47 protein-coding genes (1 of these 47 only partly in view) are annotated in these 56,969 nt (G+C 64.3%); 28 read left to right on the plus strand and 19 right to left on the minus strand.

Going from position 1 to position 56,969, the window contains the following annotated elements; translation table 11 throughout:
• A protein-coding gene (locus tag FQ668_RS09345) for a DUF1853 family protein (protein ID WP_041167046.1) crosses the window boundary here: on the minus strand, window positions 1–831 show its 5' portion. 192 nt of this gene lie to the left of the window's left edge; 831 of the gene's 1,023 nt are visible here — the first part of the coding sequence; its start codon is at window positions 829–831; the stop codon falls past the left edge of the window.
• On the opposite strand from FQ668_RS09345, the gene FQ668_RS09350 reads away from it, so the two are divergent.
• The 11 genes from FQ668_RS09350 to FQ668_RS28510 all read left to right on the plus strand — a co-directional run bounded on the left by FQ668_RS09350 (window position 830) and on the right by FQ668_RS28510 (window position 12,806).
• Window positions 830–1,720 carry an NAD(+) kinase gene (locus FQ668_RS09350; protein WP_003247220.1) on the plus strand — a complete coding sequence of 297 codons (891 nt, stop codon included), beginning with the start codon at window positions 830–832 and terminating at the stop codon, window positions 1,718–1,720. The genes FQ668_RS09345 and FQ668_RS09350 overlap by 2 nt on opposite strands.
• A complete protein-coding gene (locus FQ668_RS09355) occupies window positions 1,720–2,691 on the plus strand; it encodes a metallophosphoesterase (RefSeq protein WP_014591876.1) in 972 nt (323 codons plus the stop codon). Before FQ668_RS09350 ends, FQ668_RS09355 begins: the two co-directional genes overlap by 1 nt.
• Window positions 2,688–3,575 carry a rhomboid family intramembrane serine protease gene (locus FQ668_RS09360; RefSeq protein WP_014591875.1) on the plus strand — a complete coding sequence of 296 codons (888 nt, stop codon included), beginning with the start codon at window positions 2,688–2,690 and terminating at the stop codon, window positions 3,573–3,575. The genes FQ668_RS09355 and FQ668_RS09360 overlap by 4 nt, the downstream gene beginning before the upstream one ends.
• Before the next feature lie 13 nt (window positions 3,576–3,588).
• On the plus strand, window positions 3,589–3,849 hold the full coding sequence (locus FQ668_RS09365) for a YeaC family protein (protein WP_003247224.1): 261 nt from the start codon (window positions 3,589–3,591) through the stop codon (window positions 3,847–3,849).
• The gene (locus FQ668_RS09370; RefSeq protein WP_003247225.1) at window positions 3,846–4,676 is read left to right on the plus strand and encodes a DUF2797 domain-containing protein; all 831 of its coding nucleotides are present in this window, start codon (window positions 3,846–3,848) and stop codon (window positions 4,674–4,676) included. Before FQ668_RS09365 ends, FQ668_RS09370 begins: the two co-directional genes overlap by 4 nt.
• A gap of 13 nt (window positions 4,677–4,689) precedes the next feature.
• Window positions 4,690–7,347 (plus strand): aminopeptidase N, encoded by a 2,658-nt coding sequence (gene pepN / locus FQ668_RS09375; protein ID WP_019437975.1) that lies wholly within the window; start codon window positions 4,690–4,692, stop codon window positions 7,345–7,347.
• A gap of 271 nt (window positions 7,348–7,618) precedes the next feature.
• Window positions 7,619–8,659 carry a YCF48-related protein gene (locus FQ668_RS09380; RefSeq protein WP_041167045.1) on the plus strand — a complete coding sequence of 347 codons (1,041 nt, stop codon included), beginning with the start codon at window positions 7,619–7,621 and terminating at the stop codon, window positions 8,657–8,659.
• Window positions 8,660–8,679: 20 nt separating this feature from the next.
• Window positions 8,680–11,055, plus strand: coding sequence for an RND family transporter (locus tag FQ668_RS09385; RefSeq protein WP_014591871.1), 2,376 nt, complete (start codon window positions 8,680–8,682; stop codon window positions 11,053–11,055).
• Window positions 11,056–11,120: 65 nt separating this feature from the next.
• Entirely contained in the window at window positions 11,121–11,411 is a 291-nt protein-coding gene (locus FQ668_RS09390) for a DUF5629 family protein (protein WP_014591870.1), read from the plus strand.
• A complete protein-coding gene (locus FQ668_RS09395) occupies window positions 11,377–12,507 on the plus strand; it encodes a lactonase family protein (protein WP_256677182.1) in 1,131 nt (376 codons plus the stop codon). The genes FQ668_RS09390 and FQ668_RS09395 overlap by 35 nt, the downstream gene beginning before the upstream one ends.
• A gap of 122 nt (window positions 12,508–12,629) precedes the next feature.
• A complete protein-coding gene (locus FQ668_RS28510) occupies window positions 12,630–12,806 on the plus strand; it encodes a hypothetical protein (RefSeq protein WP_003247232.1) in 177 nt (58 codons plus the stop codon).
• Between the two features lie 148 nt (window positions 12,807–12,954).
• Here FQ668_RS28510 and FQ668_RS09400 read toward each other — a convergent pair whose 3' ends face one another.
• Genes FQ668_RS09400 through FQ668_RS09410 form a run of 3 tightly spaced genes read right to left on the minus strand, consistent with a single transcriptional unit; the run spans window position 12,955 to window position 18,424 of the window.
• Window positions 12,955–13,548 carry a glutathione S-transferase gene (locus FQ668_RS09400; RefSeq protein WP_144180044.1) on the minus strand — a complete coding sequence of 198 codons (594 nt, stop codon included), beginning with the start codon at window positions 13,546–13,548 and terminating at the stop codon, window positions 12,955–12,957.
• Window positions 13,545–17,189: an AAA family ATPase gene (locus FQ668_RS09405; RefSeq protein WP_019437979.1), complete on the minus strand. Its 3,645-nt coding sequence runs from the start codon at window positions 17,187–17,189 to the stop codon at window positions 13,545–13,547. The genes FQ668_RS09400 and FQ668_RS09405 overlap by 4 nt, the downstream gene beginning before the upstream one ends.
• Complete coding sequence (locus FQ668_RS09410) at window positions 17,186–18,424, minus strand: exonuclease SbcCD subunit D C-terminal domain-containing protein (RefSeq protein ID WP_012053234.1); 1,239 nt, start codon at window positions 18,422–18,424, stop codon at window positions 17,186–17,188. Before FQ668_RS09410 ends, FQ668_RS09405 begins: the two co-directional genes overlap by 4 nt.
• 462 nt (window positions 18,425–18,886) lie before the next feature.
• Here FQ668_RS09410 and FQ668_RS09415 point away from each other — a divergent pair, with 462 nt between their 5' ends.
• On the plus strand, window positions 18,887–19,330 hold the full coding sequence (locus FQ668_RS09415; RefSeq protein ID WP_144180048.1) for a DUF2628 domain-containing protein: 444 nt from the start codon (window positions 18,887–18,889) through the stop codon (window positions 19,328–19,330).
• Between the two features lie 24 nt (window positions 19,331–19,354).
• On the opposite strand, the gene FQ668_RS09420 is transcribed toward FQ668_RS09415, so the two are convergent.
• Genes FQ668_RS09420 through FQ668_RS09445 form a run of 6 tightly spaced genes read right to left on the minus strand, consistent with a single transcriptional unit; the run spans window position 19,355 to window position 26,166 of the window.
• Window positions 19,355–20,986, minus strand: a complete 1,632-nt coding sequence (locus FQ668_RS09420; RefSeq protein WP_144180051.1) for a BatD family protein — start codon at window positions 20,984–20,986, stop codon at window positions 19,355–19,357.
• The gene (locus tag FQ668_RS09425) at window positions 20,983–22,701 is read right to left on the minus strand and encodes a tetratricopeptide repeat protein (RefSeq protein WP_014591864.1); all 1,719 of its coding nucleotides are present in this window, start codon (window positions 22,699–22,701) and stop codon (window positions 20,983–20,985) included. The genes FQ668_RS09420 and FQ668_RS09425 overlap by 4 nt, the downstream gene beginning before the upstream one ends.
• Entirely contained in the window at window positions 22,698–23,774 is a 1,077-nt protein-coding gene (locus FQ668_RS09430) for a VWA domain-containing protein (protein WP_010953038.1), read from the minus strand. Before FQ668_RS09430 ends, FQ668_RS09425 begins: the two co-directional genes overlap by 4 nt.
• Window positions 23,767–24,261 (minus strand): DUF4381 domain-containing protein, encoded by a 495-nt coding sequence (locus FQ668_RS09435; protein WP_019437983.1) that lies wholly within the window; start codon window positions 24,259–24,261, stop codon window positions 23,767–23,769. The genes FQ668_RS09430 and FQ668_RS09435 overlap by 8 nt, the downstream gene beginning before the upstream one ends.
• Window positions 24,258–25,202 carry a DUF58 domain-containing protein gene (locus FQ668_RS09440; protein WP_014591862.1) on the minus strand — a complete coding sequence of 315 codons (945 nt, stop codon included), beginning with the start codon at window positions 25,200–25,202 and terminating at the stop codon, window positions 24,258–24,260. Before FQ668_RS09440 ends, FQ668_RS09435 begins: the two co-directional genes overlap by 4 nt.
• A gap of 4 nt (window positions 25,203–25,206) precedes the next feature.
• The gene (locus FQ668_RS09445) at window positions 25,207–26,166 is read right to left on the minus strand and encodes a MoxR family ATPase (RefSeq protein WP_003247242.1); all 960 of its coding nucleotides are present in this window, start codon (window positions 26,164–26,166) and stop codon (window positions 25,207–25,209) included.
• A gap of 228 nt (window positions 26,167–26,394) precedes the next feature.
• On the opposite strand from FQ668_RS09445, the gene FQ668_RS09450 reads away from it, so the two are divergent.
• Entirely contained in the window at window positions 26,395–27,705 is a 1,311-nt protein-coding gene (locus FQ668_RS09450; protein ID WP_019437985.1) for a DUF2235 domain-containing protein, read from the plus strand.
• Window positions 27,706–27,740: 35 nt separating this feature from the next.
• Here FQ668_RS09450 and FQ668_RS09455 read toward each other — a convergent pair whose 3' ends face one another.
• The 4 genes from FQ668_RS09455 to FQ668_RS09470 form a co-directional block, all read right to left on the minus strand.
• On the minus strand, window positions 27,741–28,958 hold the full coding sequence (locus FQ668_RS09455; RefSeq protein ID WP_019437986.1) for an MFS transporter: 1,218 nt from the start codon (window positions 28,956–28,958) through the stop codon (window positions 27,741–27,743).
• 59 nt (window positions 28,959–29,017) lie between these two features.
• Window positions 29,018–30,232, minus strand: coding sequence for a benzoate/H(+) symporter BenE family transporter (locus FQ668_RS09460; RefSeq protein WP_014591859.1), 1,215 nt, complete (start codon window positions 30,230–30,232; stop codon window positions 29,018–29,020).
• A gap of 149 nt (window positions 30,233–30,381) precedes the next feature.
• Window positions 30,382–31,269, minus strand: a complete 888-nt coding sequence (locus tag FQ668_RS09465; protein ID WP_019437987.1) for a dihydrodipicolinate synthase family protein — start codon at window positions 31,267–31,269, stop codon at window positions 30,382–30,384.
• Window positions 31,270–31,313: 44 nt separating this feature from the next.
• Window positions 31,314–32,096 carry an aldolase gene (locus FQ668_RS09470; protein ID WP_014591857.1) on the minus strand — a complete coding sequence of 261 codons (783 nt, stop codon included), beginning with the start codon at window positions 32,094–32,096 and terminating at the stop codon, window positions 31,314–31,316.
• A 245-nt stretch (window positions 32,097–32,341) separates the two neighbouring features.
• Between FQ668_RS09470 and FQ668_RS09475 the strand changes: the two genes are divergently transcribed.
• The 3 genes from FQ668_RS09475 to FQ668_RS09485 all read left to right on the plus strand — a co-directional run bounded on the left by FQ668_RS09475 (window position 32,342) and on the right by FQ668_RS09485 (window position 36,428).
• A complete protein-coding gene (locus FQ668_RS09475) occupies window positions 32,342–33,889 on the plus strand; it encodes an AMP-binding protein (protein ID WP_014591856.1) in 1,548 nt (515 codons plus the stop codon).
• 14 nt (window positions 33,890–33,903) lie between these two features.
• On the plus strand, window positions 33,904–35,070 hold the full coding sequence (locus tag FQ668_RS09480; RefSeq protein ID WP_019437988.1) for an acyl-CoA dehydrogenase family protein: 1,167 nt from the start codon (window positions 33,904–33,906) through the stop codon (window positions 35,068–35,070).
• A gap of 104 nt (window positions 35,071–35,174) precedes the next feature.
• Window positions 35,175–36,428, plus strand: coding sequence for an MFS transporter (locus tag FQ668_RS09485; RefSeq protein WP_014591854.1), 1,254 nt, complete (start codon window positions 35,175–35,177; stop codon window positions 36,426–36,428).
• Window positions 36,429–36,440: 12 nt separating this feature from the next.
• Here the strand turns inward: FQ668_RS09485 and FQ668_RS09490 are convergent, their stop codons facing one another.
• Complete coding sequence (locus FQ668_RS09490; protein ID WP_014591853.1) at window positions 36,441–37,385, minus strand: LysR family transcriptional regulator; 945 nt, start codon at window positions 37,383–37,385, stop codon at window positions 36,441–36,443.
• A 214-nt stretch (window positions 37,386–37,599) separates the two neighbouring features.
• On the opposite strand from FQ668_RS09490, the gene FQ668_RS09495 reads away from it, so the two are divergent.
• The 4 genes from FQ668_RS09495 to FQ668_RS09510 are packed head-to-tail and all read left to right on the plus strand — an operon-like array spanning window position 37,600 to window position 41,458.
• Window positions 37,600–39,453, plus strand: a complete 1,854-nt coding sequence (locus tag FQ668_RS09495) for a DUF1302 domain-containing protein (RefSeq protein WP_019437989.1) — start codon at window positions 37,600–37,602, stop codon at window positions 39,451–39,453.
• A 22-nt stretch (window positions 39,454–39,475) separates the two neighbouring features.
• Window positions 39,476–40,786: a DUF1329 domain-containing protein gene (locus FQ668_RS09500; protein ID WP_019437990.1), complete on the plus strand. Its 1,311-nt coding sequence runs from the start codon at window positions 39,476–39,478 to the stop codon at window positions 40,784–40,786.
• Window positions 40,786–41,172 (plus strand): YidH family protein, encoded by a 387-nt coding sequence (locus FQ668_RS09505; RefSeq protein WP_014591850.1) that lies wholly within the window; start codon window positions 40,786–40,788, stop codon window positions 41,170–41,172. The genes FQ668_RS09500 and FQ668_RS09505 overlap by 1 nt, the downstream gene beginning before the upstream one ends.
• The gene (locus FQ668_RS09510) at window positions 41,165–41,458 is read left to right on the plus strand and encodes a DUF202 domain-containing protein (RefSeq protein WP_014591849.1); all 294 of its coding nucleotides are present in this window, start codon (window positions 41,165–41,167) and stop codon (window positions 41,456–41,458) included. The genes FQ668_RS09505 and FQ668_RS09510 overlap by 8 nt, the downstream gene beginning before the upstream one ends.
• A gap of 28 nt (window positions 41,459–41,486) precedes the next feature.
• Here FQ668_RS09510 and FQ668_RS09515 read toward each other — a convergent pair whose 3' ends face one another.
• On the minus strand, window positions 41,487–43,448 hold the full coding sequence (locus FQ668_RS09515; RefSeq protein WP_019437991.1) for an alkyl/aryl-sulfatase: 1,962 nt from the start codon (window positions 43,446–43,448) through the stop codon (window positions 41,487–41,489).
• 101 nt (window positions 43,449–43,549) lie between these two features.
• A complete protein-coding gene (locus FQ668_RS09520) occupies window positions 43,550–44,473 on the minus strand; it encodes a LysR family transcriptional regulator (RefSeq protein WP_019437992.1) in 924 nt (307 codons plus the stop codon).
• 84 nt (window positions 44,474–44,557) lie between these two features.
• On the opposite strand from FQ668_RS09520, the gene FQ668_RS09525 reads away from it, so the two are divergent.
• Genes FQ668_RS09525 through FQ668_RS09545 form a run of 5 tightly spaced genes read left to right on the plus strand, consistent with a single transcriptional unit; the run spans window position 44,558 to window position 50,398 of the window.
• Window positions 44,558–45,796: a 3-hydroxyacyl-CoA dehydrogenase gene (locus FQ668_RS09525; RefSeq protein ID WP_014591846.1), complete on the plus strand. Its 1,239-nt coding sequence runs from the start codon at window positions 44,558–44,560 to the stop codon at window positions 45,794–45,796.
• Window positions 45,793–47,568 carry an acyl-CoA dehydrogenase C-terminal domain-containing protein gene (locus FQ668_RS09530; protein WP_019437993.1) on the plus strand — a complete coding sequence of 592 codons (1,776 nt, stop codon included), beginning with the start codon at window positions 45,793–45,795 and terminating at the stop codon, window positions 47,566–47,568. The genes FQ668_RS09525 and FQ668_RS09530 overlap by 4 nt, the downstream gene beginning before the upstream one ends.
• 33 nt (window positions 47,569–47,601) lie before the next feature.
• The gene (locus tag FQ668_RS09535) at window positions 47,602–48,765 is read left to right on the plus strand and encodes an iron-containing alcohol dehydrogenase (protein WP_014591844.1); all 1,164 of its coding nucleotides are present in this window, start codon (window positions 47,602–47,604) and stop codon (window positions 48,763–48,765) included.
• Window positions 48,765–49,217, plus strand: a complete 453-nt coding sequence (locus FQ668_RS09540; RefSeq protein ID WP_014591843.1) for a thioesterase family protein — start codon at window positions 48,765–48,767, stop codon at window positions 49,215–49,217. The genes FQ668_RS09535 and FQ668_RS09540 overlap by 1 nt, the downstream gene beginning before the upstream one ends.
• Window positions 49,214–50,398 carry an acetyl-CoA C-acyltransferase gene (locus FQ668_RS09545; protein ID WP_019437994.1) on the plus strand — a complete coding sequence of 395 codons (1,185 nt, stop codon included), beginning with the start codon at window positions 49,214–49,216 and terminating at the stop codon, window positions 50,396–50,398. The genes FQ668_RS09540 and FQ668_RS09545 overlap by 4 nt, the downstream gene beginning before the upstream one ends.
• A 79-nt stretch (window positions 50,399–50,477) precedes the next feature.
• Here the strand turns inward: FQ668_RS09545 and mtlD are convergent, their stop codons facing one another.
• Window positions 50,478–52,601 carry a bifunctional mannitol-1-phosphate dehydrogenase/phosphatase gene (mtlD, locus tag FQ668_RS09550; protein ID WP_014591841.1) on the minus strand — a complete coding sequence of 708 codons (2,124 nt, stop codon included), beginning with the start codon at window positions 52,599–52,601 and terminating at the stop codon, window positions 50,478–50,480.
• A gap of 396 nt (window positions 52,602–52,997) precedes the next feature.
• Here mtlD and FQ668_RS09555 point away from each other — a divergent pair, with 396 nt between their 5' ends.
• Entirely contained in the window at window positions 52,998–53,294 is a 297-nt protein-coding gene (locus tag FQ668_RS09555; RefSeq protein WP_003247266.1) for a DUF3144 domain-containing protein, read from the plus strand.
• 19 nt (window positions 53,295–53,313) lie between these two features.
• Here the strand turns inward: FQ668_RS09555 and FQ668_RS09560 are convergent, their stop codons facing one another.
• Window positions 53,314–54,207 carry a LysR family transcriptional regulator gene (locus tag FQ668_RS09560; RefSeq protein ID WP_003247268.1) on the minus strand — a complete coding sequence of 298 codons (894 nt, stop codon included), beginning with the start codon at window positions 54,205–54,207 and terminating at the stop codon, window positions 53,314–53,316.
• Window positions 54,208–54,353: 146 nt separating this feature from the next.
• On the opposite strand from FQ668_RS09560, the gene FQ668_RS09565 reads away from it, so the two are divergent.
• Window positions 54,354–55,433 carry a 4-oxalomesaconate tautomerase gene (locus FQ668_RS09565; RefSeq protein WP_019437995.1) on the plus strand — a complete coding sequence of 360 codons (1,080 nt, stop codon included), beginning with the start codon at window positions 54,354–54,356 and terminating at the stop codon, window positions 55,431–55,433.
• Between the two features lie 71 nt (window positions 55,434–55,504).
• On the plus strand, window positions 55,505–56,812 hold the full coding sequence (locus FQ668_RS09570) for a dicarboxylate/amino acid:cation symporter (protein ID WP_026031899.1): 1,308 nt from the start codon (window positions 55,505–55,507) through the stop codon (window positions 56,810–56,812).
• Window positions 56,813–56,969 lie beyond the last annotated feature (157 nt).

Below are 56,969 nucleotides of genomic sequence, written 5' to 3' on the forward strand. Positions count from 1 at the left end.
CCAGGCATGCCGCTGCAGCGGCTGCCAACGCTCGCCCTCGGCCATCACCCAGTCCCGCCGACGAAGCCAGCGCCCGCGCAAATGTTGCGGGTTGGCGCCCTCCGGCGCCTCGGCATGCCCAGGCCATGGATAGAACAGGTACCCACCCAGCCACATTTGCGCCTGCACCTGCTCCACCCCTAGCGGCGCCAGCGCCTGACGGCTGTGCGCCCCCTTGGACATGGGCAACTGGTGCCCCGCCAGGTGCGCAAGCTTGGTCCCCAGCCGGTCATGACAACCTGGCCCCAGCCAGGCATGGGGATCGTGCCCGGCGCCTTCCGGGCCCAGGTACAGCTTGATCGCCAGTTCCAGGTGGTGCACGCCGTCGCAGTCGCGCAACACCACGTCGAGCTCGCCCAAGGTGCGCCCACCGTCGCGAATCGCCAGGTTGGCGGCCAGCAGCTCGATGCCTGGCGCCTGGCCCAGGGCAAATTGCCACAGGCGTTCGTAGTAATGCCCCAGGCGCCGGCTGCCCAATTGCGCCAGCCACTCGCGCAACGGTCGGTCATCGGCATCCAGGGTCCGCAACCATTGTTCAAGGCGTTGCGGCTGCTGCGCCCACAAGCTGCCCGCCAGCGGGTGTCGCTGGGGGCAGGGCGGGGCGCTGAGCAGGGGCGGCGACAACAGGGCCCATGCCAGGTCACGCACGGTGGGGTGCTGCAGTTTGCGGGGCAGGTCGTGAAGCTGGGCGAATGGCGTCATCCTGCGAGCATAGCCGGTTTGCCGCTGCCCGGTGGTTTCGCCCATAATCGGCGCATCGTCACCCGCCGCAGAGCCTCGCAGGAGCCCCATGGAGCAATTTCGCAATATCGGTATCATCGGTCGCCTTGGCAGCTCGCAGGTGCTCGACACCATTCGCCGACTGAAAAAATTCCTCCTCGATCGCCACCTGCACGTGATCCTTGAGGACACCATTGCCGAAGTGCTGCCCGGCCATGGCTTGCAGACGTCCACCCGCAAGCTGCTGGGCGAGGTCTGCGACCTGGTCATCGTGGTCGGCGGCGACGGCAGCCTGCTGGGCGCTGCCCGTGCGCTGGCCCGGCACAACATTCCGGTGCTGGGTATCAACCGTGGCAACCTGGGTTTTCTCACCGACATCCGTCCCGACGAGCTGGAGCAGAAGGTCGCCGAAGTGCTCGACGGCCACTACCTGGTGGAAAACCGTTTCCTGCTGCAGGCCGAGGTGCGTCGCCACCACGAGGCCATCGGCCAGGGCGATGCGCTGAACGATGTGGTGCTGCACCCGGGCAAGTCCACGCGCATGATCGAGTTCGAGATCTACATCGACGGCCAGTTCGTCTGCAGCCAGAAGGCCGACGGCCTGATCGTCGCCACCCCCACCGGCTCCACCGCCTATGCGCTGTCGGCCGGTGGCCCGATCATGCACCCCAAGCTCGATGCCATCGTCATCGTGCCGATGTACCCGCACACCTTGTCGGGCCGGCCGATCGTGGTGGACGGCAATAGCGAGCTGAAGATCGTGGTGTCCAAGGACCTGCAGATCTACCCGCAGGTGTCCTGTGACGGCCAGAACCACTTCACCTGTGCCCCCGGCGACACCATCACGGTCAGCAAGAAGCCGCAAAAGCTGCGCCTGATCCACCCGCTGGACCACAATTACTACGAGGTCTGCCGCACCAAACTGGGTTGGGGCAGCCGCCTGGGGAGCAGTGACGACTGATGCTCGATCCGGCGCGAAGTTTTGACATCATCGGCGACGTGCACGGCTGTGCGCTGACCCTTGAACGCCTGCTCGACGCCCTCGGATACAAGCGCGTGGCTGGCGTGTGGCGCCACCCGCGACGTCAGGCGCTGTTCCTTGGCGATATCGTCGACCGCGGGCCACGCATTCGCGAGGCGCTGCACATCGTCCACGACATGGTCGAAGCCGGCCAGGCGTACTGCATCATGGGCAACCACGAATACAATGCCCTGGGCTGGGTCACCCCGGCGCTGCCTGGCAGCGGCAAGGCCTATGTCCGCGAACACACACCGCGGCATGCCCGGCTGATCGACGAAACCCTCACCCAGTTTGCCCAGCACCCCGGCGATTGGCACGATTTCGTCAACTGGTTCTACCAGCTGCCGCTGTTCATCGACGCAGGGCGCTTCCGTCTGGTGCACGCCTGCTGGGACCCGCGGCTGATCGAGCCGCTGCGCCAGCAATACCCCGACGGACGCATCGATGAACACTTCATCCAGGCCTCGGCGGTCAGTGGCAGTTTTGCCGACACAGTGTGCAACCGCCTGTTACGCGGTACCGACATGCGCCTGCCGGACGGGCTGACGCTGACCGGCGGCGACGGCCTGACCCGCGCGTTCTTCCGCACCAAGTTCTGGGAAGAAGACCCGAAAACCTACGGTGACATTGTGTTCCAGCCCGATGCCCTGCCCGAGGAAGTGGCCAGCACTCCGCTCAGCCACAGCCAGAAGAACGCCTTGCTGCGTTATGACGAAGACCAGCCGATGCTGTTCGTCGGGCATTACTGGCGCAGCGGCCGCCCGGCACCGATCCGCGCCAACCTGGCCTGCCTGGACTACAGCGCCGTGCTCTACGGCAAGCTGGTCGCCTACCGGCTGGATGATGAAACCCGTATCGACCCCCACAAGTTCGTTTGGGTCGACGTCGACCGCCCACAGGCCAACCAATGAACATTATCGAAGTGATGCGCCTGCCGCTGTCGGTCGACCTCAGCGGCTTCGTCCACCTGTTGCAACGCCTGCAGGTGCCGCACCGGGTCAGCGAGGAGGGTGATGCCCAGGTCCTCTGGGCCCCCGACACCCTGGCCGAAGATGTGCTGCAGCTCTACCAGCGCTACCCCGACGGCAACGCCGACCTGCCGGCCACCGCCGACCCTGTAGGGGCGGGGTCACCCGCGAATGCCCCCACACAACCTTCCCTGGTAGCCCAGGCCAAGGCCTGCAAGATCACCACCCTGACCCTGCTACTGTGCTTCATCGTCGCCGGCCTCACGGGCCTTGGCGACAACTTCACCACCATCAGCTGGTTCACCTTCCTCGACTTCCGTGTCCAGGGCGACTACCTGTACTTCAGCCCGTTGGCGCAAAGCCTGGATGAAGGCCAGTGGTGGCGCCTGGTATCGCCCATGCTGCTGCATTTCGGCGTGCTGCACCTGGCCATGAACAGCCTGTGGTACTGGGAGCTGGGCAAACGCATCGAACTGCGCCAGGGCCCGTGGGCGTTGCTGGGCCTGACCCTGCTGTTCAGCCTGGTGTCCAACCTGGCCCAGCACTACACCAGCGGGCCGAGCCTGTTTGGCGGTCTGTCCGGCGTGCTGTACGGCCTGCTCGGGCATATCTGGCTGTACCAGTGGCTGGCGCCTGACCGTTACTTCAACCTGCCCAAGGGCGTGCTGGTGATGATGCTGATCTGGCTGGTGGTATGCCTGACCGGCGTGGTCGGCACGCTCGGCCTTGGCCAGATCGCCAATGCCGCCCACGTCGGCGGGCTGCTCATCGGATGCCTGACCGGGCTCTTGGGTGGGGCGCTGGCCCGGCGTAAACTGTCGGCTTGAATCAGGAGACACTATGTCCACTTTCGCGCAAATGATTGAAAACATCACCCCGGAAATCTACCAGAGCCTGAAACTGGCCGTGGAAATCGGCAAATGGTCCGACGGCCGCAAGCTCACCGCCGAGCAGAAAGAGCTGTCGCTGCAGGCGGTCATCGCCTGGGAGATGAAGAACCTGCCCGAAGACCAGCGCACCGGCTACATGGGCCCACAGGAATGTGCGTCGAAGTCCGCGCCCATCGCCAACATTCTGTTCAAGTCGGACTCGGTACATTGATCGAACTCGCACGTGGCTCGTTGAGCAAGATGGCCGTAAGCCTGCAGGCACCGGTGGTGCAGTACAGCTTCCGCCTGGATGACACCCAGGTGCCGGTCAACCCCATGATCGGCCAGCGCCTGCGCCTGGAATACCTCGGCGCCATTCATTGCAGCCATTGCGGCAAGCGCACCAAGACCAGCTTCAGCCAGGGGTACTGCTACCCGTGCATGACCAAGCTGGCCCAGTGCGACGTGTGCATCATGGCCCCGGAAAAATGCCACTACGACGCCGGCACCTGCCGCGAACCGTCGTGGGGCGAACAGTTCTGCATGACCGACCACGTCGTCTACCTGGCCAATTCGTCGGGGATCAAGGTCGGCATCACCCGTGCCACCCAGCTGCCTACCCGCTGGCTCGACCAGGGCGCCAGCCAGGCGTTGCCGATTATGCGCGTGGCCACCCGGCAGCAATCGGGCCTGGTCGAAGACGTGTTGCGCAGCCAGGTGCCAGACCGGACCAACTGGCGCGCGCTGCTCAAGGGCGATGCCGAGGTGCTCGACCTGCCGGCCATCCGGGAGCAGGTCTTCGAAGCCTGCGCCGACGGCCTGCGCGAGCTGCAGGGGCGCTTTGGCCTGCAGGCGATCCAGCCGCTGCCGGACGCCGAAGTGGTGCAGATGAACTACCCGGTCGAGGCGTACCCGAAGAAGATTGTCAGCTTCAACCTCGACAAGGACCCGGTGGCCGAGGGCACGCTGCTGGGCATCAAGGGCCAGTACCTGATCTTCGACACCGGTGTGATCAATATTCGCAAGTACACGGCCTACCAGTTGGCCGTGCTCCAGTAAAAAGGACCTGCACATGCGTACCGAACAACCGCAAGTGATCTACCTCAAGGATTACCAGGCGCCGGAGTACCTGATCGACGAGACGCACCTGACCTTCGAGCTGTTCGAGGACCACACGCTGGTTCACGCGCAACTGGTCATGCGTCGCAACCCGGCACGCGGTGCCGGCCTGCCGCCACTGGAGCTCGATGGCCAGCAGCTGGAACTGCTGCGCGCCTCGCTGGATGACCAGGAACTGCAGCCAGGCGAGTACCAGCTCGACGCCGACAGCCTGACCGTGCAGCCCAAGGCCGAGCGCTTCACCCTCGACACCAGCGTGAAGATCCACCCGGAAAGCAACACCGCCCTGGAAGGCCTGTACAAGTCGGGCAAGATGTTCTGCACCCAGTGCGAGGCGGAGGGCTTCCGCAAGATCACCTACTACCTCGACCGCCCGGACGTGATGAGCACCTTCACCACCACGGTCATCGCCGAGCAGCATCGCTACCCGGTCTTGCTGTCGAACGGCAACCCGATCGGCAGCGGGCCGGCCGAAGATGGCCGCCACTGGGCGACCTGGGAAGACCCGTTCATGAAGCCGGCCTACCTGTTTGCCCTGGTGGCCGGTGACCTGTGGTGCGTTGAAGACAGCTTCACCCGCCAGTCCGGCCGTGAGGTGACCCTGCGTATCTACGTCGAACCCGAGAACATCGACAAGTGCGACCACGCCATGGTCAGCCTGAAAAAGTCCATGCGCTGGGACGAAGAAGTCTATGGCCGCGAGTACGACCTGGACATCTTCATGATTGTTGCGGTCAATGACTTCAACATGGGCGCCATGGAAAACAAGGGCCTGAACATCTTCAACTCCAGCTGCGTGCTGGCCCGCGCCGAAACCGCCACCGATGCTGCGCACCAGCGCGTCGAAGGGGTGGTCGCCCACGAGTACTTCCACAACTGGTCGGGCAACCGTGTCACCTGCCGTGACTGGTTCCAGCTGTCGCTGAAGGAAGGCTTCACGGTGTTCCGCGATGCCGAGTTCAGTGCCGACATGAACTCGCGCACGGTCAAACGCATCGAAGACGTCGCCTACCTGCGCACCCACCAGTTCGCCGAAGACGCCGGCCCCATGGCCCACCCGGTGCGCCCGGACAGCTTCATCGAAATCTCCAACTTCTACACCCTGACCGTCTACGAGAAGGGCGCCGAAGTGGTGCGCATGGTCCGTACCCTGTTGGGGACCGAAGGCTTCCGTAAAGGCAGCGACCTGTACTTTGAACGTCACGATGGCCAGGCGGTAACCACCGACGACTTCATCAAGGCCATGGAAGACGCCAACGGCGTCGACTTCACCCAGTTCAAGCGCTGGTACAGCCAGGCTGGCACCCCACGTCTGGAGGTCAGCGAGGCGTATGACGCCGCCGCGCAGACCTACAGCCTGACGTTCCGCCAGAGCTGCCCGCAGACCCCGGACAAGGCCGAGAAACTGCCGTTCGTGATCCCGGTTGAGCTGGGCCTGCTGGATGCCGCTGGCAACGATCTGCCGCTGCAGTTGGCTGGCGAAGACGCTGCTCAAGGGAGCAGCCGCGTGCTGTCGGTGACCGAGGCCGAGCAAACCTTCACCTTCCAGGGCATCCAGTCCAAGCCGCTGCCATCGCTGCTGCGTGGCTTCAGCGCCCCGGTGAAGCTGAGCTTCCCGTATGACCGCGACCAGCTGATGTTCCTGATGCAGCACGACAGCGACGGCTTCAACCGCTGGGAAGCGGGCCAGCAGCTGTCGGTGCAGGTACTGCAGGAACTGATCGGCCAGCATCAACGCGGCGAAGCCCTGAAGCTCGACCAGCGCCTGATCACCGCCCTGGGCACTGTGCTGGGCAATGTATCGCTGGACCCGGCCATGGTGGCCGAAATGCTCTCGCTGCCAGGTGAGGCGTATCTTACCGAGATCAGCCAGGTGGCCGACGTCGACGCCATCCACGCCGCCCGCGAGTTCGCACGCCAGCAGATCGCCGAACACCTGTTCGACGCCCTGTGGGCGCGTTACCAGGCCAACCGTGAAGTGTCGCGCAGTACTGCCTATGTGGCCTCGGCCGAGCACTTTGCCCGCCGCAGCCTGCAGAACATCGCCCTGTCGTACCTGATGCAGAGTGGCAAGCAACAGGTGCTGGACGCGACCCTGGAGCAGTTCGAGCACTGCGACAACATGACCGAGCGCCTTACCGCGCTGGCGGTACTGGTCAACTCGCCGTTCGAGGCCGAGCGCGCCAAAGCGCTGGAGGCCTTTGCCGAGCACTTCAAGGACAACCCGCTGGTCATGGACCAATGGTTCAGCGTGCAGGCGGCCAGCACGCTGCCGGGCGGGCTGGCGCGGGTCAAGGCGTTGATGCAGCACCCGGCCTTCACCCTGAAGAACCCGAACAAGGTGCGTGCGCTTATCGGTGCTTTTGCCGGGCAGAACCTGGTCAACTTCCATGCTGCCGATGGCTCCGGGTATCGCTTCCTGGCGGACCTGGTGATCGAGCTGAATGCGCTGAATCCGCAGATTGCCTCGCGGCAACTGGCGCCGCTGACCCGCTGGCGCAAGTATGACGATGCGCGTCAGGCGCTGATGAAGGGTGAGCTGGAGCGCATTCTGGCTTCGGGTGAGTTGTCCAGTGATGTGTATGAGGTTGTGAGCAAGAGTCTGGCGTAATTCTTGTGAATTGGGGCTGCTTTGCAGCCCTTCGCGGGTGAACCCGCTCCTACAGGGGGATGTAACCTTTGTTGGGCGGGTTTACCCGCGAAGGGCCGCCCAGCGGCCCCGGCTTTCCCCGGCCGACAACAAAACATAACACCCCGCCCGTTGTACTCCCGCAAACATCCCCGCTACGATCTCCTCAAGCTATTGCAGGCCTCTAGATCAGGCTTTTTGCAAAGCCTGCAATGCATTGACCCACCAACAAGAACACAACAAGGGGGCAGTCATGAGGGAACAGTTACGTACGCCAGCCAGGCGTGGTGCCTGGCCATGGGCAGCCAGCGCGATGCTGGCACTGGCATTGGGGGTGTGGGCCGACAGCGCCCAGGCCGCAGCCGCCGACCAATACTCCACCGAATCGGCCAAGGCCAGCCAAAGCCTGTTGATCGACGCCACCCATGCCGGCAAGCGCCTGGTGGTGGTGGGTGATCGCGGCCACATTCTGTTCTCCGACGACCAAGGCAGTACCTGGACCCAGGCCCGGGTACCCACCCGGCAATTGCTCACTGCCGTGTTCTTCCTCGACGACAAGCGTGGCTGGGCCGTCGGCCATGACGCGCAGATCCTCGCCAGTAGCGACGGCGGCGCCACCTGGAGCAAGCAGTTCGAAGACCTCGCCCGTGAAGCGCCCTTGCTCGATGTCACTTTCCTCGACGCCCAGCACGGCTTTGCCGTAGGGGCCTATGGTGCCTTGCTGGAAACCACCGATGGTGGGCAGCACTGGCAGGATGTGGCCGAACGGCTGGACAACCCGGACCAACTGCACCTGAACGGTATCACCCAAGTGCGCGATGCCGGCCTGTTTATCGTGGGTGAGCAGGGCGGCATGTTCCGCTCCACCGACAACGGCCAGACCTGGACCAAGGTCCAAGGCCCGTACGAGGGCTCGCTGTTCGGCGTGATCGGCACCGCCAGGCCGCAGACCCTGCTGGCCTACGGCCTTCGCGGCAACCTGTTCCGCTCCAGCGACTTCGGTGACAGCTGGCAGCCGATCGAACTCAAGGCCGCGCGCGGTACCCTGGAGTTCGGCCTGGCAGGCGCTACGCTTGTCGATGATGGCAGCCTGGTGCTGGTCGGCAATGGTGGCAGCGTGCTGCGCAGCACGGACGACGGCCAGACCTTCAGCGTGTACAACCGCGCCGACCGCCTGGCCCTGGCCGGCGTCAGTGGCCTGGCCAACGGCGGCCTGCTGCTGGTGGGGCAGGGTGGTGTGCACCTGGCCAGCGCCGACGGGGCTGATCAGCCTGCCCCGGAGGTGCGTCCATGACCAGCAGGGAGAGCATTACCATGCACCCGCATCACCAGGATAAAGCCACGCTGCTCGAACGCCTGATCTTCAACAACCGCCCAGTGGTCATCGCCCTGTGCGTGCTGGTCAGCATTTTCCTGTTCTGGCAGGCCACGCAGATTCGCCCGTCCACCAGCTTCGAGAAGATGATCCCGCTGCAGCACCCATTCATCGAGCAGATGATGGAGCACCGCAACGACCTGGCCAACCTCGGCAATACCGTGCGCATCTCGGTGGAGGCGGTGAACGGTGACATCTTCGACAAGGACTACATGGAGACCCTGCGTCAGATCCATGATGAGGTGTTCTACATCCCCGGTGTCGACCGGGCCGGGCTGAAGTCACTGTGGAGCCCCAGCGTGCGCTGGAGCGAGGTCACCGAAGAGGGTTTTTCCGGTGGCGAGGTCATCCCTAACACCTACAACGGGTCGCAGGACAGCCTCGATACCCTGCGCGACAACGTGCTCAAGTCAGGCCAGGTGGGGCGCCTGGTAGGCAACAACTTCAAGTCCAGCATCGTCGACGTGCCGCTGCTGGAGAGCTACCCCGACCCGCAGGACCCGGGCAAACAGGTGAAGCTGGACTATCAGCAGTTCTCTCACTTGCTGGAGGAGAAGATCCGCGACAAGTTCCAGGCGCAGAACCCCAATGTAAAAATCCACATCGTCGGCTTTGCCAAGAAGGTCGGTGACCTGATCGATGGCCTGGTGATGGTGGCGATGTTCTTCGGCGTCGCCCTGGTGATCACCTGGGTGCTGTTGTACTGGTTCACCTGGTGCATCCGCAGCACTGTCGCCGTGCTCATCACCACGCTGGTGGCGGTGGTCTGGCAGCTGGGGCTGATGCATGCGGTGGGCTTTGGCCTGGACCCGTACTCGATGCTGGTGCCGTTCCTGATCTTCGCCATTGGCATTTCCCACGGGGTGCAGAAGATCAACGGCATCGCCCTGCAGTCGAGTGACGCCGACAACGCCCTTACCGCTGCCCGGCGCACATTCCGTCAGTTGTTTCTGCCGGGAATGATTGCCATCCTTGCTGACGCAGTGGGCTTCATTACCCTGCTGATCATCGACATTGGGGTGATCCGCGAATTGGCCATCGGCGCCTCCATCGGCGTGGCGGTGATCGTGTTCACCAACCTGATCCTGTTGCCGGTGGCCATCTCCTACGTGGGCATCAGCAAGAAGGCCATCGAGCGCAGCAAGAAAGACGCGACCCGCGAGCACCCGTTCTGGCGCCTGTTGTCGAACTTCGCCAGTGCCAAGGTGGCGCCGGTGTCGGTGGTGCTGGCGCTGCTCGCCTTCGCCGGTGGCCTGTGGTACAGCCAGAACCTGAAGATCGGCGACCTCGATCAGGGCGCGCCGGAACTGCGCCCCGACTCGCGCTACAACCAGGACAACAACTTCATCATCAGCAACTACTCGACCAGTTCCGATGTGCTGGTGATCATGGTCAAGACGCCGTCGGAGAAGTGCTCGGTCCACTCGACCATGGCGCCGATCGACGAGCTGATGTGGACCATGGAAAACACCCCTGGCGTGCAGTCGGCGATTTCCCTGGTCACCGTTTCCAAACAGGTGATCAAGGGCATGAACGAGGGCAGCCTGAAATGGGAAACCCTGTCGCGTAACCCGGACATCCTCAACAACTCCATCGCCCGGGCTGACGGCCTTTACAACGGCGACTGCTCATTGGCACCCGTGCTGGTGTTCCTCAATGACCACAAGGCTGAAACGCTGGAGCGCGTCACCGCCGTGGCCAAGGCGTTTGCCGACAGCCATAACAAGGAAGGCCTGCAGTTCCTGCTGGCGGCGGGCAACGCCGGTATCGAGGCAGCGACCAACGAAGTGATCAAGTCGGCCGAGCTGACCATCCTGATCCTGGTGTACATCTGCGTGGCAGTGATGTGCCTGATCACCTTCCGCTCGTTCGCCGCCACGCTGTGCATCGTGCTGCCCCTGGTGCTGACCTCGGTGCTGGGCAACGCGCTGATGGCCTACATGGGCATCGGGGTGAAGGTGGCGACCTTGCCGGTGGTGGCGCTGGGGGTGGGGATTGGCGTGGATTACGGCATCTACATCTACAGCCGGCTGGAGAGCTTCCTGCGTGCGGGGCTGCCGTTGCAGGAGGCCTATTACCAGACCCTGCGCTCGACGGGTAAAGCCGTGTTGTTCACTGGCTTGTGCCTGGCCATCGGCGTATGCACCTGGATCTTCTCGGCAATCAAGTTCCAGGCTGATATGGGGCTGATGCTGACCTTCATGCTGCTGTGGAACATGTTTGGCGCGCTGTGGCTGCTGCCGGCGCTGGCACGGTTCCTGATCAAGCCGGAGAAGATGGTGGGCAAGGAGGGGGGCTCGATTTTCGCCCATTGAATCGCAAGGGGGCTGCAAAGCAGCCCCCGGGTTATAATGGCGCCACATCTCCCACAGGTACCCCCATGTCACCCCTCGCCACCGCCCTGCAGTCCTGCGACATGCTCCTGATTGACGGCCTGCACGCCTTCGATTTCACCGCCGACGCATCCGGTCTCACCGTCGAATGCATGGACGGTCGCCAGCTTCGCCGCTGGTCCTTCACCCCCGAACAAGTCGCTGCCGCTATCGCCACCGGCGATGAATGGCAACTCAACGATGCCAACGGCGAGCATCGGCTAGTCTGTATGAGTGCCTTTCGTGCCCCGGATGATGACCAAGATGAACCGGACCTGGACAAGCCTGCTGACCGCTAGCCTGATGAGCCTGACAATCTCCGCCCAGGCTGCCACCTTACTGGTGGGCAGCTACACCGATGGCGCCAGCCAGGGTATCTACCGCTATCAGTTCGACGACAAGGCCGGCCAAATCGGCCCCACACCCCTGCAGGTGGTGAAAAGCGTCAGCCCTTCGTGGCTGGTGCTGTCGGCCGACCAGCGTCAGCTGTTCGCGGTGAATGAGACCCCGCAGGGCCATGCCAGCAGTTTCAGCATCAGCAGCAAAGGCGAAATCAAGCCGCTCAACCAAGTCGTCACCCAGGGCGACGAGCCCACCCACGCCAGCCTCAGCCGTGACCAGCGCTACCTGTTCGTGGCCAACTACGCGGTCAACCCCGACCCCGGTGGCAGCCTGGTGGTGATCCCGGTGGCCAAGGACGGCAAGCTCAAGCCCGTGGTGCAACAGGCCCGGCATAAGGCGAGCGGGGTCAACCCTGAGCGCCAGGCCGGTGCCCACGTGCATTCGCTGGTGCTGTCGCCGGATGGCCAGCACCTGTATGCCAGCGACCTGGGTGCCGACAAGGTGTTCATCTACCGCTACGACGGTGCCAGTGTGGACCACCCGCTGACAGCGGCGATACCTGCGTCCGTGGCCTTGCCGCCGGGCAGCGGTCCGCGTCACTTGCTGTTCGACGCCAAGGGCCAGCACGCTTACCTCACCCTGGAAATGAACGCCGAGGTGGTGATGTTCGATGTGCAGGACGGCAACCTGGTTGAACGCCAGCGCTTACCCCTGACCGAGCGCCAGGAGGCCGCAGCGAAGGCTGCTGGTGGCTTGCACCTGTCGGCGGACGGGCGCTTCCTGTACGTGAGCAACCGTGGCACGGCCAATGAAATTGTGGCGTTCAGCGTGGGCAAGCAGGACGGCCAGTTGACGTTCCTGCAGCGTCGCCCGGCAGAAGGTGATCACCCTCGGGAGTTTGCCCTGGACCCGAGTGACAACTTCCTGCTGGTGGCCAACCAGAAGAGCAACCAGATCGTGGTGATACGTCGCGATCCGCGCAGTGGCAAGCTGCTGGAGACGGTGCAGACGCTGAAGCAGGATGCACCCTCGGACCTCAAGTTCATCGAGTGATATCGATCAGCGTGATAATCGGTACTGCCGCAATGAATTTTTGCGTGCGGCCTCGGCGGCGTAAGTTTGACCCAAGGCCCAGAAGGGCCACCGTCAAACCACCGCCGTCGAGGTCAACCCAGATGAACTTCAATCTCTTCCCGGTTATTGCCGCATCCGCCATTTCCGCATCGGTCGTCCTGCCAGCGCATGCCCATGCCGACAGCAGCAAGGCTTCTGCCACCCACAGCTACACCGAGCAGTATCTGCGCCAGAGCGCCAATTTCCATGCGGCCCTGAGTGGCAAGCACCACCACTGAGCCTTGTGCGGTGTCCTGTAGGAGCGGCCTGTGTCGCGACAGGGCCGCAAGGCGGCCCCCGGCTATCTCGGCTGTGATGTAGATATTTGGGGGGCGCTGCGCGCCCCTATCGCGACACAAGGCCGCTCCTACAAGGTATCGCGTGAACTCATTTGGCCATCACTGACCTGAACAGCTCCGAAGCCAGCCACCCCTCCAGCCAGCTCCGCACACGCGGATAAGCCGCCTCGGCGAACCACTGCGGTTCGACCCCGGCAAACTGGCGCATCAGGGGCAGCAACGCGGCATCGGCCAAGCTCGGGTGGTCGGCCAGCAGGTAAGCCCGCCCCACCAGCAAGCCTTCGAGCTCCGCCAGCCAGGCCTCGGCCTGCTGGCGGTAATGCTCGCGGGAATGCTCCGGGTAACGTTCGGCATACTTGTACAGGTTCACGTGCGCCTTGAACGTGGTGTCATTGCGCGCAATCAGCGTTTCAGCCTGCTGCGCAGCTGCAGGGTGGGCCTGTAGCCGCCAATCCTGCGGGTCGTTTTGCGTCAGCGCCCAGCGCATGATGTCCAGGCTCTCTTCCAGTACCTCGGCACCGGTGTCCAGCACCGGTACCGTGCCCTTGGGCGACAAGGCCAGCAGCTCTGCCGGCTTGTTCTTCATCGCCACTTCGCAGATCTGCACCTCGCAGCCGGCATAGCGCAGGGCCAGGCGCGCACGCATGGCCCACGGGCAGCGGCGGAACGAGTAGAGGATCACCCGCACACCTCCACGTCACTGAGGCCATTACCCTGGCGCCGCACCTGGATCTGCACCGGGATGCGCTCGTGCATTTCCTGTACGTGGGAAATCACCGCCACTTTGCGACCCTGGGCTTGCAAGCCGTCGAGGGCGTCCATTGCCAGTTGCAGCGACTCGGGGTCGAGGCTGCCGAAGCCTTCGTCGATGAACAGCGACTCGATACGCAAGGTGCTGGACGCCATCGACGCCAGGCCCAGGGCCAGGGCCAGCGACACCAGGAAGGTTTCCCCGCCCGACAACGAGTGCACCGAACGCAGTTCGTCGCCCATCTCGGTGTCCAGCACCAGCAGGCCAAGGGCGCTGCCGCCGCGCTTGAGGCGATAGCGACGGGCCAGCTGACGTAGCTGGGCGTTGGCGTGGTGCAGCAGCAGGTCAAGGTTGTAGCCTTGGGCGATCTTGCGGAACACATCACCGGAGGCCGAACCGATCAGGGCATTGAGGCGGGCCCAGCGTTGCCACTGCTGGTGGGCCTGTTCGATTTCTGCCGCCAGCGCCTGGTGGGCCTGCTGCCGGCGCTGGTCGTCGGCCTGTTGTGCACGCAATTCGGCGCATTGCTGCTCATGGTTGGCCAGGCGCCCGCGCAGCTCGGTCAGGGCGTGTTCCAGGGCTTCGGCCGGGGTGTCCACGGTCATCTGTGCAGCGTGGTGCTGCAGGCGCTGTTCGCGCTCCTGCAGCAGCACACGGCCCTGCTCGATGGCTTTTTCCGCGCCTTGCAAACGCTGGCGCAATTCATTGACCTGCGCGTCATCCATGGCCAGCAGGCGATCGAGGCCGGCATCGTCCAGTTCCGGATGCTCGCTGCGCCACTGGGCGATCTGGGCCTGCAACTGTTGGCATTCGGCATCCAGTGCTTGTTGTTGCTGGGTATTGGCTTTGAGTTCGCTGGCCAGTTGCACGCCTTGGGTGCGTAGATCTTGCAGGCGCTGGGCGGTGTCGGCATTGAGGGCGCGGGCTTGTTCCAGCGTGGCTTCCATATGCTGCTGCCAGGCTTCGGCACTGGCATGTTCGCCAAGCAGCTCGCCGAGCGACGTCTGGGCCTGCTGGCGCTGTTCGTCGAGGGCCGCGAGCGTGTGTTGCAACTGCTGCAGGCCTTGCACGCGCGCCTGTTGCTGATCGCGCAGTTTGTCCAGCTGGGCTTGGCGGGCCTGCTGCTCTTCCAGTTCGTCCTTGCGCTGTTCCAGTTGCTGCAGGCGCTGGGCAATCTGCTGGTCGAGGGCGAGGAAGGCATTGGCCGGATCTTCGTTCAGGGCCTTGAGGGCTTCCTTGGGCAAGACACCGGCCAGGTCGTCAAGGCCTTGCTGCAACTGTTGCTCATCGTTGGCCAGGGCCTGGTGCTGTTGCTCCAGATGGCGCTGGGCCTGTTGCTGGGCGTCGTGGGCCGCCTGCAATTGCTGGTTCAGGCGGGCGGCGTCTTTTTGCAGGGCCAGCAGGGCGCTCTGGCGTTTCTCGTCCTGGCTGATTTCTTCATCCAGGCGACGCAGCTGGCTGTCGAGCCAGGCGCTACGGGCCTTGTCGTCCTGCGGGGCGAGGGCTGGCCACAGGCTGTGGGCCTGTACCTGAGCCACCAGTGGTTGCAACTGTTCGCCCAGGTGCTGCTGTTGCTGCTGGAAGTCCTTGAGCTGGGCATTGACCACACCCAGCTGGGTACGCAGCTCCACCAGCTTGCTGTTGAGCGTTTCGACCTGCTTCTGCGCGGCGTGCTCTTCGGCCTGGTCATGGCGACCCAGGCTCTGCAGCAGCGCTTCTGGCTGATGGAAGGGGTGTTCGGCGCTGCCACAGACCGGGCAGGGTTCGCCGTCACGCAGTTGTTCACGCAGTTCTTCGACGCTGGTGTTGCGTGCCAGACGTTGCCGTTCCAGCAGTTGACGGGTGAGCGTCAACGCCTGTTCGGCGGCCTCCAGCTCGGCCTTGGCGGCGGTGCCTTCGGTAATCAGTTGCTGGCGTTGCAGCATGGCCTGCTGCTGCCGTTCGCGCAGGGCATCCAGCTGCTGGCGCAGCTCCTGTTCGCGGCCGTACAGGCGTGACATTTCCTCTACGGCGCGCTGCTGTTTGCGGTTGTCCTGCAGCATGCCGCCGAGCAGGTCGATCTGCTCGGCCAGGGCCTGGGGTTCGGCCTTGGCTTCACGGAACAACAGGTCGTAGGCGTCGCGCTCGGCCTGCAAGCGCGCATTGGCCTGGCTGGCCTGGGCCTGCAAGCCGGGTAGCTCTTCTCGGCCCTTGGTCAGCCGGCCACCTATCAGCATCACCTGCTTCAGTTGCGGCAGGTAGGCGTGCCAGGCATTGGCCAGGTCCGCCAGGTGCTGGCTGTCGGCAAGCGCGGTGTCGATCTGCGCCAGTTGCTGCACGCTGCGTTGCTGGTTGTCTTCCAGCTGCTGCAATTGCTGCTGGCCGTCAGTGACCTGCTGTTGCGCCTGCTGGTCGATGCTGCGCTGGGCGGCCAGCTCTTGGTCCAGGCGTGCCAGCGTATCCTGGGTGGCAAAGGCCTGGCGCAGGCGCGGCGCGTTCTCGCCGTGCTCGGCCTGGCGGTCGGCAAGCGCTTGGCGCGTAGTGTCCAGCGCCTGTTCGAGTTCGCGGGTGCGCACCTGCAGTTCGGCTTGCTGCTGTTGCTGTTCGGCCATCTTCGCGGCCACTGGGGCCAGCTGTGCGGTCAGGGCCTGTCGGCGGTGGAACTGGTGACGCTGTGGGGCCAGGCGCTCCAGGCGTGCCAGGTCCAGGCGTGGTTCGGCCAGCTGTTGCCAGTCCAGTTCGGCGGCCTGCAGCGTGGTATTGGCTTCGGTGTATTGGGCTTGTAGCTGGCGTTGTTCATTCAGCCAGTTGCGTTGCTGCTCCAGCTGGCGCTCGCCGGCCTGGTCGGCCTTGAACTGCTGTTGCGCCTGCTCCAGGCGCTGGTCGAGCTCGGCACGGGCCTCGGCAGCCATCGGCAGCAGATGGCTGGCGCGTTCTTTCAGGGCGTTGTGTGCCTCGCCGGCTTCGCGCGCCTTGCTGAAGGCACGCTGGCCCAGGCGGGTGTAGATCGCGGTGTTGGTGAGCTTTTCCAGCAACTCGCTGCGGTCTTTGTCGTCGGCTTTGAGAAACGCGCCGAACTCGCTCTGGGCCAGCATCACCGCACGGGTGAACTGCTCGAAGTTCAGGCCCAGGCGGGCTTCGACCAGTTGCTTGTATTCGTTCTTGCCACTGCCGAGCACTTGCTCGCTGTCGAGGTCGTAGAAGCTCTGACGGCTGTGTTGCAGTTTGCCGTTGGCCTTGTCGCGGGCGCGGTTGGCTTCCCAGCGGGCGCGGTAGCGGCGGCCGTCGATGCCGACGAAGTCGACCTCGGCAAAACCGCTGCCGGTGCCACGGCGCAGCAGGTTGCGCGGGTCGGAGGTGGGGATGTCGCCGTCGGCATCCGGCACCTTGGCCTCACGGCCAATGGCATTGAGGCGCGGCACGGTGCCGAACAGCGCCAGGCACAGGGCGTCAAGCAAGGTACTCTTGCCAGCACCGGTAGGCCCGGTGATGGCGAACAGGCCAGCGCTGGCCAAGGGTTCTGCGGTGAAATCGATGTCGATCGGGCCGGCCAGCGATGCCAGGTTCTTCAGGCGGATGGCGAGAATCTTCATGGCTGTTCCTCTTCCTGCTGTACGTCCTGCAACAGCAGGGCGAAGTCGGCCAGCGCCTGCTCGTCGGCGGGGTTGCCGTAGGCTTGTTCCCAGGCGCGGCTGAACAGGTCTTGCGGGGTCATCTGGGCCAGTTCGACAAAGGCCAGGTCATCGTCTTCGGCGTTGTTGCGGCCGGCGTACTCGGCGCTGATACGGATCAGCCGTACCGCTTTGCCTTCAAGCGCGGTTTCGATCTGCTGGCGCAGGTCGGGTTGCGGCTCGTCGAGCATCACCCGCACCTCCAGCCAGGGCTGGCGGTTGGGGTCTTCAAGCAGGTCGATCACTGGCAGGTCGGCCAGTTGCTGCAACAGCTCGCCCAGCGGTGCCGGGCCCACCCGTTGCAGGGCCACGGCGCGTGGAACGGGGCGTGGCTCGACGCTGACCAGGCCGTTGCCGTCCAACTCCACTTCCAGGACCTGGTGCGGGTAGTTGATTTCGGCGAACGACAGCGGGATTGGCGAGCCGCTGTAGCGGATGCGCTCTTCGCGGTTGACCTTCTGCGGCTTGTGCAGATGGCCCAGGGCGACGTAGCTGATAGCCTTGTCGAACAGCTTGGCCGGCAGCGCCTCGGCGTTGCCGATGATCAGGCTGCGTTCGGAGTCTTCCGACACCGCGCCACCGGCCATGTGCGCGTGGCTGATGGCGATCAGCGCCTGGTCTTTCTTGCGTTTCTTCAGGGCGGCGGCGATCAGTTGCTGATGCACCTGGGTGATGCCTTGCAGGTAGTCGTCACCCAGCTGCGGGCCGGTCACTTCGGCCGGGCGCAGGAACGGCAGGGCCAGGCACCAGGCAGCGACCTTGCCCCGGCCGTTGGTCAGAGGGATCAGCAGGCGCTCGGCATCCAGCTGGCCCTCGTCCAGCCAGTGCACACGGCCCAACGCATGGGTGCGCAGGCGGCGCATGAGTGCGGCGGGCAGCTCGATGCGCGAACCGGAGTCGTGGTTGCCGGCGATCATCACGATGTCCAGCTTGGGCTGTTGCTCATGGGCCTGGACGATGAAGTCGTAGAGGCGTTCCTGGGCTTTGACGGGCGGGTTGACGGTGTCGAAGATGTCGCCCGCAATCAGCAGCGCATCCGGCTGGCGCAGGCGCAGCTGGCCGAGCAGCCAGTCGAGGAAGCAGGCGTGTTCGAAGTCGCGTTCCTGGCCGTGCAGGCTTTGGCCCAGGTGCCAGTCGGAGGTATGAAACAGACGCATGGATGACCTGTTGGTGTCGAGTCGAGCAAGCGAGGGCTTGGCTTGGGTGATGGGTGTTGCGCAAGGGCGGTATGGTAACCCAAGCACGGGGCCGCTGTGCGGCCCGAAAGTTCAGCGCTTGATCTCATAGGCACACGGTGCTGGTTGTCCTACAGGCAAGCCCGCGCATTAAACCCTTGTTCATGGATGGCATTTTCCAGGCGTTGACGCGGGTTGCCACGTTGGTTCCATGAAAAGCTGACATTGATAGCAGGGTGTCGCTCATCTCGGTTTGCCCCACGGAAGTGTCGCGGCAAAGCACCAAGCACACGCTCGGCCACTTCCACCTTGAACGTTCTGTGAGCTGGCTCTCGCTCTGCACCAGGGGTCAAGCTTGCCCTCAAAAGTATGCTGATCTACCCTCCGAAACGGCCATGATCACGGCTATTCGAAACCCACGGACGACAATCACAGGAGTCACCAATGGAAGGCATCCCTCAGACCCAATCTTCCCCGGATAACCTCAAGCCAAAATGGCGGGAGCGATTTGCCTTCTTCGATCAGTACGGCGCCCCCACCTCCGAGTCATACAAAGCCGCATTCCGCGCCTTGCCATTCGGGAAGAAGTTGCTGATCAACAACAATTTCATAGCCTTTTTCTTCGGCCCGATCTATTGGTTCGTGCTGGGGCTGTGGAAGAAGAACCTGGTCATGCTGGCCATCATCATCGGCATCGGGCTGCTGCTGAGCTTCTATGAGGTCGCGACGGGCAGCGAAATCCCGCGTCCTCTGGATAACGGTATCAGCATGGGGTTCGCGTTTCTGTACAGCTTCCTGACCAACCGTGCCTATTACCTGAAGCAGGCCAAAGGGCAGCAGAGCTGGAACCCGTTCGAGGAAGTATTGTCAGGGGCGGCCACGAGCTGAAAATTCGCAACCAGCCACTGCGCATCACTTGGGATAGAGCGGCGGCAAGCTGCCGCTCTCGCCCGCTGGCAGCAACACCTGCTCAGCTGGCGGAATGGTACCAATCGCCCGCCACAAATCCTCCCCCTGCCAATACTGCCCGCTCTCGCTGTACAACGCCCCGTTCAAACCATCCAGCGCATCCGACAACGGCACGAAGCGCGCCGCCATCTCGGCCAGGGTTTCCGGTTGCTGCCGGGCCCAGGCATCCAGCGCCTGGCGCGTAGCCTGGGGGTCGTTGGCCTGGCATGCGCGCTTGAGGTCGTCCAGCAAGGTGCGTGGGCTTGGCCCGTTCTGCGCCGTGCGCAGCACCGCTGGCCGCGAACGGGCGCGCCACCACAGGGCAAAGCCCAGCACGGTGGTCAGGGCAAACACCAGTGTGGACAGCTGCCAGGGCCACAGCAGGGTGCTGGCGCTGCTGTTGTCGCCCACCGGGGTGTCGGCGCTCAGTGCCGGGTTGTCCTGCACGTTCAGCGTGCGCGCCGGCAGGCTGCTGTGCTCCAGGTGGTCTTCGCGGGTGTTCCACCAGGCCACTTCCAGCGCCGGCAAGGCCAGCGTGCCGCTGTGGGTTGGCACCAGGGCCTCGCGCTCTTCGCGGTTGGCGGTCATGCCCCGTTCGCTGATTTCGTTGCGCAGCAGCGGCTGGTCAGGGTAGCGGCGCAGGCCGATGATTTCTGTGGCCGGCAGCGGCGGCAGTTGGGTGCTGGACAAGCCTTCGGCACGCAAGGTGATGTTGCGCGTCAGCGAGTCGCCAATCTGTACCTGCTGGCTGCCCGGGTCGGGGCTCCAGTGCTCTTCCAGGGTCAGGCTGCTGGCTGGCAACCACGGCAAGCCAGCCGGCCAGGCTGCCGGAATCGGCCGTACCGTGAGGCGCAAGGACAGCGAGCTGACCTGCACCTGGTGGCCGGCGCGGGCCGTGCCATTGGCCTGCGCTGCTTCGTCGTTGCTGGCAGCTGCCGTGGCGGAGAACGTCAGCGACGGGATGTCGAGGGTGCCGCTTTGCTGGGCATACACCGCATAGCGGGTTTCGATCACGCCATGACGCACGCCGTTGATTTCCTTTTCATACGTGCGCGACTCGCCCAGCGGCTCGACCTTGGCGTTCTCCAGTTGCAGGGGGCTGAGGCTGCTGTCGTCGTACAGCGCTACCGAGTGGTAGATGCGCAGGGTCAGCACGGCTTGGGCCTGGACATAGACGTCGTGGCTGTCGAGGGTCGCTTCGATGAATACCTGAGCGTTGTCCTGGCGGCTGGCATCGGCCTGCAGTACTTGCAATTCGATGGCTTGGCTGTGCGACTGGCCCAGCCGCAGCTCGGGGATGCGCAGGCTACCGCTGCGCCGTGGCAGCAGGGTGATGATCCAGCGGGTGCTGGCGCGGGTTTCGCCGTCCAGGGTGTGCAGGCTGTTCAACTGGCGCGTGCCGCGCACTTCGAAGTCACCTTCCAGGGCGCGCAGGTCGGGCTTGCCGAACTGGGTGACGTCCTGGCTTTCCAGAGTCAGTTCCAGGCTTTCGCCCGCTTCCAGGCGGGTGCGGTCGACGCTGGCCTGCAGCAGCGGCTCGGCCTGGGCCAGCACGGCCCACAGCAGGGTGAGGAGAAAGACGCCGAAGCGACTCATCGTGATTTTTCCTGATGCAATTGCTGTTCATACCAGAATTTGCGTCGCAGCAGCTCTGCCGGGTTGTCGGGGATCTCCCGCAGCCATTGCTCCAGGGCTTGGCGCTGTTCGCCGTCGAGGCTGGTCGACACCGGGCGCTGTGGCGGCTGGATGACACTGTCGTCGCCCCCGGCCTGGTTGCCGGGGGCGGCCTGGCTGTTGCTGCTGCTTTCGCCGGGTTGTTCGGGGCTGGCCTGTTGGTCGTTGCCGGGTGTGCCTTGGGACGGGCTGCTGGCCGAGCTGCTGTTGCCTTCGGTTTCGCTGCCGGGCGTGCCTTGGGCATCGCTGCCGGGCGGTTGTTCCTCGGCCTTGGCTTCACGTTGCTGCAGCAGTTGCTGCACCAGCGCCTGGTTGTCCAACGCGGCCTGCAGGTCGGGCTGGCGCTCCAGGGCTTGCTCGTAGGCATCCAGGGCGGCTTCCAGCTCGCCACTGTGGGCCAGGGCATTGCCTCGATTGTAGTGGGCTGCTGCAGTGTCGCCTTGGGAAAATGCCTCGGCGGCACCGGCATAGTCGCCGGCCTGGTACAGGGCCATGCCGCGCCATTGCGGGTTTTGGAAGTGACGCGCAGCGCTGGCCGGGCGGTTTTGCTCCAGCAGCTTCTGGCCTTGCTGGTCGGGGCGCAGCCACAGGTCGTTGAGCTCGAAAGCCTGGCCAGGCTGCGGCAAGGCCAGCAGCAGCGGCAGGCAGAACAGCCAGCCGCGCCGGCCGGCGCAGGCGGCCAGCAGCAACAACGGAATCAGCAGCCAGTAACCTTGGTCGGCCCAGCTGTCCAGTTGCAGGGTTTGGCCGTCATTGCGCCCGCTTCGCGGGTTGTCGAACAGGCCCAGGCCACGCAGGTCGAGGTCGTCGATGCGGGCGTGCCGGTAGCGCCCGCCCGTGCCGCTGATAAAACCCTTCAGGCTGGCGCTGTCCAGGCGAGGCAAGAGGATGCCGCCCTGGTCGTCTTTAAGGTATTCGCCATTGGCCTGGCGCACCGGGGCGCCTTCGCGGCTGCCGATGCCCAGCATCAGCAGGCTTGGGCCCTGGCGGCCGAGGGCCTGGGTGATGCCCTGGCGCTCGGCGGCGCTGAGCGCCGAGCCTACCAGCAGCAGGCGGCCTTGGCCGAGGCCGCTCTGGGCCAGGAGCGCCAGGCCTTTTTGCACGGCCAGGTCGGCACGCTGGCCGGGTTTGGGCATGATCGACGGGTCGATGGCCTCGAGCAAATTGCGGGTGGTGGCCAGGTCGTCGGACAGCGGCACCAGGGTGTGCGCGGAGCCGGCATACACCACCAGCGCCGTCTGGCTGTCGCGGCGGTGTTCAAGCAGGTCGAGGATCTTGCGCCGGGCCTGTTCCAGGCGGTTGGGCGGGCTGTCCTCGGCGAGCATTTGCGGGGTCAGTTCGAGCAGGATCACCAGGGGGTCGGCCGGGCGCTGACGGCTTTCTTCCAGCCGCTGCCAGCTGGGCCCAAGCAGCGCCAGGATCACCAGTAACCAGGCGAGGCCCAGCGCCACCCACGGCAGTTTGCTGGTGCTGCCGCTGCCGCCACCCAGCAGTACACCATGGAAGGCGGGTGGCAGAATCATCTGCCAGCGCCCGGCACGCTTGCGCCGGTGCCACAGCTTGTACAGCAGCCAGCCGAGCACGGGAACCGCCAGCAGCCAGAGTGGGCGCAGCCATTGGGGCCACAAGTCGATCATCGCCGCCTCCTTAAACGCAGGCGCTTCAAGCGCTGGCGCCATTCCGGGTGCGGCTGCAGGAAGCGTGGCTTGCGCAGCAGGCGCTGCAACAGGTTGTCTGGCCACTGCACGGCCACCACCAGCAGCACGCTGAGCAGCAGCGCCAGCGCCAGGGGCCAGGCGTACAGGGCCTGGGCTGTGCGCGCCTGGGTCGGTTGCTGGGCCACTGGCTCCAGTTGGTCGAGGGTATCGCCGATAGCGTCCAGTTCGGCGCCGTCATGGGCGCGGAAGTAGGCGCCGTGGGTGATGTCGGCAATTTCCTTGAGCGCGGCTTCGTCCAGGTCCAGGCTCGGGTTGAGGCCGAGCAGGCCTGGGGTGCCACTGGCTTCGGGGTTGGCGCCGATACCGATGGTGTAGATGCGCACGCCTTCCTGGGCCGCCAGGCGGGCGGCTGTCAGCGGGTGAATCTGCCCGCCGTTGTTGGCGCCGTCCGTGATCAGCACCAGCACCCGGCTTTGTGCCGGGCGTTCGCGCAGGCGTTTGACCGCCAGGCCAATGGCGTCGCCGATGGCGGTGTTCTTGCCTGCGATGCCGATTTGCGCCTCGATGAGGAAGGTGCGCACAGTGCGCCGGTCAAAGGTGAGCGGCGCCTGCAGGTAGGCCTGGCTGCCGAACAGAATCAGGCCTACGCGGTCGCCTTCACGGTCTTGCAGGAAGTCGCCCATCAGCGCCTTGACCAGGTCGAGGCGGCTGATGTCCTCGTTCTGCCACTGCATGTCGGGGAAGTCCATCGACCCGGACACGTCCACCGCCACCAGCAGGTCGCGGCCGCTGGCGGCGATCGGCACCGGTTCGCCCAGCCATTGCGGGCGAGCGGCGGCGCACAGCAGCAACAGCCAGATGACGACGAACGGTGCCTGCTGGCGCCAGGTGGGCAGGTTAAGCCGCGCGCGGCGCCCGGCAAGGCCTTCCAGCTCGTTGAGGAATCCCACCTTGAGCACTGGTTCACCACTGTCGGCGGCGGGCAGCAGCAGGCGCGCCAGCCATGGCAGCGGCAACAGGGCGAAGACCCACGGCCAGGCCAGTTCAAACATGCTTGCGGATCCAGGTTTCGACGGCTTGGCTGAGCCCGGCGATGGCCTTGTCGTCGAGCTTGCACTCGGGTTTATAGGCGCCTTCTACCAGTACCATCCAGCGGGTCAGGCCGGCGGCCGGGCAGCGGTTATCCAGAAAGGCCAGCCACTCGCGGCCGTTGAGGGTGTGGCTGTTGGCGCCTGGGTAGTGGTTGCGGCACAGGCGCTTGAGCAGGGCGTTGATCTGTTGCAGCCAGGCGCCGGCCGGGGCGCCGTCATACGGGCGTGGCAGGCGGGCCAGCTCGGCCAAGGCCTCCAGGCGCACCGGGTCCAGGGGTTGTTCGGCGCGCACGATGCGGCGTTTGCCCGGGCGCCAGCGGCGCAGCCGCCACAGGCCCCAGCCCAGGAGCGGCAGGACGGCCAGCAGCAGCCACCAACCCGGTGCGGGTGGCCACAGGCTGACCGGTGCCGGGGCGATCAGTGGGTGCAACTGGTCGAGCGGGTTCATGACGCGCTCCGTGGCCGCTGGGCGTTCAGGTACTCGCGCAGTTGTTCGACCATTTCACTTTGCGTGCTCAGAGGCATCAGCACCACCCTCAGCTTTTGCGCCATCAGCTCCCAGCGCTCGATGCGGGCTTCGGCCTGCTGACGGTAGGCCTGGCGCAGGTTGGCGTCGAGGGTATCGAGCTCCAGCTGGGCACTGCGCTGGGCGAAGCGCAGCAGGCCGGCGGCGGGCAACGCGTGGTCGAGCGGGTCGGATACCGGCAGCAACAGCAGGTCGCAATGCCTTGAGAGCATGGCCAGGTGCTGTTCTACCTGAGCGCTGAGCGAGCGCTCATCGCAGATCACGATGGCCAGGCTGCCGGGGCGCAGCACTTCGCGGGCGCGGCGCAGGGCCAGGCCGAGGCTGTCGGCCCCGGGTATGGCTTCGGTGTGCAGTGACTGGTTGACCTTTGCCAAGCGGTTGAGCAGTTGCAGCAGGCTCTGTTTGCTGCGTCGGGGCTTGATCTCGTGGTGTTCGTTGTCGCCGAACACCAGGCCGCCGATGCGGTCGTTGTGGCCCAGCGCTGCCCAGCCGAACAGCGCCGCAGCCTGGGCCGCCAGCACGGACTTGAACATCAGCCCTGAGCCGAAGAAAAGCCGTTGGCTTTGTTCGACGAGGATGAAGATCGGCCGCTCGCGTTCTTCGTGGAACAGCTTGGTGTGCGGCTCCTGGGTACGCGCAGTGACACGCCAGTCGATGTTGCGCACATCATCGCCGGCCTGGTAAACGCGCACCTGGTCGAAGTCCACGCCGCGCCCACGCAGCCTGGAATGGTGCAGGCCCACCAGTGGGCTGCGCTGGCCGGGCTTGGAAAACAGCTGGATTTCGCGCACGCGGTGGCGCATGTCGATCAGCTCGGCAAGGCCAATGCGGATGCCGTGTTCGGCCAGCTGCGCAGTGGGCATGGGGTCAGGCAACGGCGACGACGTCGAGGATGCGCTGGACCACGCGGTCCTGGTCGATCCCTGCTGCCTCGGCCTCGAACGAGAGGATGATGCGGTGGCGCAGTACGTCGAACAGCACGGCCTGGATGTCTTCGGGGCTGACGAAGTCGCGCCCGGCCAGCCAGGCATGGGCACGCGCGCAGCGGTCCAGCGAGATGGAGCCACGCGGGCTGGCGCCGTAGGCGATCCAGTCGGCCAGCTCGGTGTCGAACTTGGCCGGGGTGCGGGTGGCCATGACCAGCTGCACCAGGTATTCCTCCACAGCGTCGGCCATGTACAGGCCAAGGATTTCCTTGCGCGCGGCGAAGATGGCCTGCTGGCTTACCCGGCGTTCAGGCTTGGTCTCGCCGCCCAGGGCTTCACCCCGGGCCTGCGCCAGGATGCGCCGCTCTACGGCGGCGTCGGGGAAGCCGATTTTTACATGCATCAGGAAGCGGTCGAGCTGGGCCTCGGGCAGCGGGTAGGTGCCTTCCTGCTCGATCGGGTTCTGCGTGGCCATGACCAGAAACAGCGGCGACAGGTCGTAGGTGCTGCGGCCCACGCTGACCTGGCGCTCGGCCATGGCTTCGAGCAGCGCCGACTGCACCTTGGCCGGTGCGCGGTTGATTTCGTCGGCCAGCACCAGGTTATGGAAGATAGGCCCCTGCTGGAACACGAAGCTGCCGGTTTCCGGGCGGTAAATCTCCGTGCCGGTGATGTCGGCCGGGAGCAGGTCGGGGGTGAACTGGATGCGATGGAACTGCGCTTCGATGCCTTCTGCGAGCTCCTTGATGGCTTTGGTCTTGGCCAGGCCTGGTGCCCCTTCGACCAGCATGTGGCCGTCGGCCAGTAGCACGATCAACAGCCGTTCGACCAGTTTCTCCTGGCCTAGGATCTGGGTAGAAAGAAAAGTGCGCAGCGCGATCAGCGCTTCACGGTGTTCCATCGGCGACGGTTCCTGGTAGGGGGCCTGAGGCGGCGTGAGGCAGCAGCCTTGGCAAGGGGGGATACTTTAATCTATCCGGGGGGGCGACGACCAATGGCGGCGGGTAAATTTATCGTTGCAGACGGGCCTGCGGGCAAAGAAATGTCCCACGCATGGCTGGCCTTTGCCTGATGGTCCGTGACGGCGTGCTGGCGCCTGCTTGTGCTTTTCGGACAAGCAGGAGGCACGATGATGAAAATGAGCAGCGCCAGCACGGCAAACCTTACGCCAATCACCCTGCGTTTTGGCGTGTTCTTCGATGGCACCGGAAACAACCTGCACAATGCCACGACGGAGGGTGAGCAGGGTGACAAGGGCGGCAGCTATGGCAACGCCTTGAGCAATGTGGCCCTGTTGCATGCGTTGTATCCGGCTGATGCGGCCTATGCCGACGGGCCGCAGGCGTTCTTGAAGCGCTATGTGGAAGGCGTGGGCACACTGGCGGGTGAAGCCGACCATGTCTACGCCTCGGCCACCGGGCATGGGCGCACAGGGGCCGAGGCGCGGGTTGCCGAGGCGGTGCAGGGAATGGCCGAGCAACTGCAGGCATGGCGCCAGGCGCATCCGCAGGCAACGCTGGAAGGGGTCGAGTTCGATCTTTTCGGTTTCAGCCGCGGCGCGGCAGCGGTGCGGCATCTGGCCAACCTGCTGCACGAGGGCGCGGGCGGGCTGTTGTCGGTGGCGTGCAAAACCTCGATCAACTTTATTGGCCTGTTCGACACCGTGGCGGCGATCATCGCGCCCTTGCAGGGTGACTTCGACCCTGCAGACGGCCGCCACGGTGGCCTGCGCCTGGGCCTGGGTGCGGGTATTGCCCGGCACGTGGTGCAGCTGGTGGCCGAGGACGAGCGGCGGCATAACTTCCCGCTGGTGCGCAGTGGCCACGACATCGTGCTGCCGGGCGTGCACTCGAATATTGGGGGGGGTTACCCGGAAACCTTCCTGGAGCAGGTGCTGCTGTGCAAGCCGCAGTCCCAGTGTGTGCCTGCAGGCACGCGTGTCGAGCAGTGCCGCGTACATGCCAAGGTGAGCGCCTTGCTGGCTTCGACGTTTGCCGATATGGGCGAACCCAGGCCGCGCGTGATGACTTGGGAGGAGCCGATTGCCGGTGGGCGGCGGGACGAGGCGCAAAAGCAGGTCTATGCGGCGGTGTACCGGGAGCGGCAAGTGGCGGGGCACTTGTCCCGGGTGTACTTGAGCGTGATGCGGGCGTTGGCGGTGCGGGCTGGCGTGCCGTTTGCGCCGTTGGGGGCGCAGGCTGAGCATCGGCTGCCGGATGAGTTGTCGGGCATCAGCCGCAAATTGCATGCGTTCGCCCTGGGGGAAACTGGCCAGGTGGGGTTGAGCGAGGAAGAACAGCGGCTGTTGCGCGACAGATACGTGCATGCGTCAGCGAACTGGAACGCCCTGAAGGGCTTGCGCAACAGTGTGCTGGATGTGCTGTTCGTCAATCGGCCGGGGGCAGGCGGGCGCATGGTGCATGCCAACCCGGCGCAATGAATGACTGATCCTGGCCTGGCAATGCTGCACCGGGCCTACAGGGCGCGCGTCAGCTGTTCAGTCGCGCGCCTTCTGGCTGAATACGTCTCTTGTGCCAGGGTCAGCAGCACCGTCAGTAGCATGAACACCACCGATGCGATGAAAATCCCGTTGGGCAGGCGCTGATCGAGCATCCAGCCGAACGCCACCGGCCCGATGGCACCGCCGACGTTGAACCCGGTCGACACCAGGCCGAAGGTTTTGCCCTCCGCCCCGGGTGGCGCCGCCGCCTTGACCAGCATGTCCCGTGATGGGGCGATGACCCCGGTGAGCAAGCCAATGGCGCCCAGTACGACCACCAATGCCCAGCCCTGCAGCAGCCCCAGCGCCACCAGTGCCGTCAGCGCAGCCGCCAGCGCGAAGGCCAGTGCCGCCACCAGGCCATGGCGCCGGGTACGGTCGGCCAAAGCGCCCCCGCACAGCACGCCGGCTGCGCTGCTCAGCAGGAAAGCGGTGAGCGCGGCGTTGGCCCAGGCCAGTGTCAGTCCTTGGCCCTGGACCAGGGCTGCTACGGAGAACTTCTCGATGGCACTGGTGCTCAGGTTGAGCAGGATGAACAGCACCGTCAGCACGCCGATCATGGGGGTGAACAAACGTACCCGGCCTGTTGCTGCGGCCGGGCCTGCGCCTTGTGGGTTGGCAGGCCTGGCGACCCGGTACACGCCACTGCCTGGTATCGATATCAGCAGCAGCGCGGCTACCCCGAATACCGCGCCCGCCGCCAGGGCTGCCCGCGTGCCGAACGCTGCGGCGATGCCGAGAAATACGGCTGGGGTAACGGCCGAACCGAGGAAACCGGCAAAGGTATGTATAGAGAACGACCGCCCCAGGCGTGCGGGCTCGATGCCGTTGGCCAGCAGCGCATAGTCGGCCGGGTGGTACACACCATTGGCCAGGCCAGCCATGGCCATCGCCACCAGCAATACCGCATACCCGGGGCTGGCCGCCAGCAGCATGAAGCTGAGGCTGCCCAGCAACAGCCCGGCCCTGAGCACTTTACGTGCACCATAGTGGTCGACGGCATAACCCAGCGGGGCCTGTACCAGCGCGGAGACGATGTTGAACACCGCCAGGGCTACGCCCAGCTCTACGAAGCCTACGCCCAGCAGGCCGGGCAGCACGGGCAGTAGCGCCGGGATCAGCATGATGTGCACATGGCTGACGAAGTGCACGGCAGCAATTTGGGTCAGCAGCTTGGGGCCAGCGTGGGGCATGTCGATACCTGTTGAACAGCGTGCGCCCCTGGCGCACGGCAAGGTGGTGGAAAGCTCGTTTAGCGGGAGGCGCCGCGCAAACCGGGCAAGCGACCGTTCAGGACAACATGGGCCAGCAGACCAATGACCAGGCCCCAGAAAGCCCCGCCAATGCCCAACAGGCTGATGTTGGCCGCCGCCGCCAGGAAGGTGATCAGTGCTGATTCGCGTGAACGGGCATCGGCCAGGGCGCTGGCCAGGCTGGCACCGATGGTGCCCAGCAGGGCAAGGCCCGCCAGGGTGGTGATAAAGGTGCCCGGCAGGGCCATGAAGACACTCGCCAGCGTGACCCCGAACACCCCGACGAGGATGTAGCAGACCCCGGCAGCGATACCCGCCACCCAGCGCTTGTCCGGGTTTTCATGGGCTTCCTTGCCGGTGCAGATGGCCGCGGTGATGGCAGCGATGTTGAACGCGTGTGAACCGAAGGGCGCCATCAGCAACGAACCCATGCCGGTGACGGCGACAATCGGGTTGGCGCTGGTCTTGAAACCATCGTTGCGCAGCACCAGCATGCCGGGCATGTACTGGCCGGTGAGGGTGATCAGGAACAAGGGCAGGGCCACGCTGAGGGCCGCGTTGAGGGAGAAGGTGGGCGCGGTGAAAACCGGTGAGGCGAATTCCAGCCGCAACGTCGTCAGGCCCACTTGCCCCTGCAGCAACAGGTACCCCAGGCCCAGCAGCAGTATGGCGACCACGGCGTAACGGGCGGTGAAGCGTTTGAAGGCCACATACGCTGCAATCAGCAACCCGGCGAGGGTGGGGTCGACCGACAGGCTGGCAAAGGCACCGATGCCGAACTGCAGCAGGATGCCGGCCAGCAGGCCGGCGGCAATACCGCCGGGCACGACGCGCACCAGCCGCTCGAAGCACCCGCTCAACCCCAGCACCACGAAGCCGGCGGCCGACAGCAGGTAGGCACCTATGGCCTCGCTGTAGGGCACGCTGGCCAGGGCGGTGACCAAGAACGCGGCGGCTGGCGTGGACCAGGCTGTGATGACCGGCTCGCGGCTGTACCAGGACAATGCCAGGCCGCTGAGGCCGACGCCGATCGACACCGCCCAGACCCACGATGACGTCAGCTCCGGGCTCAGCCCGGCCACTTTGGCCGCCTGGAACACCAGGATGAACGTGCCGCCGTAGTTGACGATCACCGAAACGAGTCCGGCAATCACCGGGTGAAGGATGTCTGTCAGCCTGAGCGGCGTTGCAGAGCTTTGAGCAGGCGCGTCCATGGTTGCCTCTGGTAATGGTCAGATGAGGAGCAGTTTTGTGCGGCGAAGGGGTAATCCGACTGCAGCGTCATTGGCCCTTTCGCAGCCCAAGGCTGTTCCTGAAAAAAAAGGCTGCCCGACAGCGACAGGCTGCCGGGCAGGTTTGTGCATCAGTTGGTCAGCGCCACCAGCAGGTTTTTCAGGTGGTTGCTGCCTTGCGCATCCAGCGGCTGCAGGGGCAGGCGTGGGGCGCCGACCTCCTGGCCGAGCATTTTCAGGCCGGCCTTGATGGTGGTCGGCAGGCCACGGCGGGTGATGTACTCCAGCAGCTCGTACTGGCGGTAGAACAACGCACGGGCTTCGGCCAGATCGCCTTGTTGTACGGCGTCCCACAGTGCCAGGTTGAGTGCAGGGATCAGGTTGGGCGCGGCGGTACACCAGCCCGTGGCACCGGCCACCAAGGCTTCCAGGGTCAGCGGGTTGCAACCGTTGTAGAACGCCACCTGTCCATCTGTAGCCGTGAACAGGCGGTGCATGCGCTGAATGTCACCGGTGCTTTCCTTGACCATGGTCACATTGGGTACTTCGCCGAGGATACGCAGGATCAGCTCCACCGACAGGTCGGTACCGCTGGTGCCCGGGTTGTTGTAGAGCATGATCGGAATGTCGATGGCGGCGCCGACCGCCTTGTAGTGGGCGACCACTTCGGCTTCGGTGAGCTTCCAGTAAGAGATGGGCAGCACCATCACCGCCGTGGCGCCGCAGGCCTGTGCCAGGCGGGCACGCTGCACGGTGCGGGCGGTGGTCAAATCGGAGACGCTGACCACGCTGGGTACGCGCCCGGCAATGCGTGCCTGGCTGAAGCGCACCACGGTTTCCCATTCGCTGTCGGACAGGTAAGCCCCTTCGCCGGTGCTGCCCAGCGGCGCGATGGCGTGCACGCCGTCGGCGATCAGGCTATCGATGGACGTGCCCAAGGCATCCAGGTCGAGTGTGCCGTCTGCCGTGAATGGAGTGATGGTGTAGCCGATAACGCCGCGAATTACAGGTGTAGACATGACCAGGCACCTTTGCCGTTGTTGAGGAAAGAGTACAGCTTCGATCAGCCCAGGCAGTCGCCATGGGCACGCAAGGCACGGCGCGCGTAGTAGCTGAAGGCAGCACCGTGACGTTTGGGGGTGGAAATCCAGTCGTGGGCCTCTTTGCCCAGTGCTTCGGGGATGGGGCGGATGTCACCGGCGCCCATGGCCAGCAGTTGCATCTTTGCTGCGCGCTCGAACAGCAGGGCGAGCACGCAGGCTTCCTCGATCGAACGCCCAGCGATCAGCAGGCCATGATGGGAAAGCAGGATTGCGCGCTTGTCGCCAATCGCCTTCGCGATGATTTCGCCTTCTTCATTGCCCACCGGCACACCGGGCCATTCCTTGAGGAATGCACAGTCGTTGAACAGTGGGCACAGGTCCATGTGCGAGATGGCCAGCGGAACTTCCAGCATCGACAAGGCGGCGCTGTGCAGGGGGTGGGTATGGATGATGCAGTTGACGTCGGGACGGGCGCGGTACAGCCAGCTGTGGAAGCGGTTGGCCGGGTTGGCCATGCCATGGCCTTGCAGCACCGTCAGGTCTTCGTCCACCACCAGCAGGTTGGAGGCGGCGATTTCGTCGAAGCCAAGCCCCAGTTGTTGGGTGTAGTAGGTGCCAGGTTCCTGCGCACGCGCAGTGATCTGCCCGGCCAGGCCAGAGTCGTGGCCGCCGTCGAACAGGATCCGGCAGGTGAGGGCGAGCTTTTGTCGCACGGTGTAGGTGTTGTCAGTCAGCGCCGTCAGCATCTGTTGCTGGGCGAGTTTGACAAGCTGGTCCTTGGAGGTGTGCATGGTGGTCGTCATGGGCGGTACCTGCAGGGGGTGGAGACTAGGGATGGCTGATCGGCGCGGAGGCGACGCCAGGACACGGAGTTGATGATAATGACACAGAGTGTCATACGCAAGCGATGTGTCATCCTTGACTCAGGGCGTCAACGCATCAGTGCCAGCGCAATCTGTTATGGCGTGCATACGCAACTGGTATTACTTGCCCCGGCTTCACGCTGTTTAGCATCGATCGGGTCTTAACCGTCGACGAGAACAACAACGTGAACCTTGGAACCCTATCCAGTCGAAGTGCCAGATACTGGCCTGAACGTCTGGCGGTAATCGACCGCCACACCCGGCTGACCTTCGCTCAGCTCGAACAGCGGGCCAACCAGTTGGCCTCGGCCTTGCTGGCACAGGGCATCGCCACGGGCGAGCATGTCGCCATCCTGGCGCCAAACCGCGCCGAACTGGTGGAAGCAGAGGTGGCTTTCTACAAGGCCGGCCTGGTCAAGGTACCGGTCAATGCGCGTCTGGCACCGGATGAAGTCATTCAGGTGCTCAACGACGCCTGCAGCGTCGCGCTGATCGCCGATGCGCAACTCGCCCAGGCGTTGCTGGACCGCAGGCAGGAGATACCTGCGTTACGCTTGATCGTGACCTTGGGTGAGCGGGGCGGTGACATCACCTATGCCGCGCTGCTGGCCCAAGGCAGTAGCCAGCCAATCAGCTGCGACCTGCCTGACGATGCCCTTGCCGTTTTGCATTACACCTCTGGCAGCTCTGGTGTGCTCAAGGCTGCGATGCTCAGCGTGGGCAACCGCAAGGCGCTAATCCGCAAGAGCCTCGCCAGCCCGACCCGTCGCGCCGCCCCGGGCGACGTGATGGCTCACGTCGGCCCTATCACCCATGCAAGCGGCATGCAGCTGATGCCACTGCTGGCGGTCGGTGCCTGCAACCTGCTGCTGGAGCGCTACGACGACCAGCTGTTGCTCGAGACCATCCAGCGCGAAGGCGTAACCCGCTTGTTCCTGGTACCTGCCATGATCAATCGCCTGGTCAACTTTCCCGATGTCGAGCGCTACGACCTGAGCAGCTTGCGCCTGGTGATGTACGGTGCCGCGCCGATGGCACCAGCGCTGGTGAAGCGGGCCATCGAGGTATTCGGGCCGATCCTGGCCCAGGGTTACGGTGCTGGCGAGACCTGCTCGCTGGTAACCGTCCTGACCGAACAGGACCATTTGTGCGAGGGCGGCGACTACCGGCGCCTGGCTTCGTGCGGGCGTTGCTACTTCGAAACCGACCTGCGCGTGGTGAACGACCATTTCCAGGACGTCCAGCCGGGAGAGGTGGGCGAAATCGTAGTCAAGGGCCCGGACATCATGCAGGGGTACTGGCGGGCCCCCCACCTCACCGCCGAAGTGATGCGCGACGGCTACTACCTGACTGGCGACCTGGCCACGGTGGATGAGCAGGGGTATGTGTTCATTGTCGACCGCAAGAAAGAAATGATCATTTCCGGTGGTTTCAACATTTACCCCAGCGAGGTCGAGCAGGTGCTCTACAGCATGCCGCAGGTGTTCGAGGCAGCGGTGGTGGGGGTGCCTGACGAGCAGTGGGGCGAAGCGGTGCGGGCGGTGATCGTGCTCAAACCGGGCATGGCGCTGCAAGAGCAGGACGTCATCGAACATTGCGCCCAGGCCCTGGCCGGTTTCAAGAAACCACGTGCCGTGGACTTCGTCAGCGAGCTGCCGAAAAACCCCAACGGCAAGGTGGTGCGCCGGTTGATCCGTGACGCCTACTGGCAAAACAGCGAACGCCGTATCTGACACGAGGAACGACCATGTATCAGCCAAGCGAAAAGGCCCAGCAGATCATCGAGGCCATCAGTGGCTTCGTTCGCAACGAAATCCTGCCCCTGGAACAGCAAGCCGGTCTCAGTTGGGCAGAGCCGCACCCACGGGCGGTGCTGCAGCAGGTATGGCAGCGCTCGTGCGAGCAGGGCTTCTACAACATCATGCTGCCCGAGGCGATAGGTGGCGCCGGGTTGAGCGTGTCAGACCTGTGTGCGGTCAAGGAAGCCACGGTGCTCACCGGCTCGATGCTGGCGCCGCACATTCTCGGTGAGCTTTCCGGGCCGCCCCGTATCGGCCATCTGTTCAAGGTGGCGAGCCCGACCCAGATCGAGGCGTTCCTGCAGCCGGTGTGCCGTGCCGAAAAGGCCGTGTGCTTCGCCCTGACTGAAAGCGAAGCCGGCTCTGATGCAACGGCGATCAAGACCTCCGCACGGCGGGAAGGTGAACACTATGTGCTGAACGGCGCCAAGCGTTACATTTCGGGTGCGCCCTATGCCGACATTGCGGTGCTGCTTGCAGTGACGGATCCCGGGCGCGGTGCCCAAGGGATTTCGGCATTCTTCGTCGACCTGAGCGCGCCGGGGGTAAGGGTTGAAAGTGATTATTCGGTCATGTCCGGCGGTGGTGCGCATGGCGACATCATCCTTGATGACGTACGGGTGCCGGCGGCCAACCGCATTGGTGAGCAGGGGCAGGGTTTCAAGCTGGCGATGGGGCGTATCACCCTCAACCGCCTGCTGCATTGCCCCACCTTGCTGGGGCTGGCCGGCCTGGCACTGAACCTCTCGATCGACTATGCCCGCACGCGCAAGCAGTTCGGCCAGCCTATCGCCATGTTCCAGTCGATCAACCACATGATCGCCGACATGGCCACCGAGCTGCATGCTGCACGCAGCATGGTCTACGCCACGGCAGCGGTGAATGACGCCGGCGGCAATATCCGCACCCAGGCCCCGATGTGCAAGCTGTTCGTTTCGGAGACGGCCTTCCGCATCGCCGATCGCGCCGTGCAGATACACGGCGGTGCCGGGCTGGTGCGTGGCAACCCGGTGGAGTGGATATTCCGTGCGACACGTATGATGCGCATTCTCACGGGAACCAGCGAGATCCAGCGCAACACCATCGCCAAGGGCGTGCTCATGCCTGAGCAATGACGCGGTATGCCCGGCCCCCGGTGGCCGGGTTCTCCAGACAAGAACAATAACGAGAGATCATCATGACTCATACTGACACCCCCGCACGTGCAGGCACGGCCTGGATGATTGCGGTACTGCTGGCGCTGTTGATGCTGGTGAACTTCCTGGACAAGGTCGTCATCGGCCTGGTGGCGGTGCCGATGTCCAAGGAACTGGGCTTGTCCCCTGCCGAGTTCGGCCTGGTAGGGGGCGCACTGCACTGGTTCTTCGCCATCTCGGCGGTGATAGGTGGCTTCATGGCCAATCGCCGGCCAACCCGCACCCTGCTGCTGGGGATGGGCGCGTTCTGGGCGCTTATCCAGTTGCCCATGTTGTTCGTCAGCTCGCTGTGGGCGATCGTCGCCTGCCGGGTGCTGCTGGGTATTGGCGAGGGACCGGCCTCACCGGTGGCTACACATGCCTTGTACAAGTGGTTCCCCAACGACCGTCGCAACCTTCCCGTGGCGCTGTTGCATACCGGCAGTGCGCTGGGGCTGCTGGTAGCGGGTGCCATGATTCCATGGATCAGTGTGCACTACGGCTGGCGCATGAACTTCATCGTGCTGGCGGTGATCGGCGCGGTGTGGTGTGTGCTGTGGTGGTGGCTGGGCAGCGAGGGTAACCTCGACCGCATTCGCCCGGGCCAGCTTGAAGAAGGGCAGGCCCCTGTTCCCTATCGTCGGCTGCTCGGTGACCGCACGGTACTGGGCAACTACTTGTGCCACTTCGCCGCCAACTGGTCCCTGGCGTTGACGTTGACCTGGGTACCGAGCTACCTGGAAACCGGGCTGGGGATCGACCCGATCATGACCGGCCAGGTGTTCGTTCTGTTCGTGGTGGTTACCACGCCGCTGAGCCTGTTCATGGCCTGGCTGTCCCAGCGAATGATGCGTGCCGGGTTGGCCACGCGCTGGTCGCGAGGTGCGTTCGTTTCAGTGTGCCTGATCGCCAGCGGGCTGCTGTCGGCGGCATTGTTTCTGCCGGGGCTGAGCAACGTCGAGCGGATCGTCAGCCTCACCTTCAGCGGCGGGCTGGCGCTGGTGATGTACTCCGTGGGGCCTGCCATGCTGGCGGAGTTCACGCCCAGCGGGCAGCGCGGCGGCATTCTGGCGATCGGCAACGGTATCGCCTCGTTGGCCGGGCTGTCGGCACCGGTGGTCACCGGTTTGCTGGTGCAGGGCGCCGGGGCCGGGCACACGGCAGGGTTTGGCCAGGGTTTTCTGGTGTGCGGCGCGGTGCTGGTGATTGCCGGGCTGATCGGGCTGGCCTGGATGGACCCGCAGAAAACCCGGCAACGTCTGGTGCAGGTGGGCACGGCTGCGCCTGCCCAAGCGTGATGTACACAGCGCTCAGAGGCTCTGCTCCGCCAGCGCCTCGCGCTCGATCAAGGTACCTTTCCAGCGCTCGCTGCGCACCGCATCCACCAGCAGTGCGCGCACCAGGTCGCGCATGCAGGCGGCGGCGAACGACAGCGGCTTGTGCTGCGAGTGGGCCAAGGCGATAGTGCGGGTGATGCGCGGTTCCACTATCAGCCGCGCGCTGGCAGGCGCGGCCAAATCCAGCAGCGGCGGCCAGTTGCTGATGGTGGCCGCCAGGCCAGCACGGACCAGGCTGGTGATACCGGGGGCCGACTGCTGTTCGTAGCTTGAGTCCAGTGTCACACCGGTCTCCATGGCAGCCTGCTCGATGCGTCTTCGCAAGTGCAGGCTACGGGGTGGCATTACCAGGCGGCTCGCTGCGGCCTCAGCCAAGGTGATGGGCGACTCGTCAGGGCCGTGCCCAGGCAGGCCGACCCAGTACAGGTCTTCGGAAAACACGGGCTCGGCGATTACATGGACAAGCTCTTCGGCGTTGGGCACCACGCCGAAATCCACCTTGCCCAGCTCGATCGCCTGACCACCTTCGCGGCTCAGGCCATCCCATACGGTGAGCTTGATCCCCGGGAAGCGTGCCTGGGCCTGGGTAATGATGGCCGGCAACAACAGTGCCGAGGCAGTGGCGGGAATCGAGATGGCCACGTGCCCCTTGGGGTTGCCGCGGCTGGACTTCAGCTCATCCTTCACCGAATCGAGCTGCTGCACGACCGATCGTGCCACTTCGTACAACTGCCGCCCGGCATCGGTCAGTTCGATACCGTCATGCTGGCGCGCCAGCAGTTGCATTTCCAGTTCGCTCTCCAGCAGGCCTATCTGTCGGCTCAAGGCCGGTTGGGCGATGAACGCCTGGCGTGCGGCATTGGAAAAACTGCCGGCTTCGACAATGGCGATCAAATAACGCAGCTGTTTCAAAGTCATTGTGGTTCTCAGGCTATGCCGAAGTGATATGGCAACCATCGGGAGACGCTATTTGTTCAGCCCCGGTGGCCTACTTAGTATCGGTAAGCAGCAAAACGAGGATAACAGAAACGTTCGAATAATTACCCAAGCCCTTGCCTGCAGGCCTTTGCGCCGTACTTAAGCATTAACTCGCAATTCACTCTCTAATAAACACAATAAGAGGTTAAGAGTGATGGCATCTCGTATTTTCGGTCGCTCGGGACCGTTGTCGGTACTTGCCTCATCAGTACTTTTTTCTGCGTCTGCCTGTGCCGCTCAGTTTCACTGGGGTGAACTTGAGGGGCAATTCGACTCGGCGCTTTCCTTTGGTACCAGTATTGCGACTGCCAACCCTGACCCGGCCCTGCACAACAGCGCCAACAGCGATGACGGCCGCCTGAACTTTGCCTCCGGCGATGTGTTTTCAGCGGTGTTCAAAGGCACCCATGACCTGGAGCTCAAGCACGATAACCTGGGGGTGTTCCTTCGCGGAACCTACTGGTACGACACGGCCCTGCGTGATCACGATCAGCGCTTCAAGCAGGTCGAGGACAACAACCGCAAGCGCTCGGCCAAGACCGCAGGTAGCCAGCTGCTCGATGCCTTCGGTTACTACCTGTATGACATCGACGGCCAGCCGGGCTCGCTCAGGTTGGGCAAGCAAGTGGTCAACTGGGGTGAGAGCACCTTCATCCAGGGCGGACTGAACGTCATCAACCCCTTCAACCTGGCGGCCTTGCGCCGCCCCGGCTCGGAAGTGAAGGACGCGCTGGTGCCGGTGAACCTGTTCTACTTCACCCAGAACCTTACCGAAGCGCTGTCGGTCGACGGTTTCTATCAGTTGGACTGGGAACAGACCCAGCTCGACAACTGTGGCACGTTCTTTTCGAACAACGACTTTTTGCCCGATGGGTGTGATGGCCTCGACGTGGGCGCCAGGTTGCTCGGCAACCCCACAGCCGTGGCCGGGCTTGCGCCGTTCGGTGTGAGCCTCACCAGCGAAGGCGTGCGCATACCTCGCGGCAGCGACCAGGATGCCCGCAACAGCGGGCAGTGGGGCGTTTCGCTGCGCTGGTACGTGGCGGCGCTGGACACCGAGTTTGGCGCTTACGCGGCGAACTACCACAGCCGCACGCCTTACCTGGGTACGGTCAGCAGCCCGTATTTCGACAACCGCCGTTTCGCCCCGCAGCTGTGCGCCAACCTCGCTATCGGGCTTGCAGACTGTGCCGCTTTCCTGGGCTCCAGCGCAGGCCAGTCGCTGGTCGGCGCGCTACGCCTTGGCACCTCGCAGTACCGGGTGCAATACCCCGAGGACATTCGCCTCTACGGCCTTTCGTTCTCCACCACCCTGCGCACCGGCACGGCGCTGCAGGGGGAGCTGAGCTACCGGCCGAACATGCCCATGCAGCTCAACGGTACCGACATCATCCAGTCGTTGTTGAACGTCGATGGCCGCTCGCCATTGCTGGGTGACGGCCTGCGGCCAGACAGCGCCAGTACGTTGTTCGACGGCTACCGCCGTAAAGAGATGACCCAGTTGCAGATAACCGCTGTTCACGCTTTCAGCCAGGTGATGGGGGCCAACCAGTTGCTGTTGATAGGCGAGGCGGGCGCCACCTACGTGGGCGGTCTGGAGGGCGCCTATGGCCCCCGTTACGGGCGCTCGGGCACGTTCAACAGCGGCGAACTGGCGGACAACAGCGTGTGCGTCGCCATTTCCAAAACCCCTGAGCACTGCAACGACGAAGGCTTCATGACCCCGTTTTCCTGGGGCTACCGGCTGCGCGCCACCTGGGCCTACCCCAACGTGATTGCCGGTTTCGACCTGCGGCCGAACCTGTCCTGGGCACATGACGTGCACGGCACCGGCCCGGTGGAGGGCTCGGCGTTCAGCGAAGGCTCCAGGGCCATCAGTGTCGGGTTGGATGCGACGCTCGCCAGCACCTACAGCTTGAGTGTGTCGTACACCGACTTTATCGACGGCGACTATGGCACCCGCGGCGACCGGGACTTCATCTCGCTGAGCCTGGGCGTCACTTTCTGAGGGCATGACAATGAAAATGCGCATGGTGATGATCGGCCTGTTCTGGGCGAGTGGCACGCTGGCAGCAGCCGGCCTGCCCGACAACCTGACCCCGGTGGGAGCCGAGCGTGCTGCCAGCCCCGACGGGCGCATCCCGGCCTGGCAAGGTGGGTTGAGTACAGCCCAGCAACGCCTGGGCGACAACGGCACGCCGCTGGACCCGTTTGCCGATGAACAGCCTCTGTACCGGATCACGGCCGCCAACTACCGGCAGTACCGAGGTCAGCTTACCGACGGCCAGGTGGCCTTGCTCAAACGCTTCCCAGCCAGCCTGAGCTTGCCGGTGTATTCCACCCACCGCAGTGTTGCGGTACCCGACGCGGTCGCGGCATCGGCCGCCCGCAACGCCGAGCAGGCGCAGCTGGATGACCAGGGCAACGGTGTGCGAGGTTTTAATGGCGTCATCGCCTTTCCGCGGCCAACCAACGGCCTGGAGGTGATCTGGAACCACCTGACCCGGCATCGCAACGAGAGCTACAGCCTGAGCTCCGACAGCGTCACGCCGCTGAAGAATGGCCGCTTCGTGCTGATGAGCGCGCGTCAGGAAGTGGCCCGGCCTGAAGGCTTGGCCAGCCTGGGGGCGGGCAATGTACTTTATTACTTCACCTACCGCATGACGGCGCCCTCGCGGCTTGCCGGCGATGCGATGGTGGTGCATGAGACACTGGACCAGGTCGCCGAGCCGCGCTTGTCCTGGGTGTACAGTGCCAGCCAGCGGCGGGTGCGGCGGGCGCCGAACATCGCCTATGACACCACCGGCCCAGGCACCGCCGGCCTGCGGACCGCCGACAGCCGCGACATGTTCAATGGCGCGCCAGACCGGTACGACTGGAAGCTGCTGGGCAAGCAGACGCTGCACGTGCCCTACAACAGCTACCGCTTGGCATCGCCCGAGCTGCGCTATGCGGACCTGATCAAGCCAGGCCACATCGACCCGGCACCGACCCGCTACGAACTGCACCGGGTATGGGTCGTGGAGGCGACATTGAAGCCCGGGGCGCAGCATATCTACGCCAAGCGCCGTTTCTACCTGGATGAAGACACCTGGGCCATTCTCGAAACAGACAGCTACGACGCGCGTGGCGAGCTGTGGCGCACCTCACAGGCCCATGGTTTCTTTCACCCCGGCGGCCAGGTGGCGGTCAACGCCATGGAGGTTACCTACGACCTCAAGAGCGGCCGCTACCATGCATCGGGCTTGATCAATGAGCAGCGTCGGCCCTTTGCTTTCAATGTGCGCACCAGCCTTTCGTACTTCTCGCCCGGCGCACTGCGTAGCTTTGGTGTGCGTTGATGGGCGTGCCTGAACCATGGAATGACTGGTCGCGGCGGCTATTGGGTCAGGGTGAAGCGCCTGATCCGCGCTTCACGCTGGCCAACGAACGTACCTTCCTGGCCTGGGTCCGGACCGCGCTGGCGTTGCTGGGTGGCGCAATCGCCATTGAAACCTTCGCCGGCCACGTCCTCGAGAACCCGCTGCGGCTGTGGCTGGTCGCTGGCCTGATGCTGCTGAGCGCATTGCTGAGCGCTGGCGCCTGCCTGCGCTGGCTGCGGGTCGAGCGGGCATTGCGTCAGCGACGCCCGTTGCCGTTGCCGGCACTGGTGCCCTTGTTGGCGCTGGGCTGCCTGGTCGCCGTACTGCTGGCAGGTCTCGTCCTGTGGCCACGCTGGCATGGCTGATCCGGGCCTGCAGGCAGAACGCACCGAGTTGGCCTGGCGGCGCACTGTGCTGGCGCTGGTGGCGGTGGCGGGGTTGGCCTGTCGTCAGGGCGATGTGTACGTGCTGGCATTGGCGGGCATGGCCGCGCTGGCGCTGCTGGCCCGCCAGGGGCGGCGTTACGAACGGGGCTTGGCGATGTTGCAGGCCGAATGCGGCCAGCCTGCGCCGTGGGGAGTGCTGGCACTGGGTAGCGTGGTGTGGCTGATGGCACTGGCAGGCTTGTGCCGGTTGGCGAAGGGCGGCTAAGCAGAGTGCCGGCGCCGCCCGCCGCCGCTCAGGGCGTGACGATATTGAAGCGCGAATCAGCCTCTTCCAGCCCTCCCATGAATTGCAGGAACTTCACCCGCTCGCCTTTGATGTCGATTGCCCCTGCTGTGGCTTCCTTGAGAAAGCCTGTCTGCTTCAAGGCAATGCTGTCCAGCGTCTGTTTGCGCATGATGACCTCTACATCGGCCTTGGCGTGGCGCGCCAGGTCGCGGTGGGTGAGGACGCCGTTGCGCAGGGTGAGGGCGTAGTCTTCGCCCAGGTCGGAAAAACGCCAGTTTACGGTCAGGTCGCTGTCGGCAGCCTTGTAGGCATTCACCCGCACGCCCAGGTAGTCGAAAAACAGGCTGGGCGTCAGGGCCCGTACCATGTCATCGGCGTTGCCACCGTTACCCGCACCGGCGGCAACGCCTGAGCGCAATTCCTGCGCGCCACTGAGGTAGGCATTGCGCCAGGTGGCGTTCTCACTCTGGTAACCCAGTTGCTCCAGCGCGTCGGCCTGCAGTGCGCGGGCCTCTGTGTTGTCTGGCTCGGCGAATACCAGGTGGTTGACCAACTGCGCCACCCAGCGATAGTCGCCCTCGGCGAAGGCCTGGCGGGCCTGGGTCAGCACCTGATCGGCCCCCCCCATGGCCGCCACGTAACGCTTGCCGGCCGCTTGCGGTGGCAATGGGTCGAGGTTGGCCGGGTTGCCGTCGTAGAACCCCATGTAGCGTTGATAGACGGCCCTGACGTTATGGCTGAGCGAACCGTAGTAGTCGCGGCTGAACCATTTGCTTGCCAGGCGCGGCGGCAGGCTGGCCAGGGTCTGGGCAATTTCCATGGGTGTCTGGCCCTGATTGATCAGGCGCAGGGTCTGGCTGTCGATGAAGGCATACATATCGCGCTGGTCAGCCAGGTAGTCGCGGATGGTCGCACCGCCCCAAGTGGGCCAGTGATGCTGGGCGAACACCACCTCGGCCTGGTTGCCGTAGCGCACCAGCGACTGGTCCAGGTAATGAGCCCAGACTTTCGGATCGCGCACCAGTGCCCCGCGCAGCGTCAGTACGTTGTGTTGCACGTGGGTGGCGTTCTCGGCCATGCACAGTGCCCGGAGCGCCGGGAAATAGATGTTCATTTCTGCCGGCGCCTCGGTGCCCGGAGTCAGCTGGAATTCCACCTCCACGCCGCTCAGGGTCATGCGTTGCAGCGGTTGGCTGATTTCGAGCGTGGGCGCGATGAGGCTGACGGTGGCATTGGCCGGCACGCCCTTGCCCAGTCCGGCATCCACCTGGCCTCGCGGCCCACGGGGCAGGGGGGCGCCGTACATGTACTGGGCGCGGCGTTTCATGGCCGGTCCGGCCAGCACGTTTTCACCGATGGCATGTTCGAAGAACCCCTCGGGTGCAATGACCTGGACTTTGCCAGCCTTGACGTCCGCCTCGTTGATCACCCCGCGCACGCCGCCGAAATGGTCGACGTGCGGGTGGGTGTAGATCACCGTGGTCACCGGCTTGCGCGGACGGTGCTTGAAGTAAAGTTCGAGGCCCGCCTTGGCGGTCTCCACGGCAAGCAGCGGGTCGATCACAATCAGCCCGTCCTGCCCCTCGACGATGGTCATGTTGGCCAGGTCCAGGCCGCGAAGCTGGTAGATGCCCTCGGTGACCTTGAACAGCCCGGCGATGTTGTTCAACTGAGCGATACGCCACAAGCTCGGGTTTACCGTGGCAGGGGACTGCGCCGGTTCCAGAAAAGCATACTGGGCCAGGTTCCACACGGTCTTGCCATCGGCTGTCGCGACTGGCCCGTCGAACCGCTCGACCAGCCCACGCCGGGCTGTTTCGTAATCGACGCGATCCTCGAACGGTAATCGTTGCAGCCACTGCTGGTTGCTGGCCTGGGTGGCCGGGGTGGCATCCTTGGCCGCTGTTGCGGCCAGGCTCGGAAGTGGGGCCAGCAGGGCAAGCGCCAGCATCGACAGTGAAAAGCGCATGGGATGTCCTTGTTGTTATTGGGGCAGAACACTCTAGGGGAGGGGCTTGCGCACCAGCCAATACCAGAGCGGCATGGCCGCTATCGCGTTTCCTGATGGCTTCAGGCGGGGGGGAGCGTGAGGATCTGTTCGACCAGCCAGGCCAGGGCGGGGTCGTGCTGACGGTGGCTCAGGTGCACCAGTTCCAGCTCGAAAGGCTCCAGGGCAAAAGGCAGTTCGTGCACCGCCAAAGGCAGCAGATGCGCAAACTGTTGGGCCAGTTGCCGCGGCAGCACCACACACATGTCGGTGGCTGCGGCCAGATGGGCGGCCTGCAGGTAGTTGGGCGTGGTATAGGCGATTTGCCGGGTCAGGCCTTGCTCGGCCAGCCACTGGTCGACCATGCCCCGGGTCTGGCCGCCGTGCACCCAGATGTGCCGCAAACCCAGGAACGCGTCGAGGTCCAGTGCCTGGCCCGGCACCAGGTGCGGGTGCTGCTGGCGCAGCGCGATCTGCAGGGTTTCACGGCGCCAGGGGTGGCGGGTGAAGCGCGCCGGCACCTCGTCGAAACGGCCCAGTACCAGGTCGAGGTCGCCCCGGTCCAGCGCCTCGGCCGGCAGGTTGGGGGCCAGGTGCACCACGTCGATGCGCACGTTGGGTGCCAGTAGCTCCAGCCGCGCCAGGAGTGGCGGCATGCACAGCTGTTCGACGAAATCGGTGAGGGCGATGCGCAACTGGCGGTGGCTGCGCTGAGGCTCGAAGCCATCGCCGGTGCCCAGCGTCTGCTCGATCTGCTGTAACGCCGCACGTATCGGCCCCTCCAGTGCCAAGGCCCGTGGCGTCGGGCGCATGCGCCGGCCCACGCGGACCAGCAGCGGGTCGCCCAGCTGGTCACGCAGGCGCGCCAGGGCATTGCTCACGGTCGGCTGGGTGAGGGCCAGACGCTCGGCTGCCCGCGATACGTTCTGTTCACGCAGCAACATGTCGAAGACGCGCAGCAGGTTCAGGTCGAAGTTCGAAATATTCATGCTGAAAATATATGGCATACGAAATGGAAATTTCAAAAATACCTTCGGCCTGCTTAGGGTGATCACAGTCCTCATACCTACAAGAAAGCAGGAGCGTTGCGCGTGAATACTCCCTTCCCGATCAATCAGGTGGCTGTGATAGGTGCAGGCACCATGGGCCGCGGCATCGTCATCAGCCTGGCCAACGCCGGGCTGTCGGTGCTGTGGCTGGACTGCAACGCGGCAGCGCTCGAAGCCGGGCTGGGCATGGTCAGCCAAGCCTGGGCCCAGCAGGTGGACAAGCAGCGCATCACCCCGGCCCAGGCCGAAGCCTGCCTGGCGCGTGTGCAGGCAGTGGACGGCTATCCGGCGTTGGCGGAGGCCGACCTGGTGATTGAAGCGGTGTATGAAAACCTGGCGCTCAAGCAGGAAATCTTCCGTGCACTGGATGCACACCTCAAGCCCCGTGCGATCCTGGCCAGCAACACCTCGGCGCTGGACATCGACGCGATTGCCGCCGTCACCCAGCGGCCGTCCCAGGTCCTGGGGCTGCATTTTTTCAGCCCTGCGCATGTCATGAAGCTGCTCGAAATCGTGCGGGGGACGCACACCGGTCCGAAGGTGCTCGACGTCGCCAAAGCGCTGGGCGAGCGCATGGGCAAGGTGGCGATAGTGGCAGGCAACTGCCCAGGGTTCATTGGCAATCGCATGTTGCGCAGCTATGTGGGCGAAGCGCGCAAGTTACTGCTTGAAGGTGCTTTGCCTCATCAGGTGGATGCGGTGCTGCAGCAGTTCGGCTTCGCCATGGGGCCGTTCCGCATGTACGACGTGGTGGGCATCGACCTGGAGTGGCGCGCCCGGCAGTTGGCCGGGCAAGGCATGCACGACCCGCTGGTGCAGGTCGATAACGCGCTGTGCGAGCTCGGTCGTCTCGGGCAGAAGACCGGGCAAGGCTACTACCGCTATGCGCCCGGCAGCCGACAGGCCGAGCATGACCCGCAGGTCGACGCCCTGGTGCTGCAGGTGTCCCAGAACCTTGGCTACCGACGCCGGGGCATCAGTGCCGAGGAAATCCTCGAGCGCTGCCTGCTGGCACTGGTCAACGAAGGGGCGAAGGTTCTCCAGGAAGGTATCGCCGCCAGCAGCGGCGACATCGACCAAGTCTGGCTCCACGGCTATGGCTTCCCGGCTGCCACTGGCGGGCCCATGCGCTGGGCTGACGAGCAGGGGGCGCCGTTTATCCTGGCCCGGCTGGAATACCTGCAGGGCGTGCTTGGCGAGCATTGGCGCCCGGCAGGGCTGCTCTACTCACTTGTGGCCGGTGGCAAGCGTTTCGAACCGCGTGGGGAGGTTCAGGCATGAACTACCAGGCGCCCCTTCGTGACATGCGTTTCGTGCTGCATGAACTGTTCGACCTGAGCGGACATTGCCAGCAACTAGGTATCGAACTGGACCGCGACACCCTCGACGGCATCCTTGAAGAGGCCGCACGTTTCACTGGCCAAATCATCGCACCACTCAATCGCAACAGTGACGAACAGGGCTGCCAGTGGGTGGGCGGCGAGGTCACCACCCCGGACGGCATGCGGGACGCCTATCGGCAATACGTCGAACATGGCTGGGCCAGTATGACCGGGCCGCAGGCCTATGGTGGCCAGGGTCTGCCGCAGATGGCATCGGCCAGCTTCCATGAAATGCTGATGGCGGCGTCGTTGTCGTTCCGCATCTACTCCGGCCTGACCGAGGGCGCGGTCCTGGCGTTGCATCGCCATGGCAGCGAGGCACTCAAGCAGGCTTACCTGAGCCGGATGGTCAGTGGCGAGTGGGCCGGCACCATGTGCCTGACCGAGCCGCAGGCCGGCACCGACCTGGCGTTGCTGCGTACCCGCGCCCAGCCGGAAGCGGACGGCAGCTACCGCGTTACCGGCAGCAAGATATTCATCAGTGGTGGCGAGCAGGACCTGACCGACAACATCGTTCATCTGGTACTCGCGCGCCTGCCTGATGCGCCGGCCGGTGTGAGAGGCATCAGCCTGTTCCTGGTGCCCAAGCTGCTGCCCGGTGGCGAGCGCAATGCGCTGGGCTGTGGGGCGCTGGAGCACAAGATGGGCATCAAGGGGGCCTCGACCTGCGTGATGAACTTCGACGGTGCCCAGGGCTGGCTGGTGGGGGAGGCCAACCAGGGGCTGGCCTGCATGTTCACCATGATGAACGATGCCCGCTTCCAGGTCGGCCTGCAGGGGCTCGGTATTGCCGAGGCCGCTTTTCAGGGAGGGCTGGCCTATGCCCGGGAGCGTCTGCAGTCGCGCTCGCTTGCCGGGCCGGTGGCAGCGGAAAAGCCTGCCGATCCGATTATCGTCCATCCAGACGTGCGGCGCATGCTGCTGACCCAGAAGACCCTTACCGAGGGCTGTCGCATGCTGGGCATCTACACCGCTCGGCAACTGGACCTGGAGCATGCTGCGAAAAGTGCACCGGCGCGCCAGGCGGCAGCTCGGCGGGCGGCGTTGCTGATCCCTATCGTCAAGGCGTTCTTCACCGACGTCGGTCAGGAAGTCGCCAGTCTTGGGGTGCAGTTGTACGGCGGTCACGGCTACATCCGCGAGTGGGGCATGGAGCAGTTGATGCGCGATAGCCGCATCACCCAGCTTTATGAAGGCACCAACGGCATACAGGCCCTCGACCTGATACGCCGCAAGGTCCTGGGGGACGGCGGGGCCGAGCTCAATCTGCTGATCGACGAAATGGCGCTGCACGTCGGGGCTGCCAGTGCGCTCGACGGCCTGCAGGCCATGGCGACGGCCGTGGGGCAACGTTTGGAGGAATGGCGCGTCTTGGCCGCCCATGTGGTCGAGGCCTGTCAACGCGACCCCCAGGAGTCAGGGGCAGTGTCGGTTGATTTTCTTGCCTACTCGGCCTACGTGCTGTTGGCGGCGATGTGGTTGCAAGCGGCTGTGCGCGCTCAAGCAACGCTTGCCGCCGGCAGCGCGGAAACAGCCTTCTACAGGGCCAAGCTTGACGCCGCAACGTTCTACTGGCGGCGGCTCCTGCCCCGCGCCACTGCTCACCGCGAGGCCCTGCTGGGTGGCGCGGATTGCCTGATGGCGTTACCGGCGAGCGATTTCGCGTTCTAGCGCACGGCAAACCATACGAACAAGGAGAGTGCGATGCAGCCTTTCAGCTTTGCCACCACTGCGCAGATCCTCTGCGAACCCGGCGCGGTGCAGCGCCTTGCAGGTCTGTGCCGTGAGCGCGGTGCCAAGCGTGTTTTGATTGTCAGTGACCCGGGTATCGCCCGCCTTGGCATGCTTGATGACCTGCTGCCGGGGTTCACGGCAGCCAAGGTCGGTGTGGCGATCTTCAGTGAGGTTACGGCCGACCCTAGCGAGGCATGCGTGCTGGCTGCCGCCCAGCGCGCCCGGCATATCGGCGCCGACCTGGTGGTGGGGTTCGGCGGCGGCAGCTCGATGGATGTGGCCAAGCTGGTTGCGCTGCTGGCCCACCGCGATTGTTCGCAGCCCATCGCCGAGCTTTACGGCATCGACAGGGCCAAGGGCCGCCGGCTGCCGTTGATCCAGGTGCCCACCACGGCAGGTACCGGTTCGGAGGTGACGCCGATCGCCATCGTCACCACCGGTGCCACCACCAAGATGGGCATTGTTTCGCCGCTGCTGTTGCCAGACCTGGCAGTGCTCGACGCCGTCTGTACCCTCGGCCTGCCATCGGCGGTGACGGCTGCTACCGGTATCGACGCCATGGTGCATGCCATCGAAGCCTATACCAGCCGCCTCAAACGTAACCCGCTGTCCAGCCTGCTGGCCCGTGAGGCGCTGCGGCTGCTGGCGGATAACCTTGACCAGGCTGTGCACAATGGCGGCAACCTGCAGGCCCGCCAGGCCATGCTGCTGGGGGCTTGCCTGGCCGGCCAGGCCTTTGCCAATGCACCGGTGGCGGCGGTGCATGCCTTGGCCTATCCGCTGGGTGGACATTTTCATATTCCCCATGGCCTGGCCAACGCGCTGGTGTTGCCGCACGTGCTGCGCTTCAACCTGCCGGTGGCGGCAGTGGACTACGCCGAACTGGCCGTGCCGCTGCTGGGGGCCCGTTTGCAGCCCGGCGATCAACGCCAGCAGGCAGAACAATTCGTGGCCGAGCTGGCCGCGCTGAGCAGCCGCTGCGGGTTGCCTGACCGCCTGCGCGACGCCGATGTACCGCGTCATCGGCTTGGCCAGCTGGCCGAAGACGCGATGCAACAGCAGCGCCTTTTGGTCAATAACCCGCGTGAAGTCACCCAGGCCGATGCGCTGGCCATCTACGAGGCGGCCTACTGATGAGCCCTTACCGGCAACGTGAACACTATCGGCACTACACGCCCATCACCACGCGGTGGCACGACAACGATGTCTATGGCCACGTGAACAACGTGGTCTATTACAGCTTTTTCGACAGCGCCGTGAACCGCCTGCTGGTGCGGGAGGGCGGGTTGGATATCGACCAGGGGAGGGTGATCGCGCTGGTGGTCAGCTCCGCCTGCGACTACCAGGCGCCGGTGGCCTTTCCGCATGACATCGAAGTGGGCCTTGTGGTGAGCCGGTTGGGTAACACCTCGGTGCACTATCAGTTGGCCGTGTTCCTTGCCGGTCAGCCATTGGCCTGCGCCACCGGCCGCTTCGTCCATGTATTCGTCGACCGCGAAGGACGGCGCCCGGTGCCGGTACCTGACTGCCTGCGGCGCGTGTTGAGCGAACTGCAGCCCCTATCCCCTGAGGAACAGCCATCATGAAAGACGCCGTGATCGTCGCCACTGCTCGCACACCTATCGGCAAAGCCATGCGTGGCGCCTTCAACGACCTGAAAACCCCCAGCATGACGGCTGTCGCTATACGCGCCGCTGTAGAGCGGGCCGGTATCGAACCGGCGCAGGTCGATGACCTGGTGCTGGGGACTGCCATGCAGAGCGGCACTGCCGCGATCAACCCGGGTCGGCTGTCGGCGCTGGCCGCCGGCCTGCCCCAATCGGTCAGCGGACAAACCGTCGACCGCCAGTGCGCTTCAGGCCTGATGGCCATTGCCACGGCGGCGAAGCAGATCATGGTTGATGGCATGCAGGTGACCATTGGCGCAGGTCAGGAGCAGATCAGCCTGGTGCAGCAGGTGCACAACCAGCTGGCCAGTGAGGCTTACGACCCCGCGGTGTTACGCATGAGCGAGCACGCCTACATGCCGATGCTGCAAACGGCCGAACGGGTGGCCCGGCGTTATGGCATAAGCCGCGAAGCACAGGATGTCTACGCCCTGCAGTCTCAGCAGCGCACGGCGGCGGCGCAGGCGGCAGGGTTGTTCGCCGCTGAAATCGTGCCGGTCACCGCACGCAAGAAGGTGGTGGACAAGCTGACAGGTGTTGTCAGCCATGAAGAGGTGCGCCTGACCCAGGACGAAGGGAACCGACCGGCAACGACCCTGGCCGATCTGCAGGGGCTCAAGCCCGTGCTCGAAGGCGGTTGTGTCACGGCCGGCAATGCCAGTCAGTTGTCCGATGGCGCCAGTGCCTGCGTGCTGATGGAGGGCGCGCTGGCGGCGCGCTCGGGCATCGCAGCCCTGGGGCTTTACCGCGGTATCGCCGTGGCTGGCCTTGCACCCGAGGAAATGGGCATCGGCCCGGTATTGGCGGTGCCCAAGCTACTGCGCCAACAGGGCCTGACGGTAGACGATATCGGGCTATGGGAGCTGAACGAGGCGTTTGCCTGCCAGGTGCTGTATTGCGCCCAGCAGTTGCAGATCGACCCGGCGAAACTGAACGTCAATGGCGGCGCCATTGCTATCGGCCACCCCTACGGCATGAGCGGCGCGCGGATGGTCGGCCATGCCTTACTGGAGGGCAAGCGACGTAAGGTGAAGTACGTGGTCGTGACGATGTGCGTGGGCGGCGGCATGGGCGCAGCAGGCCTGTTCGAAGTGCTTTAGGCCGGTATCCAAGGCCAGCCCATGGCGCTGACCGGGACGCAGGCGCAACCTGCGCCCACGGTGTCCCGGCCAGGGCTGGTTATGAGCCTACAGCAACCGCGTGGCGCGAAGCCGGCTGCGGCAATTGGCGGAAGCCTTCACGGATGGCAGCGATCAGTTCCGCGTCCTTGACGGGGCACAACCCGGGGAAAGGTTTGTCGGCATGGGTGAGCACGGCTTCGACGCTTGCCTGGTTATCGCGGTAAACCTGCCTGATTGCCTGGCTTTCCATGTCCTTGCTGTCGCTGCAGTTCAGGGCGTGGTGAATGGCGAGGCCCGCCCCAAACGCCAGGGCTGGGGTTGCAATACCGTGCTTGCGGGCAAGGTCGATGCTACTGAGGATGCGTTCGTTGCGTTGCAGCTTGCGCAAGGGGTCGCGGCCTACCCGGGCGCAAGGGTCTTTGAACGAGGTTTTGCAGCGCTCGAGGAATGCCTCGGCAAAGCGGCTGACCACCTCGGCCATCTGTGGGTATTCGGCCACCAGTGCGGGCGCGACCTCCTGGCGAATCAGGCGCTCGGCCAGTTCACTCACCCGCGCATCGCCCATGCCCTGGCCGACCCAGGCATGGCCCAGCAGGCTGGCGTACCAGGCCACGATGGCGTGCGGGCCGTTCCACAGGCGGTTCTTGATGATCTGGATCTGGGCGATGTCTGGCACTGTCTTAACCTGGCGCAGGCGTTCGAGCAGATCGCTGCCGCGTTCGGCGTAAAGCGGCATGTCAGCTTCGCTGTTGAACAGCACCAGATGCAGCTGGCTCATGGCGCTGCTGGGCTGTGCAAAGGGCCTGAAGTGGCCGATCAGGCGTTCGTACTCCGGTAGCGGCGCTGAAGGTTTGCGGGTGCTTGCAGGCTCGTCTTCCAGGCTGTTCTGGAACATCTGCGACTTGATGCGCAGTTGCCGCACCAGCGCGTCATTGCCCAGTTTGGACACGATGCGGCTGACCACCGTTTCGGCAAAATGGGTCTTTTGCATAACCTGCTCGCTGATCGCAGGCGGGCACAGTAACGCCAGCTCGGCTTGCACATGACGCCGTACGAACGCCGCACCGCCAACCTTGTTCAACACGATCAGCAGGGTCAGCTCGCGGCCTCGGCGCTCGAAGCGTTGCAGCAGGCCTTGGGCGATCACCCTGGCCTGGCTTCTGATGGCCTGCTCGGGCAGGCTCAGGCCGATGATTTCGGCAGTGGTGTACATGCCGATGACCGCGTCGTCATCGTCCATGTCGATCATGCGCACGTTGTCGATGGTCTGGTCGAACGACGTGGCGCCGTAGCGCACGCTGTAGCGGCCGAAGGCGCTGACGCTTTCGCGCAGCATGCGCGAGCGGGTTGCGGCAATGATTTCACGCGGTCGGGTGTAGCCGTCCCAATGGGAAAATACCTGTGTCAGGTAACCGCCGCCGATGGCGCCGAAACCATGAATGCCCACGCTGAACTGGTTCATCGAGGCCGGGAACGGCTCACTCAAGGCAGGCATGCCCAGGTCGGGTACGCACTCGCTCAGGTCGGCGAGAAACTCATGCATGCTGCGGTAGGCTTTGAGCGCACCCGCCTTGATTTCCGGCGCAGGCGGCTTGATGTCCTCGATCAGGATCGCCTGCCCTTCGGCGCGCATCGCTGACAGCATGCCGTTTTCCGAGTCCTCGACCATGAAGCACTGGCCTGGCTCGCAATTGAGCGCGCGGGCGGCTTTCAGGAAAATCTCGGGGTGGGGTTTGCCTTGGCTGACTTCATCGCCACAAACGGTGATGTCGAAGTACTTCAGCACGTTGGCGTTGATCAGGTATTCCTCGGCGATGGCACGGCGGCTGGAGGTGGCCACCGCCATGGTCAGGCCTGATTTGCGCAAGCGCTCCAGCACCTCCAGCAGGCCGGCCTTGATTGGTACGCCGTGATTGCGCACGTACTCCAGCTCAAGTTCATCGGCGCGTTGGCGGATTTGTGCGTACGGGAAGTCTTCGCCGTTATGCGCCTTGGCGAGGGCTTCGGCCTTTTTTGCGCTCAGGCCCAGCGAGCCAATCAGGGTCTGCTCGCTCAGCGCTTTGCCGAAGATTTCCAGAGAGGCTTGCTTGAGTGTCTTGAAGCGCAGGCGCTCGGTGTCGAAGAGGGTGCCATCCATATCGAAGATGGCGCTGAAAATGTGTTTACCGTGAAAGAAAAGCATTGGCTGTTGCCCCTTGTCGTTGCGTCAGGCATCCCGCCTGCAACAGGCGAGTACGGTGTGTGAGCTGCAGTGGAGGCAGTCAGGTCGGGGGCACACGTTCGACAGGGGGACGCTCAGGAGTGACGCAGAGGTAAGGCGGGGCGGAGCGGGGCGTGCAGAGGAGGTTGGCAACCGTTGAGGTGAGGCGGGTGGCGCGTTTGGCCTTGAGGTCACGCCCACTGGCTGCAGTCGGTTTCGCAGGCAGTGGGCGCAAATAGCGATGGATACGTGTGATTCCAAGCATGAGGTACTTTGCTTCCTTTTCGTCATGGGTGATCCTTTTTCAGCCTTGCACGTATGCGCCGCGACATGCAAGGCTTGGCCTCCCGCTCGCATTGCGCAACAAGGTGAACCCCAATGACCCAAGCTACCGACCAGGCCTTTTACGATCGTGCCGATGCGCACATCGAACTGGCGAACCAGCAGATCGAAAAGTTCGAAGACCTGGGCAAGGTAAGCGCCTCGCTGACCTTCGGTGCCGCGCGCTTCAGCGCCTGGATGAGCGCCCGCAGCTTCAAGAGCGGCGCGGAGCTGGGTGCGGCACGGGAAGAGATTCTGAAGTACTTCTGTGATCAGTACCGGATGATGCTCGAGGACAACCTCGATGAGCATATCGAGCATTTTGACCAGTACATGCTGGGCAAGAACGACTAAGCCAGGCGCGCCGTTTCCCTCAGCGATTTGGCCATTTCTGCAGCAGGATCGAAACGAATTTCTCCGCAGCCGGCGACAACGATGCGCCGCGCCGGTACACCAGCCCTAGCGTGCGGGTGACTTGCGGCTCGATCAACGGCACGCTCACCAGCGTGGGGTGGTCGGCATTGGGCATGGCCAGGCTGGGCATGGCCGACACACCCAGCCCGGCCTCGACCATGCCCAGTGACGTGGACAGGTGTTGCACTTCGTAGAACCATTTGGGCCGCAGGTTGAGCCCGGACAACGCATGGTCCAGCAGCATGCGGTTGCCACTCAGGCGGCCGACGCCGATCAGGCGGTAATCAGCCAGCTCTGTCCAGGTAACGGAGGCGCGGTTCGCCAGTGGGTGGTCACGCCGGCAGGCCAGTACAAAGTGCTCCTGCACCAGCGAGACAAACTCGATGTCCGGGTGCTGGCCGCTCATCATGTTGATGCCGAAGTCGGCCTCGCCACGCAGCACGGCCTCGAGCCCGTCGTTGGCGCTAAGGTCCAGCAGGCGAATGCGGATTTTCGGGTATTGCTCGTTGTAATCGCGGATCACCGACGGCAGGAAGTAGAACGCCGCGGTAGGAATGCAGGCGAGGGTAACCTGACCGGTCTGGCGCTCGGCCAGTTCGCGGATGCTGAGGATCGAGTCTTCAAAATCATCCAGCAAGCGCCTGGCCTTGGGCAGGAAGTCGCGGCCCACGCTGGTCAGGCTGACCCGGCGAGTGGTGCGTTCCAGTAGCGAGGTGCCCAGGCCTTCCTCCAGTTTCTTGATCCGCCGGCTCAGGGCCGGCTGGGACAGGTGAAGCGCTTCGGCGGCCTCATGAAAACTGCCAAGTTCGGCGATTTTCACGAAAGATCTGATGTCTTGCAGCTCATATTCCATAAGAAACCTTCGACTGGCCTGGCGCTATATTGATGTTTGAATCGCAATAATAGCTACGATATTTGCATTGGATTGATTTATCCATCCCTGTCACTCTTTTGCTCACAGCATCAATGATGTCCATTGATCAACAAGAGTGCGAAATCATGCAACGAATTCCTTGCGTACTCATGCGCGGCGGTACCTCCAAAGGGCCGTTTTTCCACGCCTGGGACCTGCCTGCCAATGTGGTCGAGCGCGACGAATTGCTGATCAACCTGATGGGGTCTGGCCATGAGCTGGAAATCGACGGCATCGGTGGCGGCAGCCCGCAGACCAGCAAGGTGGCGATCATTAGCCCGTCATTGCATGCCGACGCTGACGTCGACTACCTGTTCGTGCAGGTGATGGTCGCACAGCGCCGGGTCGATACGGCCCCAAACTGCGGCAACATGCTGTGTGCGGTGGGGCCGTTCGCCATCGAACAGGGGTTGGTAAAGGGCCAGGAAGGCAAGACCTTGGTGCGCATTCGCAACCTCAACACCGGCACCTTCGTCAATTCGCTGGTCGAAACGCCCGGCGGTATCGTGCGCTACGAAGGCCGCACGGCGATTGATGGGGTACCGGGCACTGCCGCCCCGGTGCACCTGACCTTCCTCGACGCGGTCGGCAGCAAGACCGGCAAGCTGTTCCCCACGGGCAAGGCCCAGGACGTGATTGATGGCGTGCCGGTGACCTGCATCGACATGGCCATGCCGATGATGGTGGTGGAGGCCAGCCAGTTGGGGGTCAGCGGCTCGGAAACCCCGGCTCAGCTGGACGCCGACAGCGCGCTGCTCGAACGCCTGGAAGCGTTGCGGCTGAAGGCCGGAAAGGCCATGGGCCTGGGCGATGTCAGTGGCATGGTCATCCCCAAGCCAGTGCTGGTGTCCAAGCCGCGCTACGACGGCACGCTGCAGGTTCGCTATTTCATGCCGCACAACTGCCATCGTGCCTTGGCGATCACTGGAGCCGTGGGGCTGGCGACTGCCTGCGTCAGCCCTGGCACCGTGATTGCCGACCTGTTGGGCGAAGGCGCGCAGCAACTGGCCGAGGTCCGTTTGGAGCACCCAAGTGGCGGAATCGATGTTGCGCTGACGCGTAGCGCTGCCGACGGCCAGACGATCCAGGCTTCGGTGGTGCGAACCGCCCGGCGGCTCTTCTCAGGGTTCGTCTACGCCCCTACATTCCGCAGGTTGGCCGGGTAGTTCCAGGCACCGATCCAGACCTGCACATTCGTAACAAGCGCATCCGCACAATTTCAACAATGGGTGATGCCATGAGACTCGCCAAATCGCTGTATTTCCAGATTCTCTGCGCCGTTCTGCTGGGCGTGGTGGTCGGACACTTCTGGGCGCAACAGGCCGTGGCCCTCAAGCCGCTGGGTGATGCGTTCATCAAGCTGATCAAGATGATGATCGCGCCGGTGGTGTTCTGCACCATCGTCACAGGCATCGCCGGCATGACCGACAAGCGTTCCCTGGGCCGCTTGATGAGCAAGACCTTGCTGCTGTTCCTGGGGCTGACGGTGGTGAGCCTGGTGATCGGACTGGCGGCGGTCTATCTGTTCAAGCCAGGTGCCGGCATGAACATCGATCCTGCCACCCTGAGCACGGCGGGCCTGAGCCAGTACACCGCGTCGGCTGCCAAGCTGAGCGTGGTGGACTTCTTCATGCACATCATCCCGGACACCTTCATCGGTGCCTTCAACAAGGGTGAGGTCTTGCCGGTCCTGTTCATCGCCGTACTCAGCGGTTTCGCCCTCTCGTCGATGGGCGAAAAGGGCAAGCCGGTACTGGACGTGCTGGAGTCAGCCTCGACCATGGTGTTCCGCATCTTCGGCTACCTGATGCGCTTTGCCCCGGTCGGCGCTTTCGGCGCACTGGCATTCACCGTGGGCCAGTACGGCATTACGTCCCTTGGCGCGCTGGCCAAGCTGGTGGGGACGTTGTACATCGCCTGCGCCTTCTTCGTGCTGGTGGTGCTCGGTGGCATCTGCCGCGCCCATGGCTTCAGCCTGTGGAAGTTGCTGCGCTATTTCCGCGAAGAGTTCCTGGTGGTGCTCGGCACGTCCTCCACCGAGCCGGTGCTGCCGCGCATGCTCGAGAAACTCGAGAAGCTTGGGTGCAAGAAAGGCGTGGTTGGCCTGGTGCTGCCCACTGGCTACTCGTTCAACCTGGACGGTACTGCCATCTATCTGTCGTTGGCAGCAGTGTTCATCGCGCAGGCCTGCAACATCGACCTGAGCCTGGGCCAGGTGGTCACCATGCTGGCAATCATGCTGCTGTCCTCCAAGGGCGCGGCAGGTGTTACCGGCAGCGGTTTCGTGGCCTTGGCCTCGACCCTTACCGTGATCCACGACATTCCCCTGGCCGGCCTGGCCCTGTTGATCGGGGTCGACCGCTTCATGTCGGAAGCCCGTGCGCTGACGAGTCTTGCCAGCAACGCAGTGGCGACGGTGGTGGTTTCGTTATCCGAAAACGCCTGTGACCGCCAGACGCTGCACAGCCGGCTGAATGGCGAGCCGGTGGTCAGCCCCGTCGCTGAAACAGCCGACTGGGTCGCCGAACCACACCGCCACGGCTGAGCCTCGACACCCTCAAACTTTTTGCAGGCCCCCACCAGGCGTTGCCGGGTGGGGGTCAGGGGGCCGTCTGCGCTGCAGGTGGCCACATAGACAATAAAAACAAGAGAACAAACCATGCTCGCACTTCTGGGCCTGATCATGGTGGTGACCTTCACCT

The sequence above is a fragment of the Pseudomonas sp. Kh14 genome (assembly GCF_900291005.1).
GTDB classification, from domain to species: Bacteria; Pseudomonadota; Gammaproteobacteria; order Pseudomonadales; family Pseudomonadaceae; genus Aquipseudomonas; species Aquipseudomonas alloputida.

Bases quoted from the DNA above. Each gene is read 5' to 3' on its own strand.
- FQ668_RS09425 (WP_014591864.1), bottom strand. From the start codon at position 22,701: ATGATCGACTTGTGGCCCCAATGGCTGCGCCCACTCTGGCTGCTGGCG.
- FQ668_RS09535 (WP_014591844.1), top strand. From the start codon at position 47,602: ATGCAGCCTTTCAGCTTTGCCACCACTGCGCAGATCCTCTGCGAACCC.
- FQ668_RS09390 (WP_014591870.1), top strand. From the start codon at position 11,121: ATGTCACCCCTCGCCACCGCCCTGCAGTCCTGCGACATGCTCCTGATT.
- FQ668_RS09360 (WP_014591875.1), top strand. From the start codon at position 2,688: ATGAACATTATCGAAGTGATGCGCCTGCCGCTGTCGGTCGACCTCAGC.
- FQ668_RS09530 (WP_019437993.1), top strand. From the start codon at position 45,793: ATGAACTACCAGGCGCCCCTTCGTGACATGCGTTTCGTGCTGCATGAA.
- FQ668_RS09520 (WP_019437992.1), bottom strand. From the start codon at position 44,473: ATGCCATATATTTTCAGCATGAATATTTCGAACTTCGACCTGAACCTG.
- FQ668_RS09415 (WP_144180048.1), top strand. From the start codon at position 18,887: ATGGAAGGCATCCCTCAGACCCAATCTTCCCCGGATAACCTCAAGCCA.
- FQ668_RS09570 (WP_026031899.1), top strand. From the start codon at position 55,505: ATGAGACTCGCCAAATCGCTGTATTTCCAGATTCTCTGCGCCGTTCTG.
- FQ668_RS09565 (WP_019437995.1), top strand. From the start codon at position 54,354: ATGCAACGAATTCCTTGCGTACTCATGCGCGGCGGTACCTCCAAAGGG.
- FQ668_RS09445 (WP_003247242.1), bottom strand. From the start codon at position 26,166: ATGGAACACCGTGAAGCGCTGATCGCGCTGCGCACTTTTCTTTCTACC.
- FQ668_RS09440 (WP_014591862.1), bottom strand. From the start codon at position 25,202: ATGCCCACTGCGCAGCTGGCCGAACACGGCATCCGCATTGGCCTTGCC.
- FQ668_RS09355 (WP_014591876.1), top strand. From the start codon at position 1,720: ATGCTCGATCCGGCGCGAAGTTTTGACATCATCGGCGACGTGCACGGC.
- FQ668_RS09560 (WP_003247268.1), bottom strand. From the start codon at position 54,207: ATGGAATATGAGCTGCAAGACATCAGATCTTTCGTGAAAATCGCCGAA.
- FQ668_RS09500 (WP_019437990.1), top strand. From the start codon at position 39,476: ATGGTGATGATCGGCCTGTTCTGGGCGAGTGGCACGCTGGCAGCAGCC.
- FQ668_RS09555 (WP_003247266.1), top strand. From the start codon at position 52,998: ATGACCCAAGCTACCGACCAGGCCTTTTACGATCGTGCCGATGCGCAC.
- FQ668_RS09350 (WP_003247220.1), top strand. From the start codon at position 830: ATGGAGCAATTTCGCAATATCGGTATCATCGGTCGCCTTGGCAGCTCG.
- FQ668_RS09435 (WP_019437983.1), bottom strand. From the start codon at position 24,261: ATGAACCCGCTCGACCAGTTGCACCCACTGATCGCCCCGGCACCGGTC.
- FQ668_RS09540 (WP_014591843.1), top strand. From the start codon at position 48,765: ATGAGCCCTTACCGGCAACGTGAACACTATCGGCACTACACGCCCATC.
- FQ668_RS09420 (WP_144180051.1), bottom strand. From the start codon at position 20,986: ATGAGTCGCTTCGGCGTCTTTCTCCTCACCCTGCTGTGGGCCGTGCTG.
- FQ668_RS09450 (WP_019437985.1), top strand. From the start codon at position 26,395: ATGATGAAAATGAGCAGCGCCAGCACGGCAAACCTTACGCCAATCACC.
- FQ668_RS28510 (WP_003247232.1), top strand. From the start codon at position 12,630: ATGAACTTCAATCTCTTCCCGGTTATTGCCGCATCCGCCATTTCCGCA.
- FQ668_RS09505 (WP_014591850.1), top strand. From the start codon at position 40,786: ATGGGCGTGCCTGAACCATGGAATGACTGGTCGCGGCGGCTATTGGGT.
- FQ668_RS09495 (WP_019437989.1), top strand. From the start codon at position 37,600: ATGGCATCTCGTATTTTCGGTCGCTCGGGACCGTTGTCGGTACTTGCC.
- FQ668_RS09365 (WP_003247224.1), top strand. From the start codon at position 3,589: ATGTCCACTTTCGCGCAAATGATTGAAAACATCACCCCGGAAATCTAC.
- FQ668_RS09490 (WP_014591853.1), bottom strand. From the start codon at position 37,385: ATGACTTTGAAACAGCTGCGTTATTTGATCGCCATTGTCGAAGCCGGC.
- FQ668_RS09410 (WP_012053234.1), bottom strand. From the start codon at position 18,424: ATGCGTCTGTTTCATACCTCCGACTGGCACCTGGGCCAAAGCCTGCAC.
- FQ668_RS09385 (WP_014591871.1), top strand. From the start codon at position 8,680: ATGCACCCGCATCACCAGGATAAAGCCACGCTGCTCGAACGCCTGATC.
- FQ668_RS09405 (WP_019437979.1), bottom strand. From the start codon at position 17,189: ATGAAGATTCTCGCCATCCGCCTGAAGAACCTGGCATCGCTGGCCGGC.
- FQ668_RS09485 (WP_014591854.1), top strand. From the start codon at position 35,175: ATGATTGCGGTACTGCTGGCGCTGTTGATGCTGGTGAACTTCCTGGAC.
- FQ668_RS09515 (WP_019437991.1), bottom strand. From the start codon at position 43,448: ATGCGCTTTTCACTGTCGATGCTGGCGCTTGCCCTGCTGGCCCCACTT.
- mtlD (WP_014591841.1), bottom strand. From the start codon at position 52,601: ATGCTTTTCTTTCACGGTAAACACATTTTCAGCGCCATCTTCGATATG.
- FQ668_RS09465 (WP_019437987.1), bottom strand. From the start codon at position 31,269: ATGTCTACACCTGTAATTCGCGGCGTTATCGGCTACACCATCACTCCA.
- FQ668_RS09460 (WP_014591859.1), bottom strand. From the start codon at position 30,232: ATGGACGCGCCTGCTCAAAGCTCTGCAACGCCGCTCAGGCTGACAGAC.
- FQ668_RS09430 (WP_010953038.1), bottom strand. From the start codon at position 23,774: ATGTTTGAACTGGCCTGGCCGTGGGTCTTCGCCCTGTTGCCGCTGCCA.
- FQ668_RS09395 (WP_256677182.1), top strand. From the start codon at position 11,377: ATGAACCGGACCTGGACAAGCCTGCTGACCGCTAGCCTGATGAGCCTG.
- FQ668_RS09380 (WP_041167045.1), top strand. From the start codon at position 7,619: ATGAGGGAACAGTTACGTACGCCAGCCAGGCGTGGTGCCTGGCCATGG.
- pepN (WP_019437975.1), top strand. From the start codon at position 4,690: ATGCGTACCGAACAACCGCAAGTGATCTACCTCAAGGATTACCAGGCG.
- FQ668_RS09455 (WP_019437986.1), bottom strand. From the start codon at position 28,958: ATGCCCCACGCTGGCCCCAAGCTGCTGACCCAAATTGCTGCCGTGCAC.
- FQ668_RS09480 (WP_019437988.1), top strand. From the start codon at position 33,904: ATGTATCAGCCAAGCGAAAAGGCCCAGCAGATCATCGAGGCCATCAGT.
- FQ668_RS09470 (WP_014591857.1), bottom strand. From the start codon at position 32,096: ATGACGACCACCATGCACACCTCCAAGGACCAGCTTGTCAAACTCGCC.
- FQ668_RS09510 (WP_014591849.1), top strand. From the start codon at position 41,165: ATGGCTGATCCGGGCCTGCAGGCAGAACGCACCGAGTTGGCCTGGCGG.
- FQ668_RS09545 (WP_019437994.1), top strand. From the start codon at position 49,214: ATGAAAGACGCCGTGATCGTCGCCACTGCTCGCACACCTATCGGCAAA.